General features: G+C 59.6%; 50 protein-coding genes, 2 tRNA genes and 1 riboswitch (1 of these 53 running past the window's edge). Of the genes, 26 read left to right on the top strand and 26 right to left on the bottom strand.

Annotated elements, in window-relative coordinates; all coding sequences use genetic code 11:
• The 4 genes from LKG04_RS02845 to LKG04_RS02830 all read left to right on the top strand — a co-directional run.
• Window positions 1–18: the 3' end of a siderophore-interacting protein gene (locus tag LKG04_RS02845; RefSeq protein WP_291761604.1), read on the top strand. 1,026 nt of this gene lie to the left of the window's left edge; only the last 18 of its 1,044 coding nucleotides appear in the window; the start codon falls outside the window, past its left edge; its stop codon occupies window positions 16–18.
• Between the two features lie 73 nt (window positions 19–91).
• Complete coding sequence (locus LKG04_RS02840; RefSeq protein ID WP_291761607.1) at window positions 92–1,213, top strand: alpha/beta fold hydrolase; 1,122 nt, start codon at window positions 92–94, stop codon at window positions 1,211–1,213.
• A 195-nt stretch (window positions 1,214–1,408) separates the two neighbouring features.
• Window positions 1,409–2,623, top strand: coding sequence for a MalY/PatB family protein (locus tag LKG04_RS02835; RefSeq protein WP_291761609.1), 1,215 nt, complete (start codon window positions 1,409–1,411; stop codon window positions 2,621–2,623).
• A 157-nt stretch (window positions 2,624–2,780) separates the two neighbouring features.
• The gene (locus LKG04_RS02830) at window positions 2,781–3,443 is read left to right on the top strand and encodes a Type 1 glutamine amidotransferase-like domain-containing protein (protein ID WP_291761612.1); all 663 of its coding nucleotides are present in this window, start codon (window positions 2,781–2,783) and stop codon (window positions 3,441–3,443) included.
• Window positions 3,444–3,557: 114 nt separating this feature from the next.
• Here LKG04_RS02830 and LKG04_RS02825 read toward each other — a convergent pair whose 3' ends face one another.
• From LKG04_RS02825 to LKG04_RS02815, 3 genes are all read right to left on the bottom strand, one after another.
• Window positions 3,558–3,950, bottom strand: a complete 393-nt coding sequence (locus LKG04_RS02825; protein WP_291761614.1) for an ASCH domain-containing protein — start codon at window positions 3,948–3,950, stop codon at window positions 3,558–3,560.
• 84 nt (window positions 3,951–4,034) lie between these two features.
• The gene (locus LKG04_RS02820) at window positions 4,035–5,099 is read right to left on the bottom strand and encodes a GDSL-type esterase/lipase family protein (protein WP_291761616.1); all 1,065 of its coding nucleotides are present in this window, start codon (window positions 5,097–5,099) and stop codon (window positions 4,035–4,037) included.
• Entirely contained in the window at window positions 5,038–5,310 is a 273-nt protein-coding gene (locus LKG04_RS02815; protein WP_291761618.1) for a type II toxin-antitoxin system RelB/DinJ family antitoxin, read from the bottom strand. Before LKG04_RS02815 ends, LKG04_RS02820 begins: the two co-directional genes overlap by 62 nt.
• A 107-nt stretch (window positions 5,311–5,417) precedes the next feature.
• Here LKG04_RS02815 and LKG04_RS02810 point away from each other — a divergent pair, with 107 nt between their 5' ends.
• Together LKG04_RS02810 and LKG04_RS02805 are read left to right on the top strand one after the other, a co-directional pair.
• Complete coding sequence (locus LKG04_RS02810) at window positions 5,418–6,233, top strand: LysR family transcriptional regulator (protein WP_291761620.1); 816 nt, start codon at window positions 5,418–5,420, stop codon at window positions 6,231–6,233.
• A 454-nt stretch (window positions 6,234–6,687) separates the two neighbouring features.
• The gene (locus tag LKG04_RS02805; RefSeq protein ID WP_291761622.1) at window positions 6,688–7,761 is read left to right on the top strand and encodes a YeiH family protein; all 1,074 of its coding nucleotides are present in this window, start codon (window positions 6,688–6,690) and stop codon (window positions 7,759–7,761) included.
• 616 nt (window positions 7,762–8,377) lie between these two features.
• Here the strand turns inward: LKG04_RS02805 and LKG04_RS02800 are convergent.
• Window positions 8,378–8,719 (bottom strand): hypothetical protein, encoded by a 342-nt coding sequence (locus LKG04_RS02800; RefSeq protein ID WP_291761625.1) that lies wholly within the window; start codon window positions 8,717–8,719, stop codon window positions 8,378–8,380.
• 481 nt (window positions 8,720–9,200) lie between these two features.
• Between LKG04_RS02800 and LKG04_RS02795 the strand changes: the two genes are divergently transcribed.
• From LKG04_RS02795 to iadA, 6 genes are all read left to right on the top strand, one after another.
• Window positions 9,201–10,778: a glutathione ABC transporter substrate-binding protein gene (locus LKG04_RS02795; protein ID WP_291761627.1), complete on the top strand. Its 1,578-nt coding sequence runs from the start codon at window positions 9,201–9,203 to the stop codon at window positions 10,776–10,778.
• A 98-nt stretch (window positions 10,779–10,876) separates the two neighbouring features.
• The gene (locus tag LKG04_RS02790) at window positions 10,877–11,803 is read left to right on the top strand and encodes an ABC transporter permease subunit (RefSeq protein ID WP_291761629.1); all 927 of its coding nucleotides are present in this window, start codon (window positions 10,877–10,879) and stop codon (window positions 11,801–11,803) included.
• Window positions 11,804–11,818: 15 nt separating this feature from the next.
• Entirely contained in the window at window positions 11,819–12,709 is an 891-nt protein-coding gene (locus tag LKG04_RS02785; protein ID WP_291761630.1) for an ABC transporter permease subunit, read from the top strand.
• Between the two features lie 27 nt (window positions 12,710–12,736).
• Window positions 12,737–13,651: an ABC transporter ATP-binding protein gene (locus tag LKG04_RS02780; RefSeq protein ID WP_291761632.1), complete on the top strand. Its 915-nt coding sequence runs from the start codon at window positions 12,737–12,739 to the stop codon at window positions 13,649–13,651.
• A 58-nt stretch (window positions 13,652–13,709) separates the two neighbouring features.
• Window positions 13,710–14,570: an ABC transporter ATP-binding protein gene (locus tag LKG04_RS02775; protein WP_291761634.1), complete on the top strand. Its 861-nt coding sequence runs from the start codon at window positions 13,710–13,712 to the stop codon at window positions 14,568–14,570.
• A 256-nt stretch (window positions 14,571–14,826) separates the two neighbouring features.
• Complete coding sequence (gene iadA / locus LKG04_RS02770; protein WP_291761636.1) at window positions 14,827–15,981, top strand: beta-aspartyl-peptidase; 1,155 nt, start codon at window positions 14,827–14,829, stop codon at window positions 15,979–15,981.
• Window positions 15,982–16,153: 172 nt separating this feature from the next.
• Here the strand turns inward: iadA and LKG04_RS02765 are convergent.
• From LKG04_RS02765 to tgt, 3 genes are all read right to left on the bottom strand, one after another.
• A tRNA-Leu gene (locus tag LKG04_RS02765) sits at window positions 16,154–16,236 on the bottom strand.
• 123 nt (window positions 16,237–16,359) lie between these two features.
• Complete coding sequence (locus LKG04_RS02760) at window positions 16,360–17,214, bottom strand: nitroreductase family protein (RefSeq protein ID WP_291761638.1); 855 nt, start codon at window positions 17,212–17,214, stop codon at window positions 16,360–16,362.
• A 95-nt stretch (window positions 17,215–17,309) separates the two neighbouring features.
• Complete coding sequence (tgt, locus tag LKG04_RS02755) at window positions 17,310–18,611, bottom strand: tRNA guanosine(34) transglycosylase Tgt (RefSeq protein WP_291761640.1); 1,302 nt, start codon at window positions 18,609–18,611, stop codon at window positions 17,310–17,312.
• A gap of 251 nt (window positions 18,612–18,862) precedes the next feature.
• On the opposite strand from tgt, the gene LKG04_RS02750 reads away from it, so the two are divergent.
• The 7 genes from LKG04_RS02750 (at window position 18,863) to htpX (ending at window position 30,098) form a co-directional block, all read left to right on the top strand.
• On the top strand, window positions 18,863–20,974 hold the full coding sequence (locus LKG04_RS02750) for a S1C family serine protease (protein ID WP_291761642.1): 2,112 nt from the start codon (window positions 18,863–18,865) through the stop codon (window positions 20,972–20,974).
• A gap of 452 nt (window positions 20,975–21,426) precedes the next feature.
• The gene (locus LKG04_RS02745) at window positions 21,427–23,808 is read left to right on the top strand and encodes an HAD-IC family P-type ATPase (RefSeq protein ID WP_291761644.1); all 2,382 of its coding nucleotides are present in this window, start codon (window positions 21,427–21,429) and stop codon (window positions 23,806–23,808) included.
• A gap of 182 nt (window positions 23,809–23,990) precedes the next feature.
• A complete protein-coding gene (locus LKG04_RS02740) occupies window positions 23,991–24,512 on the top strand; it encodes a DUF2269 family protein (RefSeq protein WP_291761646.1) in 522 nt (173 codons plus the stop codon).
• Window positions 24,513–25,138: 626 nt separating this feature from the next.
• Window positions 25,139–26,596, top strand: coding sequence for an FAD-dependent oxidoreductase (locus tag LKG04_RS02735; RefSeq protein ID WP_291761648.1), 1,458 nt, complete (start codon window positions 25,139–25,141; stop codon window positions 26,594–26,596).
• Window positions 26,597–26,851: 255 nt separating this feature from the next.
• A riboswitch (Fluoride riboswitch) is annotated at window positions 26,852–26,925 on the top strand.
• A 57-nt stretch (window positions 26,926–26,982) separates the two neighbouring features.
• Window positions 26,983–27,477 (top strand): inorganic diphosphatase, encoded by a 495-nt coding sequence (locus tag LKG04_RS02730; RefSeq protein ID WP_291761650.1) that lies wholly within the window; start codon window positions 26,983–26,985, stop codon window positions 27,475–27,477.
• Window positions 27,478–27,843: 366 nt separating this feature from the next.
• Window positions 27,844–28,623, top strand: coding sequence for a hypothetical protein (locus LKG04_RS02725; RefSeq protein ID WP_291761652.1), 780 nt, complete (start codon window positions 27,844–27,846; stop codon window positions 28,621–28,623).
• A 530-nt stretch (window positions 28,624–29,153) separates the two neighbouring features.
• The gene (gene htpX, locus LKG04_RS02720; protein WP_291761654.1) at window positions 29,154–30,098 is read left to right on the top strand and encodes a zinc metalloprotease HtpX; all 945 of its coding nucleotides are present in this window, start codon (window positions 29,154–29,156) and stop codon (window positions 30,096–30,098) included.
• Between the two features lie 229 nt (window positions 30,099–30,327).
• Here htpX and LKG04_RS02715 read toward each other — a convergent pair whose 3' ends face one another.
• Genes LKG04_RS02715 through LKG04_RS02700 form a run of 4 tightly spaced genes read right to left on the bottom strand, consistent with a single transcriptional unit; the run spans window position 30,328 to window position 33,671 of the window.
• Window positions 30,328–30,945 carry a DUF3021 domain-containing protein gene (locus LKG04_RS02715; RefSeq protein ID WP_291761656.1) on the bottom strand — a complete coding sequence of 206 codons (618 nt, stop codon included), beginning with the start codon at window positions 30,943–30,945 and terminating at the stop codon, window positions 30,328–30,330.
• Between the two features lie 41 nt (window positions 30,946–30,986).
• Window positions 30,987–31,442 carry a LytTR family DNA-binding domain-containing protein gene (locus tag LKG04_RS02710; protein ID WP_291761658.1) on the bottom strand — a complete coding sequence of 152 codons (456 nt, stop codon included), beginning with the start codon at window positions 31,440–31,442 and terminating at the stop codon, window positions 30,987–30,989.
• Window positions 31,405–32,415, bottom strand: coding sequence for an ABC transporter permease (locus tag LKG04_RS02705; RefSeq protein ID WP_291761660.1), 1,011 nt, complete (start codon window positions 32,413–32,415; stop codon window positions 31,405–31,407). Before LKG04_RS02705 ends, LKG04_RS02710 begins: the two co-directional genes overlap by 38 nt.
• Window positions 32,412–33,671, bottom strand: a complete 1,260-nt coding sequence (locus LKG04_RS02700; RefSeq protein WP_291761662.1) for an ABC transporter ATP-binding protein — start codon at window positions 33,669–33,671, stop codon at window positions 32,412–32,414. The genes LKG04_RS02705 and LKG04_RS02700 overlap by 4 nt, the downstream gene beginning before the upstream one ends.
• A gap of 253 nt (window positions 33,672–33,924) precedes the next feature.
• On the opposite strand from LKG04_RS02700, the gene LKG04_RS02695 reads away from it, so the two are divergent.
• A tRNA-Gly gene (locus tag LKG04_RS02695) sits at window positions 33,925–33,998 on the top strand.
• Window positions 33,999–35,082: 1,084 nt separating this feature from the next.
• On the opposite strand, the gene LKG04_RS02690 is transcribed toward LKG04_RS02695, so the two are convergent.
• From LKG04_RS02690 to LKG04_RS02650, 9 genes are all read right to left on the bottom strand, one after another.
• The gene (locus LKG04_RS02690; protein WP_291761664.1) at window positions 35,083–35,925 is read right to left on the bottom strand and encodes a phage major capsid protein; all 843 of its coding nucleotides are present in this window, start codon (window positions 35,923–35,925) and stop codon (window positions 35,083–35,085) included.
• Window positions 35,926–36,107: 182 nt separating this feature from the next.
• Window positions 36,108–36,707 (bottom strand): hypothetical protein, encoded by a 600-nt coding sequence (locus tag LKG04_RS02685; RefSeq protein ID WP_291761666.1) that lies wholly within the window; start codon window positions 36,705–36,707, stop codon window positions 36,108–36,110.
• Window positions 36,700–36,822 (bottom strand): hypothetical protein, encoded by a 123-nt coding sequence (locus tag LKG04_RS02680; RefSeq protein WP_291761668.1) that lies wholly within the window; start codon window positions 36,820–36,822, stop codon window positions 36,700–36,702. Before LKG04_RS02680 ends, LKG04_RS02685 begins: the two co-directional genes overlap by 8 nt.
• The gene (locus LKG04_RS02675) at window positions 36,815–37,474 is read right to left on the bottom strand and encodes a hypothetical protein (protein WP_291761670.1); all 660 of its coding nucleotides are present in this window, start codon (window positions 37,472–37,474) and stop codon (window positions 36,815–36,817) included. Before LKG04_RS02675 ends, LKG04_RS02680 begins: the two co-directional genes overlap by 8 nt.
• Before the next feature lie 14 nt (window positions 37,475–37,488).
• Entirely contained in the window at window positions 37,489–37,761 is a 273-nt protein-coding gene (locus tag LKG04_RS02670; protein WP_291763221.1) for a hypothetical protein, read from the bottom strand.
• A complete protein-coding gene (locus tag LKG04_RS02665; RefSeq protein ID WP_291761950.1) occupies window positions 37,758–37,985 on the bottom strand; it encodes a hypothetical protein in 228 nt (75 codons plus the stop codon). Before LKG04_RS02665 ends, LKG04_RS02670 begins: the two co-directional genes overlap by 4 nt.
• Window positions 37,986–38,191: 206 nt before the next feature.
• The gene (locus LKG04_RS02660) at window positions 38,192–39,217 is read right to left on the bottom strand and encodes an AAA family ATPase (protein ID WP_291761952.1); all 1,026 of its coding nucleotides are present in this window, start codon (window positions 39,215–39,217) and stop codon (window positions 38,192–38,194) included.
• Entirely contained in the window at window positions 39,214–39,543 is a 330-nt protein-coding gene (locus LKG04_RS02655; protein ID WP_291761954.1) for a hypothetical protein, read from the bottom strand. Before LKG04_RS02655 ends, LKG04_RS02660 begins: the two co-directional genes overlap by 4 nt.
• Window positions 39,540–39,806 carry a helix-turn-helix transcriptional regulator gene (locus LKG04_RS02650; RefSeq protein ID WP_291761956.1) on the bottom strand — a complete coding sequence of 89 codons (267 nt, stop codon included), beginning with the start codon at window positions 39,804–39,806 and terminating at the stop codon, window positions 39,540–39,542. Before LKG04_RS02650 ends, LKG04_RS02655 begins: the two co-directional genes overlap by 4 nt.
• A 116-nt stretch (window positions 39,807–39,922) precedes the next feature.
• Here LKG04_RS02650 and LKG04_RS02645 point away from each other — a divergent pair, with 116 nt between their 5' ends.
• From LKG04_RS02645 to LKG04_RS02635, 3 genes are all read left to right on the top strand, one after another.
• Entirely contained in the window at window positions 39,923–40,684 is a 762-nt protein-coding gene (locus LKG04_RS02645; protein WP_291761959.1) for a helix-turn-helix domain-containing protein, read from the top strand.
• Between the two features lie 2 nt (window positions 40,685–40,686).
• A complete protein-coding gene (locus LKG04_RS02640; RefSeq protein ID WP_291761961.1) occupies window positions 40,687–41,814 on the top strand; it encodes a tyrosine-type recombinase/integrase in 1,128 nt (375 codons plus the stop codon).
• A 1,245-nt stretch (window positions 41,815–43,059) separates the two neighbouring features.
• Window positions 43,060–43,743 (top strand): YoaK family protein, encoded by a 684-nt coding sequence (locus LKG04_RS02635; protein WP_291761964.1) that lies wholly within the window; start codon window positions 43,060–43,062, stop codon window positions 43,741–43,743.
• A 202-nt stretch (window positions 43,744–43,945) separates the two neighbouring features.
• Here LKG04_RS02635 and LKG04_RS02630 read toward each other — a convergent pair whose 3' ends face one another.
• The 3 genes from LKG04_RS02630 to LKG04_RS02620 form a co-directional block, all read right to left on the bottom strand.
• A complete protein-coding gene (locus tag LKG04_RS02630) occupies window positions 43,946–44,641 on the bottom strand; it encodes a DedA family protein (RefSeq protein WP_291761966.1) in 696 nt (231 codons plus the stop codon).
• Between the two features lie 72 nt (window positions 44,642–44,713).
• On the bottom strand, window positions 44,714–45,535 hold the full coding sequence (locus tag LKG04_RS02625) for an alpha/beta hydrolase (protein ID WP_291761968.1): 822 nt from the start codon (window positions 45,533–45,535) through the stop codon (window positions 44,714–44,716).
• Between the two features lie 13 nt (window positions 45,536–45,548).
• Window positions 45,549–47,105 carry a dolichyl-phosphate-mannose--protein mannosyltransferase gene (locus LKG04_RS02620; RefSeq protein WP_291762003.1) on the bottom strand — a complete coding sequence of 519 codons (1,557 nt, stop codon included), beginning with the start codon at window positions 47,103–47,105 and terminating at the stop codon, window positions 45,549–45,551.
• A gap of 256 nt (window positions 47,106–47,361) precedes the next feature.
• Between LKG04_RS02620 and rsmI the strand changes: the two genes are divergently transcribed.
• Window positions 47,362–48,336 (top strand): 16S rRNA (cytidine(1402)-2'-O)-methyltransferase, encoded by a 975-nt coding sequence (gene rsmI, locus LKG04_RS02615; RefSeq protein WP_291763218.1) that lies wholly within the window; start codon window positions 47,362–47,364, stop codon window positions 48,334–48,336.
• 285 nt (window positions 48,337–48,621) lie between these two features.
• Here the strand turns inward: rsmI and LKG04_RS02610 are convergent, their stop codons facing one another.
• Together LKG04_RS02610 and LKG04_RS02605 are read right to left on the bottom strand one after the other, a co-directional pair.
• Window positions 48,622–49,002, bottom strand: coding sequence for a hypothetical protein (locus LKG04_RS02610; protein ID WP_291761972.1), 381 nt, complete (start codon window positions 49,000–49,002; stop codon window positions 48,622–48,624).
• Between the two features lie 186 nt (window positions 49,003–49,188).
• Complete coding sequence (locus LKG04_RS02605) at window positions 49,189–49,803, bottom strand: hypothetical protein (RefSeq protein ID WP_291761974.1); 615 nt, start codon at window positions 49,801–49,803, stop codon at window positions 49,189–49,191.
• A 405-nt stretch (window positions 49,804–50,208) separates the two neighbouring features.
• Here LKG04_RS02605 and metG point away from each other — a divergent pair, with 405 nt between their 5' ends.
• Entirely contained in the window at window positions 50,209–52,086 is a 1,878-nt protein-coding gene (metG, locus tag LKG04_RS02600; RefSeq protein ID WP_291761976.1) for a methionine--tRNA ligase, read from the top strand.
• A 481-nt stretch (window positions 52,087–52,567) separates the two neighbouring features.
• Window positions 52,568–55,939 carry a cation-translocating P-type ATPase gene (locus tag LKG04_RS02595; RefSeq protein ID WP_291761978.1) on the top strand — a complete coding sequence of 1,124 codons (3,372 nt, stop codon included), beginning with the start codon at window positions 52,568–52,570 and terminating at the stop codon, window positions 55,937–55,939.
• Between the two features lie 54 nt (window positions 55,940–55,993).
• On the opposite strand, the gene LKG04_RS02590 is transcribed toward LKG04_RS02595, so the two are convergent.
• The gene (locus tag LKG04_RS02590; protein ID WP_291761980.1) at window positions 55,994–57,472 is read right to left on the bottom strand and encodes an aminopeptidase C; all 1,479 of its coding nucleotides are present in this window, start codon (window positions 57,470–57,472) and stop codon (window positions 55,994–55,996) included.
• Window positions 57,473–57,671 lie beyond the last annotated feature (199 nt).

Raw genomic sequence — 57,671 nt, 5'->3', positions numbered from 1 at the left:
GGTCGTGCGGAACTCTGATATCGGCTAGCTCTGCTTTGGCCGGCGCTTATGCGCACGTCATTTTCAGCACGCAGCCGATTAGGATGAAGGCATGATGATGCCGCTGATCGATGAAACGAACTATGCGGGCGAGATGCGGGATGTGGTGCTTCCCGCGCTGGCTCGGTGCTGCGACGAAGGGTGGATGGAGCCGGCCGTAGCTGCTGATCTTGCGCCTGCGTCTTCACCGGGCAAGCTGCACTACTTGCGCTATGACGTGGCGAGATTCAATGCGTGGCAAGCCAATGGCCAGAACGATACGCAGAGCAAGGCCCAAAAAGGTGGCGTGCGGCTTGGCAATAGTAGTGCTGCGCCGCAACGAGCAGACATTGCTCAGCAGCGGCGCGGCGCCGTGGTGTTTTCGCACGGATTCACGGAATTCGCCGTGCGATACAGCGAGATGATCTGGTATTTCCTGCAGCAGGGGTATTCGGTGTGCGTGCTCGAGCATCGCGGACATGGCTATTCGCCGCGCGACGTCGACGATCCTGCGCTGGTGTGGATCGATGATTATCGGCGTTATGTCGCCGATATGACAAAGTTCGCGCAAACCGTGGGCAGACAGTGCGCAGAGGGGCGTTCGCTCAGCTTTTTCTCGCATTCCATGGGCGGCGGCATCGGTGCCGTCGCGATGGAGCGCACCCCCGGGCTATTCGACAGGGCGGTGCTTTCCAGCCCGATGATCGCGCCGCAGACAGGCATGGCGGCCGGGCTAACGTGGCCGTTGATGACGCTGGCGTGCGGCATGGGCCTAAGTAAGCACGTGGCCTTCGGACATGGTGGTTTCCCTGCGGAATTCGATATGGGCGAAGAGACGGATGCATGCGAGGCGCGTGTGCGCTGGTGCTATGAACTGCGCGCCGCGGACGGGCATTACCACAGTTGGTCTCCTACGTTCGGGTGGGTGCGCGAGGCGCTGAAACTCTCGCGCGAGGCGCTGAGGCCCGAAGCTTGCGCGCGGGTCACAACGCCGACGCTGCTGTTCCAAGCAGGAGAAGACATCTGGGTGGTCAATGCGGCGCAGGACCGGTTTGTCAGGCAGGTGGCAAACGGCGGCGGCAACATCCGTATGGCGCGTTTCGACGATTCGGTGCACAGCATTTTCAGCATGCCCAACCGTGTGCTCGGCCCGTATCTCAAAGCGCTGTTTGGATTCCTCAATAATTCTCAATGATTGCTGCGAGGCGATCGATCCAGATTGATATGAAACGGTGCGAAGGGTTGCCTGATGGGTGTGGGTCAGCGATTCGAACGACCAAGTCGGGGCGGCGACGCCTCCGTAACGATCCGTCACAGCGCCCGTTGTACAGTGAATGCGAAATTCGTGCGTCCGGCGCGTCACGACAATAGCTCTCAGTGAAGGACAGATATGGTTTACGATTTCATTTCGATCATGGATCGGCATGGTAAGGATGCGCTCGCGGTGGATTCGTTGGGCGGCGGAGGTTGGGGTCTCGCGCCCGACGCGCCCGCGGAGGGCTTCGACGCGATTCCGATGTGGGTGGCGGATATGAATTTCCCCACCGTGCCGACCGTCACCGAGGCGATCATCGAGCGGGCCAAGCACCCTGCATTCGGCTATTTCGAGCCGACCGACGAATATTTCAAGGCGATCATCGACTGGCAGCGCAGCCGCAACGGCGTCGAAGGCCTCACCAAGGAGGCGATCGGATACGAGAACGGTGTGCTGGGCGGCGTGATCTCCACGCTCACAGCTTTCGCGGCTCCCGGCGACGCCGTGCTCCTGCACAGTCCGACGTATGTCGGCTTCACCACGGCCATCGAAAACAACGGCTACCACATCGTGCACAGTCCACTGGTCAGGGACAACGAAGGTGTGTGGCGCATGGACTTCGAGGATATGGATCGCAAGCTCAAGGAGCACCGCATCCATGTGGCGGTGTTTTGCAGCCCGCACAACCCCTGCGGCCGTGTCTGGGAACGTTGGGAGATCGAACGCGCGATGGAAGTGTATAGGAACAACGACTGCGTGGTGATCTCCGACGAAATCTGGTCCGACATCATCCTGGGCGATTACAAGCACATTCCGACCCAGTCGGTGAGCGAGGACGCCCGAAACCGCACGGCGGCCTTCTATGCGCCGAGCAAGACCTTCAATCTGGCCGGCCTCGTGGGCAGCTATCATATCATCTACAATTCGTACCTGCGGGACCGCGTGGTGGCGAAGGGTTCGAAGGCGCATTACAACGATATGAATGTGCTTTCGATGCACGCGCTGATGGGGGCGTACAAGCCTGAGGGCCATGTCTGGCTCGATGAGCTGGGCGAAGTGCTCACGGGCAATGTCGACTATGCATATGATTACATCACAAACCATTTCGACGGTGTCGGTGTCGCCAAGCCGCAAGGCACGTACATGCTGTTCGTGGACTGTACCCGCTGGTGCGAGAACCATGGTTCGGACATTGACGAGGTGTTGCACCGGGCTTGGAAGGTGGGCGTGGCCGTGCAGGACGGCCGCCAGTTCAAGGCGCCGTGCGCGCTGCGCGTGAATGTCGCATTGCCGCTGAGCCGCGTCAAGGAAGCCATGGCGCGCCTGGACAAATACGTGTTCAACGTGTGAGCCGGTTTGTTGACTGCGTGGCGCACTATTCGCGTATGCCGGCTGTGCGGCTGTACAGCGGGCCTCCGAATACCGTATACAATGTGACGCTGAAATCTGGACCGCAAAAAAACAATCAGGTTCGGCGCCCGTTGCCGTGACGCGGAGGACGGCTGACATGGGAGGGTATGTGAAGAACCTGTTTCTCGCCTCGCGCTTCGGCGGCGGCATCCCCGACCTGCTGCCTGATTTGTTCGGAAGTCTCGCCGGCCAGCGTGCCGCGCTCATTCCGACTGCAGGCGTCGTCGGCCCGGTGAAATTCCCCCTCAACCTGAGCGTGGGAAAGCTCGCCAAACTCGGTGTAACGACCAAGGTGCTTGAGGTTTCCACAGCACCGCGCGGCGAAACCGTGCAGGCAATTCGCGTGGCCGACATCATATTCGTCGCTGGCGGCAATACCTTCTTCCTCCTACAGGCGCTCAGGCGCTCCGGCGCGGACCGGCTCATCGCCGAGCACGTGGCCCAGGGCAAACTCTATATCGGCGTCTCTGCAGGCGCGGTAGTCGCCGGGCCGGATATCAGCTACATCCGGCTTATGGACGACGAGCGCAAAGGAGATGCGTTGCATGGCGACTTCTCCGGTTTGGGACTCGTCGACTTTTCCGTTGTCCCCCATCTCCGCAATGTTCTGTTCGGGAGGGCCGCCGGCCGAATCCTCGCCCGCAACGATGCCCGTCTCGACCTCAGGGCGCTCACCAATCGGCAGGCTGTCGCCGTGCGCGGCGACAGCACAACAACGGTCTCTTCCCAGTCGTTGTTGGGCGTTTTGAAAAGGCGCTGATTGCGAATCGCCAAGTCGAATCAGGCCTGGGGTGAAGTGGATTGAAGTCGCGGGAGGCGACGGGGCGACACTGCGAGCGGATTTCCCTATTGTTTGGCGGCTCCAATTCGGATTTCAGGGATGGTCGGCGTTATCTGCAGAGCGCATTGGAAGGGGTCGCACAGGCTGTGCGGCGGAGCGGCCCAGCTGATACCGAACGTTGAAGGCCACAATCCCATGGCGCGCGATGGCTTCCGCGCTGCACGCCGCAAACATATCGTCCGGATTGGCTTCAGACTGCAGGTCGTAGCCCGGCGCAATCGTGTTGAAATGCCGGTAGAGCTCATGAAAATTGTTGTAATCACAGCGCTCCAGCACTGTGACGACGATCGCCTCGCCGGTCGTCGTGCTCATGAAACAAATGCGGTCGCCAGCCGCGATGCCTCGACGTTTCTCGTCGTTGAGACGCAGCTCAACGGTTTTCGTGCCACTCTTCATCTTCCGCAGCTGGGCGTCTTTCAGACCCATCGTGATGGTGCACGTATGCCAGGCGTATCACCGCTGATCTAGCTCGGGGCAGCGTGAAACGAATGAACCTGTCCTGTCGCCGGCTCATTGCCAGATATCGTCCCCGAGGCGCTCGAGGAAAAGCGTCAGCTCTTTCGCCATCTCCTCATGCTCAATGATCCTAGGGTGCCCCGGAGTCGCTGAGCCGTTGCGGGAGAAGAGATGATGCACGACCTTGGCGTCGCGCGCGGCTTGTGAAACATCGGCGATGGCCCGGTCCCATGCGGCGTCGTGATTCATCACGGTGGTCATGCATACGATCAAAGCGCGCGGGTAAGTCGATCGCAGCCTGGCGATGAATTCCGCGTACCGGTTTCGCCACTGCGCCGCCTCGCGCCCGAAGTAAGCGTCCTTCATGAAATCATGCGGATGGGCGTCGTTCTGACCGATCGCCACAATAACGACGTGCGGGGTGAAACGCGAGAAATCCCAGCGCTTGGAACAATTCAGGTTTGGATTGTATTCGATGCGGTCCCAGATGCTTTCCATCCCTTTGAGACCTTTGGGGTCCGGTCCGTTGAACCAGCCGATGCCGTCGATGAGCGCTGCGCCGCCCTGCGAGATATTGTGCAGTTCGGCATTGCATCGCCGGGCCGTAATGGCGGCGTATGAGCACCAGGAGTCGCTGTAGCCGCTCAGATCTGCAGCCGGATCGACGTGACCCGTATACCGCGTTGCCTCATTGCGCTCTCCTGCGGATACGGAGTCGCCGAACACCTCGATGCGGCGGGTCGGCGCGGGGGCGGAAGGGGGAAGGATCTGTGCATCATCGTCAATGCCGAAGCCGTGGAGCTCGATATAATGCTGCCCGTCCCGCCGTTTGTAGACCACGACCTCATGCTCGATATCAGGCAGGTGGTCAGCCAGCGTCACAGAGAGCTCGGTTTCGTTGGCGGGTATGCGAATCTTGTAGGATAATCCGTCGAGCATGACGCCGACGTCGCTCTCGCCGCCCGCCCAATGATTGGTCAGCAATATGTCCAACGAAGTCCCGGTGAATCCAAATGATGCCTGGGTATAGGGAAACACCCATATCTGGCGGGCAGGATCATCGTCGTCGATACGGCCCATCGTGCGAATCGACGGGTGCGAGGCTGAGACTATCTGCATCGTTGCTTCCTTTTCTCGTTTCGGCGTATCGGGTCGGAGCGTTGTTTACGTCTTGCAGCGACGGCCGGAACGGTAGCGCCTGCTCGACAATGCTTTGTCTGAGGAACATGTTGATGGCGGTGCTCATATCAAGGCCGAGGCCTTTGAACACCTGCTGCGCCTCTTGTTTGACGTCCTGCGATGTACGCACAGCTATGGTTGCAGCGGTCATGTAAATTCCTTTGTATATCTAATGTATAAACGATAGCATGATTTGTCAGTGAAATTTCGTGGGGTGTGCGTTGGAGTTCCACGCCGCTGCTGCGCTAGGCTTGACCCATGTTCCCCTTGCTTGAGACCCTTGTTGCCGTGGTCGAAATCGGTCAATTCACGCTGGCCGCCGACGAGCTTAAGGTTTCGCAGCCCACGGTTTCCTCGCGCATCGCGCAGTTGGAACGCGTGGTCGGGGCGCCATTGTTCGAGCGTCATGCGAAAGGCGATGTGACGCCGACCGAGGCGGGGCTGCTGTTGTACCGTGCAGCGACAGGCATCGGCGATTCGTGGCGTGAAGCCTGCGAGCAGATCGCGGCGAGTCGCGAGCGTCGCGAGCCGTTTCTTGCATTATTCTCCCATACCGCGTCCGAGGTGCTGCTGCCATCGGCGCTGGCTTGTGGGGCGAACGGTCTTGCGCAATTTGACCTGCGCACGGCGACGCTGAATTCCGACGCGATCCTTGAGCGCACCGGCATAAAGGCCGCGCAATTGGGCATTGTGGAGAAGCCCATCGTCAATGAATCGGTGAGCCGGGTCACTCTGCGTGAGGATCGGCTCGTGTGGGCCGGGGCGCAGGGTGACGTGTGGCTGGTGCGCGAGCATGGTTCCGGTGTGCGCTACTATACCGATCTATTTTTCAAAACCTGCGACAGGACTCCGGCGCACAGCATCGAAGTGGCCAGCAATGCGGCGATTGTAGCCACTCTTGCTGCTGGATTCGGCCAGTCAATCGTCTCGCAGGCCGCCGTGCCCGAGCATGTGCCAACGCGCGAGTTGAGCGGCGAATTCGTGCGGCGTTTCTACGCGTTGATACCGCGATCCGGACTTTCGCGCGCGCAGCGTGTTCTGGCTCATACGATGGTCGATGCGATGCGCGGGTGAACGGATGGCGGTTGGGCGAGGGCTTGTCTGCTGAGCGCTTGGTTACGTTTGATTGATCGCTTTCTGTGTCCGGGATGGCCGGAAATCCTGAAATTTTGTGCACAAGAAACAGGCATCTCTCTTGTACGTAGCGTTATTGGGGTGCTGCGGAGAGTTATCTGCGTTATGTGAGGTGCTATTTCGCGGAGCGTTGAGTATCTGACGGCATAAAACCGCCATTTTCTGGTCGCGTTACTTGGAGCGTCGCGCGATTACCGCTGCGCGCAGCGCAGATAGAAGCAGGGATTAGTCTTAAACGTTGATCACAGGACCGAGTGGGCTGGTGGTGGACCGGTTCTTGCGATGGCTGCGGCATGATGACCAGGGTAATCCATATAGCATCGAAATAATCAATGCCAAACATAGCTAAGTTCGATTTGACCGATGCTGATTGCATCCGGTTGAATGGGCGTCTATGAGAGAGTTCCAGAAGAAATGGGCGAGGCGCGTCTTCACCGCTGACATGCTGTTCGTCGTTGTCGTGACGCTCGTCGCATCGCTGATTGGCGCATGGCTCAAGCAATATCCGGGGTTCAGCCTGTTCGGCGCGCTGATTATCGCGCTGCTCATCGGCATGATGCTGCAGTTCCCGATTCGCCGGTGGTGCGTTGCCGCTTCCAAGAGTTCGCAGCAACGCCGCGCAGGCATCAAGGACGCCGCCGGGCTGATCTCCAACAAGCTGCTGCGCTTGGGCATCATTCTGCTCGGTTTCAAGCTCAATCTCACCGTGCTCTTCACACAGGGCATCAAATGCCTGCCTATTGCGGCTCTCGTCGTCACATTTAGCATCATGGTGACTTACGCCATCGCTCGCAGGCTCGGCGTCGACCCGATGCTGGCGATTCTGGTCGCCGGTGGTACTGGCATCTGCGGCGCGGCAGCCGTGATGGGCCTGTCCGGCGCGATCCGAGTCCCCGAAGAGCGCGAAACAGAGAAGGCCGACGACGTGACCATGGCCGTGGCGACGGTGGCGATCATGGGCACGGTGTTCGCGCTCGCCGAAATCGCGTTCGGCCCGCTGACTGGCATGAGCCATACGCAGCTCGGCATCATGGCCGGCGCCTCGCTGCACGAGATCGCGCATGCCGTGGCGGCCGGAGCCGCATTCGGCGCGGTGGATATTGCAACGATCATGAAACTATCGCGCGTGCTCATGCTCGTGTTCGCGGCCATTATCATCGCCATCTGGTGGGATAAGCGCCACAGCCAAGTGGCCGGCGGCGGCAAACGCGTGGTCGCGTTCCCGTGGTTCATGCTCGGCTTCATCGCGGCTTCGGTTATCGGCACCTTCGTGCCCTTCGTCGCCGCAATCACCGCGCAGTTGGTGAACGTCGCCTACATCGTGCTCGGCATGGCCATGGCGGCGCTCGGACTGACTGTGAACTTCAAAGCCATCGCTGTCCAGGGCCGCCGCGTCTTCCTGGCAAGCTTCCTCGCCTCGATTCTGCTTGTATTCCTGGCCGCTGGCGTTGCGAAGCTGTTCTTCTGAACAATGACAGGACATATATTCGAGTACTGCGTGAAGCATTGTTTCTTCAAGCGAGGGATCCCGATTCTTTCTGCAGTTTACTGCAGAAAGAATCGGGAAATGCATAGGGCGGCTATGGCGTTCACACGTCAAATGCACAATCAGATATTGCTCCTGCTCTGCCGAAGGAGATTCTCTTTGAACTATGTGTTGTGCTGAGCTATAGAAAAAAACTGTTCTGCCAAGGATGGCAATACAAAGATAAAGCTCTCTGCGAGTTGTGCGGCAATTCTGCCCGGCATGGCCACGATACTTTCGCCTGCTGCCGTGGAACACGAATTTACGGTCAGATCATTCAAGGCAGGGGCGTGCGATTCGCAGCCTTTGCAATCGGTCGTTTTGCCAGTGCGGCTAGGCCCTCGGGCGAATGCCATCAAAGTCTCGGCGGAACAGTCCAGCTCAGTGTCCTTCGCCGCATACGAAATCAAATAAGAACAAGAATAAAGGAAGCGGGACGCCGTCGTGACTGTCGGCAGCCCTGCGACCCTGCCTCGATCGGCGCGAGCGGCAGGGCCGCAGGGCGACGATCGATCGTTTCGGAAGTTTCCGGACGATCCCAGTCCCATCCTGAGCTGTGCTAAAGCCTGATGTACCAGCCGTGGTCGCGCTGCTGTTGGGCGATGAACACGATTCCCGAGGGCACCACTTCGATGCGCGGATCCAGCGAAGCCGGCAATATGCCGTGGGTCCGCAGCGCCTTGGCGCATGCGACAACCGTCAGACCGTCGGGAACATCCGCGCCATCGAGCTCGTGCAATCCTTCGACGGCATTGTGATTGACGACCAGCAGCACGCAGTCCGCGCACCCTGGATCGCTCAGGATCCCGGATGCAAGCCCCAGGCCCCGCGCAACATCCTTGCCATCATCCGACGCATGCAGGAGCACAGGCCTATCTACGAATTCATTGTTGTCCGACATAGCTCCACGATATCGCGCAAAATCCATGGTATCCACGATATCCGCGGTGTCCGCTGTTTCGTGCTCATTGCTTGGCGAAGCTGAATGGACTGTGAGACGGCGCCTCGCAGTGCGCACAGCATCAAACTAGATCCAGATGATGATACCTGGCCTGAAGCGCAGCCGGCCGAAAGCGCTCAGTTCGTTAATCTGATTGAAACATATGCTCTACAGGTAGCAAACATTGGGCCACGTATGATGCTGTATACATTCGTGAGGCGGCTCTGACGATTCCGTTGGAGGAGTCGGCTCACGAATCCGTCGACAATACTAAGGTCTATTGCCAGGCGCGGGGCAACGATTTCAGGAAGTTCCCGTTTTCGTGCGGATTGCCCCGGCGCGGTCGGCACGGAAAACGATTTCTTCGAAAGATTTCCCCGTGCGCCCGATTGCTTCGGTAACCGTTCGCACTGGCTTTGGCACTAGGGAAGGGAATGAGGCAATGAGGAAGTCAAGATTCAAAGTTCTTGCGTTGCTGCTGTCCATGGTTTTTCTTACCGCGTGCTCCTCAGGCACCGGTTCGTCGCAGGGAGGCTCGTCAAACGCCGCGGACAGCAACATCACTGTTGCCGTCTCGGCGGATTTCACGACGATGGATCCGCAGAATACGAACGACAACCTGTCGTATTCCGTGCAGAAGACCATCTATCAGGGGCTGCTCGGTTTCGATAAGAACATGAAGGTGATCGGCGTGCTGGCCGACTCCTGGAAGGTCAATGACACAGCGACCCAGATCACGTTCAAGCTGCGCAAAGGCATCAGCTTCTCGGATGGCACGCCGTTCAATGCGGAAGCGGTCAAGGCCAACTTGGACCGCGTCACCGCGCCGGACAGTGGCCTGATCCGCGCAAGTCTGTTTAACGTGATCGATAACACCAAGGTCATTGATGATTCCACCGTCGAGGTCAATCTCAAGCAGCCGTTCGGCGCGATCGCGAACACCTTCGCACATCCGGCAGGGCTCATGATCAGTCCGGCAGCTATTGAAAAGTACGGCAAGGAAGTCAGCCGCCACCCGGTCGGCACCGGACCTTACATCTTCAAGGAATGGGTTTCAGGCGATCATCTTACCGTCACCAAGAACGACAAGTACTGGGATAAGTCCAACATCACCCAGGCCGATTCAATCACCTTCAAGCCCACGCCCGAGGATGGCACCCGCATCGCGATGCTGCAAAGCGGCGAGGCGGACTTCATTTATCCGGTTCCCGCGAACCAATTCAAGTCGCTGTCTGCCGGCGGCAAATACGATGTGACCGCAGGGGACTCGATCTATGAGCAGTATGTCTCGATGAACACGAACGTGAAGCCCTTCAATGATGTAAAGGTCCGCCAGGCGATCAATTACGCCATTGACAAGCAAGCGTTCATCAACGTCGTGTTCTTCGGCCAAGGCGAAGTCGCCGATGCCCCGCTGGCGCCCAGCGTCCAGTACTACGCCAAGCAGGGCAGCTATGCCTTCGATCTCGCCAAGGCGAAACAGCTCATGACCGAGGCCGGCTATCCCAACGGTTTCAGCACGACGATCTGGAGCAACAATACCTCCCAGTCCCAGCAGGCGACCGAGTTCGTCCAGCAGCAGCTCGCCAAGATCAACATCAAGGTCAAGGTCGAGCAGATGGAATCGGGCACTCTCTCCGACCGACTGTGGGGCGCCAAGACTCCCGCGGACGCCGAGGTGCAGATGTACTACGGTGGCTGGTCGCCTTCGACCGGCGATGCCGACTGGGGCCTGCGGCCGCTGCTTGGCGGCACGGACAGCTTCCCGCCGAATTCCTACAACACCGCCTATTACAACGACGATGTCGTGAATGCCCAGCTGAAGGCTGGTTTGGCCAGCGCGGACGACTCCGTGCGGGCCGAGGCATACGACAAGGCGCAGGCGGAGATCTGGAAGACGGCGCCGTGGGTGTTCTTGACAGTCCCGAAGAATACATACGCGTCGCAGAAAAGCCTCCAGGGCGTGTATCTGTCTCCCGACGGTCTGCTGAATGTGGGCGATCTGAGCTTCGGCAAATAACGAGTCGTAGCGCCAGCAGTTTCGTAGCATCGTAACGCGACCATGCCGTCCGCAGAGCCGAGCAATGCTCTGCGGACGGCATATATGGGAGGGATCTTGTGGGCAAATACATAGCCAAGCGCATCATCGGGATGATTCCTACGCTGTTTTTCATCACGATTTTCGTTTTCCTGTTCATCCATTTCATTCCCGGCGACCCCGCAAGGCTCGCCGCAGGGCTTGATGCTTCGGAACAGACAGTGGCGCAGATGCGCCAGCAGCTGGGGTTGAACGAGCCGCTGATCGTCCAGTACAAGGACTTCCTGGTGAGCCTGTTCACCTTCAACTTTGGCGATTCGCTGCGCACTCACCAGCCAGTGACCGTGGAGATCGGATCGCGTTTCATGCCCACGCTCCTGCTGAGCTTGGCCAGCTTATTCTGGGCGATCATCTTCGGCTTGCTCATCGGCGTGTTCTCGGCGCGCAACCGCAACACGTGGAAGGATCATCTCGGTATGATCCTGGCGGTCGCCGGCATATCGATCCCGTCTTTCTGGCTCGGTCTGATGCTCATGCAGTATTTTTCCGTGCGCTTCGGCTGGTTCCCGACCGGCGGCATGGGCTCCGGCTGGCGCGATTACGTGCTGCCATCCCTGACGCTTGGCATGGGAACCGCAGCGGTCGTCGCCCGGTTCACGCGCTCCTCCATGATCGAGGTGTCGAAAGAGAATTATCTGCGGCTGGCTCGTGCAAAGGGGCTGACTGAACGTTCCGTGGTGTATGGGCACGGGCTGAGAAACGCCTTGATACCCATCGTGACGATGATAGGCCTGCAGATGGGTTTCATGCTGGGCGGCTCGGTCGTCGTCGAGACGATCTTCAACTGGCCGGGAGTGGGAAGGCTTCTGATCGACTCGGTGAGCTACCGCGATTACACGGTCATCCGCGTATTGCTGCTGCTCTTCTCCGTTGAGTTCCTTGTGATCAACCTCATCGTGGACGTGCTCTACGGGTTGTTGAATCCGAAGATCCGTTTCGAGAAATAGGAAGGTGGGCCGGTCATGACCGCACAGGGAATCGTTGTCGAAGACAACTACTCGCATATCGGGGCGACTTCGCCCGTCCGTGCCTTCTTCTCTTCGTTCCTTCGCCAACGGAACGCGCTGATCGCTGCGATCTTCATTGCGCTGCTGGTAGTCGTCGTCATTCTGGCACCCGTAGTCGCGCCATATAACTTCTCGCAGGCCGATTATAACAGCGTTCTGCAGGGGCCGTCCGCGCGCCATCTGTTTGGCACGGACTCCTTCGGCAGAGACATCTTCAGCCGGGTTCTGTATGGTGGTCGCATCTCGCTGGCCGTCGGCGTCTCCTCGGTGGCGGTGGCGGCGGTCATCGGCAGCATCCTCGGGCTGCTGGCTGCCTTCTATGGCGGCTGGCTCGACAGCATCATCATGCGTTTCTCTGACGTGCTCTTCGCCTTCCCTGGCATCATTCTGGCGATCGGCATCATCGCCATCCTCGGGCCGGGCCTGTTCAACGTCGTCGTGGCGGTCGCCATCTTCGGCATCCCGAACTTCGCGCGCATCGTGCGTGGCAGCGCTTTGGAAATCCAGCAATCCGAATACATCGAAGTGGAGCATTCGCTGGGGGCGTCGAATGCGCGGATCATCTTTTCGCACATCTTTCCGGGTACTTTCGCCAGCATCATCGTCAACTTCACGATGCGCCTGGGCAATTCCATCCTGACTGCCGCAAGCCTGAGCTTCCTCGGCTTGGGGGCCCAGCCGCCGTCGCCGGAATGGGGCGCCATGCTCAGCGACGGACGCGACTACATCGCCACGGCGCCCTACGTCGCGTTCTTCCCGGGCTTGGCCATATTCCTCACCATTCTGGCATTCAACGTATTCGGCGACGGGCTGCGCGACGCCCTCGACCCCAAGGTCGAGGACTGAGAGGCTTAAGGCCAAGAAGGAGGCAATATGGGAACCTTACTGGACGTCGAAGGGCTCAACGTATCATTCGTGCACAATGGAGCCCGGACGCATGTGGTCAAGGGCACCGATTTCAGGCTTGCATCCGGCGAGACGCTCGGCATTGTGGGTGAATCCGGCTCAGGCAAAAGCGTGACCTCGCTGTCATTGATGCGGCTGCTGCCGACGAACGCGGAAATCACCGCAAAGACAATGCGCATGGGGGACACCGACATTCTCTCCATCCCGAAGAAGGTGCTTCCGCGGTTTCGCGGCAGCGAGATATCGATGGTTTTCCAAGATCCCATGACGAGCTTGGATCCCGTGTTCACCATCGAAAAGCAGATCACGGAAACGATCGAAGCCCATCAGCAGGTTTCGCACAGCCAGGCGCGCAAGAAGGCGTTGGAGCTGCTCGAACTGGTGGAGATACCGAATGCGAAGGAACGCATCAGCATGTATCCCTTCGAATTCTCGGGCGGCATGCGCCAGCGCGTGGTCATCGCGATCGCGATCGCCTGCAACCCGAAATTGCTCATCGCCGACGAGCCAACGACCGCGCTGGACGTCACCGTGCAGGCACAGATCATCGCGCTGTTCAAGAAGATCCAACGAGAGATCGGCATGTCGATCATCTTCATCACGCACGATCTCGGCGTCATCTGGGAGACCTGTCAGAACATGATGGTCATGTACAACGGCGTGGAGGTCGAATACGGCTCGACCAAGCAGATCTACACGGCCCCGCAGCACCCTTACACGCAAGGCTTCCTTGCAGCGCAGGTCAATCAGGCCATCGCGCCGGGCAAACCGCTGCAGACCATCGATTACTCGACATTCTCCAAAGACATTTTGAACGATCCCGATACGCCAATGCTCGAATACGAGCCAGGGCATCGATACCTGAGTTATACGGCGGGTTAGATGGTCGGATGGGCAGCGCAAACATAGGGAATTACGGGCATTGCACAGGAGGTTTGGCGTGAACGAGCATGAGACGGTGTTAAAGGTGACCGGGCTGAAGAAGACCTTCATGAAGAAAGGGTTTCTCGGCCTCGGGCACAGGGCAGCTGTCCAGGCGGTGAAATCCGTGGATTTCTCGATCGGACGCGGCAAGACCTTCGGCATTGTGGGCGAATCAGGCAGCGGCAAATCCACTATCGCCAGGCTTGTCGATCAGCTGATCGAGCCGGATGAGGGCGAAATTGTGTTCGATGGGCAGGACATCACCAGGCGTGACAAGAAAGCTGTGCGCAAGGGCCGTTCCGCGATGCAGATGGTATTCCAGAATCCGTATGGCACGCTCGACCCTCGTAAGCCGATATCCTATTCACTTGAGGAGCCATTCGCCATTCACAAGGTGCCGATATCCGGCAAAGAACGCCGGCAGCGCATCGAGCTCATGCTCGACACCGTGGGTTTGGAGCGGGGGAGCCTGAACCGCTACCCGCACCAGTTTTCCGGCGGCCAGCTGCAGCGGCTCAATATCGCCCGCGCAATCATCCTGCGGCCCAAACTCGTCATCTTGGACGAATCGGTTTCGGCGCTCGACGTATCGGTGCAGGCGCAGATCCTCAATTTGCTCAACCGGTTGCAGCGCGAATTCGGACTGACGTATCTGTTCATTTCGCATGATCTGAATGTCGTGCGCTACTTCTGCGACGATATTGCGGTCATGCATTTCGGCCAATTCGTCGAGGTCGGGCCCGCCGCGCAGATCTACGCGAATCCGCAGCATGACTACACCAAGGCGCTCATTTCCGCCATCCCGGTCGACAATCCCTTCGAAAGCAAGGCGAAGTACATCTACCGCGATGAGAAACTGCAGCTGATGGAGGAGTAAGGGCTACTGGGCAGGCGGCACGGTATGGAATCCACGATTCATTTGATTGTGACGGGTCACTGCGAGACCGGACCTGCAAGAGAAAATCCCATGAGGCGACACGGGTGGCGACGCCCGAAGTCGCGCACAGTTTCGCAAAGTCCGATACAGTCGTGTGAAGACTGCGGCGTGGACGGGTTGCGCGCCGCCCAACCGCATTGTCCGATTGCAATATCCGAACGCGTCCTCCGGCCGTATCGGAAGAAAAGAGCTGAATATGATTCTGGTTACTAATGCCCATGTGTACGCCCCGAAAGATTTAGGACTGCACGACATCCTCATCGCGGGCGGCAAGATCCTGCGCGTCGCCGACAAGATCACGCTTCCCGCTGGCGCGTTCCCTGATCTGCAAGTCGTCGATGCAGCCGGGCGCATCGTGGCGCCAGGCTTCATCGACAACCATGTGCATGTGGTCGGCGGCGGCGGCGAATCCGGATTCAACACCATGGCGCCCGAGGTGATGCTTTCCGAATTCGTGCGCAATGGCGTCACCACATGCATGGGGCTCTTGGGCACGAACGGCATTACGCGAACCCCACGCGGCGTCTACGCCAAAGTTCGGGCGTTGAACAAAGAAGGCATCACGGCCTATATGTACACCGGGTCGTACAGCTACCCCTCGGTGACGATCACCGGCAGCGTGGCCGACGACATCACCTTCATCGACGAGGTCATCGGCGTGAAGCTGGCGCTCTCCGACCACCGCGGCTCCTTCGTGACCTACGAGGAGCTGTTGCGGCTGGCATCGCAGGCCCGCATCGCCGGCATGCTCGCCGACAAGGCCGGCGTCATCTTGGCTCATATGGGCGAGGACCCGCTTGGACTCGACCTCGTCCTGCGTGCCGTGCGTGAGACGAGCCTGCCGGCCAAAACCATCCACCCCACGCACGTCAACCGCATCCAGCCGCTGCTGCAGCAGGCCTTCGAATACGCGAAGCTGGGCGGCTTCATCGACCTGTCATGCTCCGATCGCGAAGAGCGCAGCGTATGCGCAGCCATTCAGGATGCACGCAGTCAAGGGGTGCCGCTCGACCAGATCACCATCAGCTCTGATGCCAATGGCAGCACCTCTACATATGACCCGGCGGGCAACCTGCTGAGCATCGGCGTGCTCACAATGGATTGCATGCACAGCGAATTCCAGCGTCTTGTTGCTTCTGGCGAATTCAGTCTGCCGCAAGCCCTGAGCTTCTTCACCTCGAATGTGGCTCGCTCCTTCTCCCTGCCCGCCAAAGGCCGGATCGCCGAAGGGCTCGACGCCGACCTGCTCTTCTTCGACACCAACGAGGAGCTGACACTCGAAACCGTTATCGCCAAAGGCGAGCTGATGATGACCGACCGCAAGATCCTGCGCAAAGGCACATATGAGTGAGACAAATCAACAGAGGAGCTCCGCACGAGCTGAGCCATGGCCTGAATGAATCATGGGCGGACTGCCGTGCATACCCATGCCGCGGGCACATTGTTGGCACGAGGCCAGTTACGGGGTAGGCAAAAGCCCCCGGATCGTTGGCATTTCAAAGATCCGAGGGCTTAATCACCGGTGCGAGTAGGGGGAGTTGAACCCCCACGAGCATTCGCTCACTACCACCTGAAGATAGCGCGTCTACCATTCCGCCATACTCGCAGACAAACAGCTAACTTACTACGTGCGCGGTACGACCGCAATTCGGAGTGTCGCCGAAGCGTGAACGCGGATGCAAAAAACCGCCTTGGACGGATCCCGCTAACGCAGATTCCGGCCCTATCGCTACTGCCGCCAAACGACGTGATGCGGATATGCTCCGATTTCGAAGTTGCACATCGCGCAGCCGAGGCCGACGTGGGCGAAGAGGCCTTCGGTGGCCTGGGCGCTGACGGTATCGTCGCCGTGCAGCTCAATGATGAACGGCTGTTGGCTGAGTGAAGTCGGCGCCAGCATCGCCGCGTGCATGCCGCGAATGAACCACTTTGGCGCCTGCGAGGCCTCTATGCCTTCGGGCAGCTTGCGCAGCTGCTCCATCGGCTTCGTATGATGTTTCGCGCCCGGTCGTGCAGGGTGGCCGAAAGCCAGGATCCAGATCACATGCTCGCCATCGCCGAGGCTCCACCAGCCGTCGACCGCGTTGTCCAGCACCGCCCACGAGGTTGCCAAGCCGAGGTGAACGATACGCAGGGACAGCAATTCGCCATAGTAGCCGACCTTGATTTGGAGGGCGGTTTCGTCCGTGCCGGTCGTCGTTTGACGGGCGTGAATTTGAGCATCATGAGCCTGCGCATGCGAAGCCGCACTCGCCGATGTGCCCAGATCAGGGATACTGCTGCCCGCGCCGATCAGAGCGATGGCATTATGGACCCCGCTGAATCTGCCGTAATGGGTCGGATAGCCGCAGAATGCGTCGGCCAAGCCGTTGGCCAGCTGAATATGCAAACAGGATGTGGCATTGCAGACTGCGATTTCTTCTTTGATCGTTGCCAGTGACTCATCATCCACCGGTTCGTCGGTGTACATTCGCACGGAATGGCGCTCGGCTACCACATTCTGCAGGTCAGAAAAATTGTGTAAATCCGAGAGATTGTGCGGGTCGGGAACACCGTGCGGATTATGCAGACCGTGCAAATCCATGATTCCCGCCTTTCCTCGTGCGAACTGTGTTAAGTCTCTTGCGGCATAATCCTATCCGACACGCGACGCCGGAATCGCGCATGATGGTTTCCCGTTCACCCCCGGCTGCCGTTGGCGTAGAAACGCGCGAGCGACTCGTCGCGAAATTCATCGAAGTATCCGCCGTCGATCGAGATGCGGATGTCGTCAAGCAACTTCACGAAGAAATGCTCGTTATGGATCGTGGCCAGGGTGAAGCCGTTCAGCTCATGCGCCCGCAACAGATGATCGACGTAGGCGCGCGAATAATGCGTGCACGTGTAGCAAGTGCAGTTTTTTTCGAGAGGTTCGAAATCGTGCCTGTAGGCGGCACGCTTGATGTTGTAGCGGCCGTCACGCGTGTAGATCGCGCCGTTGCGACCGGTGCGCGCAGGAGAGACGCAGTCGAAGGTGTCGCCGCCGTTCTCCACGCAGGCGAAGATATCGTCCACGGCGGCGATGCCGAGCACATGCCGGGGGCGGCTTTCGGGCATCTCGTCGCAGATCCAGGCGCAGGTGTCGCCGATCACGCGCTTCTCAATGGCCCCGCCGATGCCGACGCCATCGAAATCAAGCGAGGCAATCTGCTGCGCCGCGTGGCGCCGCAGGTCCTCGTAATTCGCGCCTTGCACCACCCCGTAGAGCGCCTGATACGGCTTGCCGATGCGAGTCTCAGTCAGTCGCTGATGTTCGGCGACGCAGCGCCGGGCCCAACGGAACGTGCGCTCGACCGAACGCTCCTGATAGCCGCGCGTGTTCATCAGCGTCGTCAGCTCGTCGAAGGCGAACATGATATCCGCGCCGATCTTATGCTGGATGCCCATCGAGATCTCGGCGCTGAAGCGATGCTCTGAGCCGTTGAGCGGAGATTTGAAGGTCACGCCGTCCTCGTCCACGAAAGCCAGACGCTCCTTGCCTTTGGCAATCACGTCATCAGACTTCATGCCCTTGACGTCCATCGCGAGGGTCTTTTTGAACCCCGCTCCCAATGAAAGCACTTGGAATCCGCCGGAATCGGTGAACGTCGGCCCATCCCAGTTCATGAACTGGCCAAGACCGCCGGCCTCGTCAAGCACGTCTTCGCCGGGGCGCTCGAAGAGGTGGAACGCGTTGGACAGTAAGCATTGTGCGCCGAGCTCGCGCATCTGTTCGGGCAAAACGGCTTTCATTGCAGCCTGTGTGGCTACGGGCACAAACGCTGGGGTTTTGATGTCGCCATGCGGGGTATGAATAACGCCGGTGCGGCCGTACCGGGCTCCACCTCGTCCCTTGCCTCGGGCCGAACCGGGCAGGCGCGTGGTCGTTTCGAAGCCGAAGGCGTCGCGGTTGCCGGGCTGGTCTGGCCGCGCTCCACTAGAGCGCTCAAGAAGACTGGTCATATCGTTCACTCTAGGCGAAGCCCTGCCGCAGCGCCGTGGGATGGGCGACGGGTCGTGGATTTCGTGTAAAAGCGCAAGGCAATAGCCGCCGAGTGCGTCCAGTTCGGAGAACATGTTGGGGATTGGCGCATTTCTTCCAACAAACATTCAGAGAACTTCCAGAACAACTATCTTTACTCTTATGTAGCGATGAACCGCGACGGTATGGCCGAACGGCCATCGGATATCGCAACCGATTCAAAGGAGCAGCGATGGCTGAAGAACATGACGGCGACTGGAATGCCCAGAACGCCCAGAATGGTGCTGAGGAGCATGACAATCCCTCGCATGAGGGGGCCGAAGGCTGGAACGGGCCCAAAGAGGACTCGCGCGACCTGCAGCATGAGGCTCAGGAAGATCGGCCGACGATCTCGCTGCAACCGCTCGGATCGCTCGACTCGAATGATGCAGAGCCTTCAACGGATCAGGCGCAGGATCAGGCATATGCGCAGGATTCCGATCCGCAGAATGATGATCATAATGGCGATACCGACAGTGATGCCGGTGATGATCCCAGCCAAACGGCTGTGATCGAACAGGGCATCCCCGCGGCCGCCGCTTCTTCCGGGCAGGCGACCACACAGATTCCGACGACGGGATCAGGCGCGCAGCAGCCAACAGCGCCGCTGTATCGTCCGGCTCCCGAATATGGCGCATACGGTCCGGTGCCTCCGCAGCCGCAGAACGGCAATAGCGATGCCGGCAACGTGAATGCCGCTAATAGCGGGAGCCCTTACGGCGGCGCTCCTTATGGCAATAACTCGCAACCCGAATATGGCGCGTACGGCTCTGGCAACGGCCCTGCTTCCGGCGCTCAATCCAATGCGCAGCAAGATAATGGGCAGTCCGACGGCCAATCCGCTAATGGCCAGCAAGGGCAACAAGGGAACCGCAATCCCTATTTCGGCGCGAATCCCTTTTTCAACCCGGGCGGACAGCGACCGAATGCGCGATTCGCCAACGGCCAGCAAGGATCGCAGGGACAGCAGAGCTATAATCCCGGTAACCCTGCGCAAGGTCAGCAGGCGCCGCAAGGCCAAAGCTACCCGCCGCAAGGCCCATTCGCCAACAACCAAACCCCGAGGGCTATGGCTCCGAATCGCCCCGTGAATGCGATCGTGGTCGCGGTCGTCGCCGCGCTGGTTTCCGCGGCGCTGTGCTTGGGGATCGGTTACGCGGCGGCGACGAACGGCTGGGTTAAGTTTGCCAGCACCAGCTCACTGAGCAGCGTCGGATCGAGTCAATCCAGCAGCGGCACCGCGCCGCTGGAGTCTGGCACAGCCGCTGACTGGACCGCTGTCTCCAATGCGGTTTCCGGTTCGGTCGTCGCCATCCAGACGCAGGTGAGTGGCGGAGTGGCGAAAGGCTCGGGCGCGATTTTGGACACCAAAGGTCACATCGTCACCAACAACCATGTGATTTCGGGCGCACGGCAGATCCAAGTCACGCTGGCGAACGGGCAGATATATACGGCCCAGGTTGTCGGCACCGATACCACCACTGACCTTGCGGTCATCAAGCTCGACAATCCGCCGAGTAATCTCAAACCAGTGGAGTTCGCCGATTCCGATTCTCTCGCCGTGGGTCAGGGCGTCATGGCCATCGGCAATCCGCTCGGCTACGACGACACGGCCACGACTGGCATCGTCTCGGCCCTCAACCGACCGGTTTCCGTCTCCGACGACAGCAGCAACACGCAGATCGTGACCAACGCCGTCCAGATCGACGCGGCCATCAACCCCGGCAATTCCGGCGGCCCGACGTTTGACGCGTCCGGCAAGGTGATCGGCATCAACTCCTCGATCGCTTCGACGGCCACGACCAGCTCGGAGGCGGGATCCATCGGCATCGGCTTCGCGATCCCTGCGAACCTGGTCAAACGGGTGTCGCAGGAGATCATCGACAATGGCTCGGTCAAGCACGTGCAACTCGGCGTGACCATTTCGGACGCGACCGCACAGGCCGACGGCGTGACCCGCGGCGGGACGAAGATCGCCAGCGTGGTCTCCGGTAGCTCTGCCGACAAGGCGGGTCTGAAGGTCGGCGACACCATCGTCGCCTTCAACGATCAGGCAGTAAACAACACCTACTCGCTGCTGGGCTATGTCCGCGCATCGGCTCTGAACGACAAGGTGAAGCTCACCATCGTGCGCGATTCCAAAACCATCGACGTCGACGTGACGCTCGACCAGCAGGAGACTGCTTCCACCAGCTCCCAGTCGGGAAGCAGCAACAGCCAGAATAATAATGACAACGGCGATGGAGACAGCGGCAATGATAATGGCGATGGCAACGGTTTCACCGATCCCTTCGGACAGTGGTAAATCAGCCCGCATGCGGCCGCCCGCGTCTCTCGACAACCAATGCAATGCACTGCAGACGATGAGCTCGTGGTGCCTGTGGCATGACAGAGCCGGATCGCCTCCTGTCATGTGCGCGTTGTTGCGTGATGCGACGGCATACACGTGTGGGATGTAAATGCGACGCGGTGGGAAAACAGGTGTTGTGCCTGCGCACTTGCAGCAATCACATGCAACTTGGATCGACGTGCTCAGACGTGAAGAACCGCTTGTCTGCGACCTGTTGCTAGCATGATGGGCAGCCATCCAAACGGCTGATGTTGGTTGTATTTGTTGGGTCATAACTGAATATGTCTATCTTTACGCCGTGTATCGTGACGCATTCTTTCGAAAGCCTCCCGGTGGGTTAACAAGGCGTGAATGCAGTGCCGCGCGCTTTGCCGCGTGCGGCCCGTATGCGAGCGTAAGGAGAAACGATGCGTGGCGCCATCGACCTTAGTAAACGAGTCCCACTGCTTCCCATAACCGTGCTCTGCGCGATGCCCCTCGCCGTGCTGGGGGACGTGCGCCCGTGGCAGTCGTGGCTCGGTATTGCGAGCCCTTCGCTGGGGCAGGTATTCGTCATTATTTTGGTCGCTTACACTGTCGTGGATGCGTTCGTTGGCATGGTTGGGGATTTGCGCAGCGGCCGCGTCGGCGTGGACGTGCTTGCCATTCTCGCCATATTGTCGACGCTCGCTGTGCAGGAATACTGGGCCAGCTGGGCCGTCGTGCTCATGGTCTGGTCGGGCGAGGCGATCGAGGAGTACGCGCAGTCCAAGGCGGAAAGCAGCCTGAGCACATTGGCAAGTGCCGCGCCGCGCAATGCCCATATGATCGATTTGCCGGGCATCGGGCTGCGGCCGGGAGCAGCCAGCGAGTCGACGCCTTGCCCTGAGGCTTCGACGACTTCAAGCATTGGTTCGCGTTCGAGTGCGGCTGGTGGAGATCGGGTTGCATTTCGGTCAGTCGCCGGAGCAGGCGTGGTGGACGTGAAGGAAGGCGCGGCAGCGATGACGCAGCGGGCATCGCATTTCCGCACATTGCCGGTCGAGGAAGTCCGGCTTGGCGATGTACTGGTGGTGCTGCCCGGGGAGACGGTGCCAGTCGACGGCGAACTGCTCAGCGTTTCGGCCACGCTGGATCTGAGCGCCATCAACGGTGAGCCGATGCCGCGCGAGGTGCATGCCGGCGCGCGCGTCATGTCTGGCGCAGTGAACGGCTCGTCCGCGCTGACCATGCGCACGACCCAATTGTCCCGCGACTCGCAGTACCAGCGGATACTTGATCTGGTCGCCTCTGCCAAGCGATCGCGCGCCGCCGTGGTGAGGACCGCCGACCGATTGGCTGTGCCCTTCACGCTCATCGCGCTAGCGCTCGCAGTCGTGGCGTGGCTAGTGTCAGGCAATGCCACGCGGTTTGCACAAGTCTTGGTTTTGGCGACTCCTTGCCCGCTGCTCATCGCGGCGCCCGTGGCATATATGGCCGGAACCGGGCGTTTGGCGAAATCCGGCATTCTCATCAAAACGCAGGATGTGCTCGAGAACCTCGGCCAGGTCACTCATGTGTTCTTCGATAAGACCGGCACGCTGACCGTCAAAACACCCCAGGTCGCGCGCGTCGATCTTGCGGATGGATTTGGCGACGCGGGCAGTGATTATGGCGATCGCGGTGGTTCCGTCCAAGACCGTATTCTTGCGCTCGCTGGCGCGATTGAGACTTATTCCGTGCATATTCTCGCCCAAGGCATCGCTGCGGCGGGGGGTCAGGCTCGCCGTCGGCTCATTGCACAGACCGGCGGCCGATATGGTGTGCCACGCGGCTATCCAGCTGTCAGGAACGTCAACGAAGATGCAGGCAACGGCGTCTGCGGCGAGGTCGACGGCGTGCCGGTGCGCGTCGGTCGCTTCGACTACGTGATTGCGCCGCAGAATTCTGAGGCCAGCACTGGTGATACCTATATGCACGGCCCTACCGGCACCGGTAGGGCGGGCAGCATCAACAGTCCTGACGCTGCTTTCCCAACAGAGCAATTCGGCAAGCGGGCGCCCGATGAAATGATCACCTATGTAGCGGTGAATGGGCATCTCGCTGCGCGCATCGTGCTTAAGGACGTGCCGCGCGTCAATGCCCGGGAAGCCTTGGACCAGCTGCGCTCACTTGGCATTGATCGCCTGACTATGCTCACGGGTGACCACGAGGCTTCTGCGAGAATCGTTGCCGATAGTGTTGGCATCTCCGATGTGCACGCTGATCTGCTGCCGGAAGATAAGCTCAGGGCGGTCGCAGCACCTGAAAAGTCGGGTGCGCAGGGGGATCGGGCTGAAGGCAGTGGATGCGGAGAAGGACAGGCTGGGTTTGGCGGGCGTGGACTTGGCTGGGTTGGAATTAGTAGGCGTAGCAATATCCGGGTTAAAAGCCTTGGCTTTGCTGCGGCAATCCGTCCACGGTTGCGCGGCGGCCCAGCCGATCGGCGCACCACGATGATGGTCGGTGACGGAGTGAATGACGCCCCGGTGCTGGCTGCCGCCGACATCGGCATGGCCATCACCGATGGCACGTCGACCGCCGCATCCCAGTCGGCGCAGGCAGTGATCATGCATGACGACATCACTGCCGTGCCTCGCGCCATCGCCATCGCACGGCGCACCAAACGGGTCATGCTGCAGGCCGTCATCGCCGGAATCGCGCTGGCTTTCCTTTGCATGATCGCTGCCGCCTTCAATCTCATCCCGGTGGTCGTGGGTGCTTTCCTGCAGGAGGCCATCGATGTCGTCTCGATTCTCTGGGCGCTCACCGCACTGATCGAGCGCGACTGAGGAGGGACCAGATGCGGATTATTGACATCGACTCGTTGTACGAGATGGCGGTTACTTGCTGTTTGTAGCGGCTCAGGGCTTGAACGTCCCCGTAAACCGTTGATCGCTCAATACTCGATTCTGAATGGCGCTTTGCGGTGGCGGTTGATTTTCGTTGTTTCTGTGGGCGTATAGTGGCAGTCATGAGTTGGATTATTGCGCTGCATGTCATCGGTTCCGTGTTCATCATCGGCCCGTTGGCGGTACTGCCCATGACCGGGCTGCGCGCCATCCGCGAGGGCGGATCGGCGCAGGTGCGCGGCCTGTCGCGCACGGTGATGATGCTCGGCTGGCTGACCGTGTTGGTCGGCGCGTTCGGCGTGGTTGGCTTCTATGTGATGAACCCGGCATACCGCAATAAGCTCGGCACTGCTTGGCTCGTGTGGTCGGTTGTGCTGACGCTGATTGCCCTTGTGCTCACGCTCGCTGTCGTCGTGCCGCACATGAACGCCGCCGCCAAGGCAATTGAGTCGCGCAAGGCTTCAACCGCCGCAGCGTTCGATTCGGAGGTCTCGCGCTCGGGCAGCTCAGGCAAACCGGGCATCTCGGCCGTCTCAGGCTCCGATACTGCTGCGGCCCACCGTCAATACGTTGTCGTCTCAGCCGTCTCAGGCATCGTCTCGCTGTTGTTCGTCGCAGTTGCCGTCCTCATGGTGATTCGGTAGCGTTTTCCTGTTGCGATTTTATTAAGCACATTTTGAGAATTTTGCAGGTTCCCGAGCTGCAATGTCTATAACGGCGAACTAGAAAACGTTGGTATTCCGCCAAAATAGTGCGAGCCGAATGAGGCGTCTACTTGGGCAGGTGCTTAATAGACGAAAAAACTGCTTAAAAGATGATGATGAGTCGAATTGAGCCAGGAGATACTACGGAGAATTGCTGCGCGTGCTTAACGCGGAGACCATAAACATGCTACGAGGTTTCAAGAGGCTTCGAATCACGAGCATGTTGCGTCTCAATGCGTTTAGTAGGCAGTTTTTTCGTCTATTAAGCACTTCGCAAAGTACAACCGGTACGCGTCGCACAGAGGAATGGCGGAATATCAGCGTTCTTTTGATACGCTTGACGGTCAGGAAAGGGCTTCGAGCAGTGGAATCCGCCATGAAGTGCTTAATAAACGCGCGAACGAAAGATTTTGCTTCAATGAGGCACGCATGAGACGCAATATGTATGGAGACTGCGCGACAACGTGTAGCGAGAAAGTGCGTGATGCGTGCAGATGAGGCTGCTGGCGGAATTGGCGCCAAAGAACCCCTGTCGCAGGCGCAGAGTTTGCGATACCCTAGGGCGTGTGACTGAGAACGTGAACGAGAATAACGAATTGCGCATCGCCGTTGTCGGCGCTGGCCCCGCTGGCGTCTATTCCTCCGATATCTTTTTACGTCAGCTGAGGACGACTGGCGAGGGCATGGGGCTGGGGACCAAGGCCCGTATCGATCTGTTCGAGAAACTGCCTGTGCCTTTCGGCCTTGTGCGCTACGGCGTGGCCCCCGATCACCCGAGCATCAAATTCATCGCAGACGCGCTCGAGAAAACGCTCAACAACCCGGATATTCATTTGTATTGCGATGTGGAATTCGGCAGGGACATTACCCTCGACGACTTGCTGGCCCGCTATGACGCGGTGCTGTTCGCAACCGGCGCTGTCGCGGATAAGCCATTGCTGATTCCAGGGGCTGGTTTGCAAGGCGTCTTCGGTGCCGCGCGCTTTGTCGAGTGGTACGATGGCTACCCTACAGGCGCGCGCGAATGGCCGCTCGACGCGGAGCAGGTCGCGGTCATCGGCGGCGGCAACGTGGCGATGGATGTGGCCCGCGAGCTCATGCGCAACGCTGAGGATCTTAAAACCCGCACCGATATCCCCGATAATGTGTACGGGGGCATTAAGGCCAACAAGGTCAAGGAGCTGCACCTGTTCATCCGGCGCGGCGTGGCGCAGGCGAAGTTCTCGGTGCAGGAATTGCGTGAGATGGAGAAGCTGCCGGGCGTACAGCTCGTCATCAACGAGGACGACTTCGATTTGGATGACGAGACCGTCGAGCGGGCAGGCGCCAACAAGCTGACCCGTCAGATGGTCGAGGAGCTGTTCTCGATTCGCGAGATGGCTGAGGATATGGAAGATGGCGGCGGCGTCGACTTCGAGGGCAATCCGGCTGATCGCAGGTACTATCTTCATTTCAATGCCGACCCTGTCGAAATCGCGGGATCTGATGGCAAGGTCGCGACCATCCGTATTGAGCGCACTGAAACCGGTGCTGACGGTGTGATGCGTCGCACCGGCGAGTTCGAGGAATTTCCCGTGCAGGCCGTGTACCATGCGATCGGCTACAAGCCGGCCGAGGTGCCGGGTGTCGCTTATGACGAGGGGCGCACGGTGCTGGCAAACGATGGTGGACGAATTCTTGCTTCTGCCGCTGGCCAAGCTGAGGTGCTGCCGCGTTTGTATGCGACCGGCTGGGCGAAGCGTGGCCCGATAGGTCTCATCGGGTCGACCAAATCCGACGCGTTGCTCATCGTGACCAATATGCTCGATGACTTCTCGAAGGATGGTGTCGCGGGCCGCGTTGCGCCCGACCGCGACCCGGCATCCATCGACCGGCTGCTTGCCTCGCGTGGCGTTGCGGCTATCGACTTCGCCGGATGGAAACGCATCGACGCCTTCGAGCGCGCTGAGGGCGCCAAAGAAGGCCGCGAGCATAAGAAGGTTGTGGAACCCGAGGAGTTGCGGCGTCTGGCGCGTGGTAAGTAAGCAGGTTTGGGGAGATCGCGGCGAGCTGTTCTCGGCAGAGCCCCAATAGCATGGTGCGATTCTGCCTATTTTCCCGGGACTTTTACGAAACCTAGCTGGTGTAACTCCTGTTTTGACGCTTAGTTTCGCGATTTTCCGGGAAATCACGACGTGCAGAATCCGGACGCCCAGGCCTCTGAATGAGTCCCAAAACTTATTTCCAGGACTCAACTAGATTCTGCATATCGCCAGCCGCATGCTCCAAAAGGTGATAGCGTGAGCAGCGGGTATGAGGTTCACCCTGGGCACTTGGCCCGAACCGCCTTCGGGCTGATGACTTCTGCAGGGATGCAGAGTCATGTCATGTCCTCTCTTTCCTGGAATGATTCCCAAGGAGGGGGCGAACAATGGCCGATACCTTTACTGTCACCATTGAAATTCCGCGCGGTTGTAGCAACAAATACGAGGTGGACCACGAAACCGGCAGGCTGCATCTTGACCGGACGCTGTTCACCTCGATGGGCTATCCAGCGGATTACGGCTTCATTGACGGCACGCTCGGACAGGATGGCGATCCGCTTGACGCCCTCGTGCTGCTGCCCGAATCAGTATTCCCAGGTTGCGCCGTGGAATGCCGGCCAGTGGGCATGATGGTGATGACCGACGAGCATGGTCCTGATACCAAGATCCTGTGCGTGCCCGCGGATGTGCGGTATGACGCCATCCAAGATATCGACGATATCGATGACTTCGCCAAGACCGAAATCGTTCACTTCTTCGCGCAGTACAAGGTGCTCGAACCGAACAAGCATGTCGACGGCGACATCCATTGGGAGCCGCTGACTAGGGCGCTTGACGAGGTCGCAGCCTCGTTCGAGCGCGCCGAGGCGTCAAACAGATAGTCCTGTGGACGTATCTGCTGCAGGCGAGGCTCTGATGCAGAGCCAACACATCGGCTCCTCCGGACAATGATGAACCATAACACGCTGCGGCGGCTGAATTCGTGGCTGCGATCGCCTGAGACGTCGCTTGTCTGAGGCGGCATGATCGAGAACACAGCAGTCGGGACCAGACACCCGCGCCGGTTCAGAGTCACGCTGCGTGACCGTTGTGTGACGTTTTACGATGTGCAGAATCGTTGATATTCCAGCATTCGCGAATCTTCAAAACCGAACTCGACGGTATAGACCGCACACGGTGGCAGCCGCCGATCAGACGGTCAATCACAACTCCATACCCGATTATCCATATATTGCTAAGGAGCAATCATGAGCAATATCACCAATATCCATGCACGCGAGATCCTCGATTCGCGCGGCACCCCGACCATTGAGGTCGAGCTGACCACGGCCGACGGGCAGATCGGATTTGGCTCCGTGCCCTCGGGCGCATCCACCGGCGAGGCCGAGGCCATGGATCTGCTGGTCGAGGCCATCGATAAGGCCGGCTACCGTCCGGGCGAGCAGATCGCGCTGTGCTTCGACGCGGCGACAAGCGAATTCTACGACAAGGAGAAAGGCGTTTACCGCTTCGATGGCGATGAGCGCACTGGTGTTGAGATGGCCGATTACTACGAGGGCCTGCTCGCCAAGTACCCGATCATCTCGATGGAGGATCCCTTCGAGGAGAACGCTTGGGACGATTTCGCCGCGCTGACTGCGAGGATCGGCGACAAGATGCAGATCGTTGGCGACGATATCTTCGTGACCAATCCGAAGCGGCTGCAGCGCGCCATCGATGAGAAAACCGCGAATTCGCTGCTGGTCAAGCTCAACCAGATCGGCACCGTGAGCGAGACGCTCGACGCAATGAATCTGGCCTACCGCAACGGTTTCACCACCATGGTGTCGCATCGCTCGGGTGAGACACCGGACGCGACGATTGCCGATCTGACCGTCGGCATGAATGCCATGCAGCTCAAGTCCGGCGCTCCGGCGCGCGGCGAACGCATCGCCAAGTACAATCAGCTCCTGCGCATCGAGGAGCGGCTGGGCGGCGACGCGCAATATGCGGGCGCGAAGGCTTTCCCGCGCATAGCGGCGAAGTGAGGCTGGCGAAGTCGCTGCGCTCAGAGGTGATGAGACCGGCCGCTGCATGACCGGCCGGTCTCCATCGTTGTGTTACCGGCATATCGCTCCGTTTGATGTGACTATTCCGGCTACTGCCAGCCGTTGACCGGTGAAGCAATAGGCGGCGCCATGGCGCGATCGGCGACTGCATACTCATAGCGGGCGTTTGTGAACTTGTTCCCATTGCCTCGACTGGTATGGGGAGCCGAGGAATTTCGTCGCTCAACCATCACGATTCCCGCACTGACCCCGTGATGGTGCAGGGCTTGTGACGCTTCAGCGCTGTCAGACAGCGCAACCCCGCATAAGGCCTGGTATCATGCGGGAAACGCGACGATAGCCGTTGCATTTCTACGGTAACTCGACTCTGACGTGCAAAAAGCAACGTTCCCCATGCCGGTCGCATAGCCTTTTTATGCGCTAGGGGCGATTTGCTGTGCAGAATGCGACGTACTGCCCAACAGCGAACATTCAGCAAAAGTCCAGACGGACTCTTTATCCTGCTGAGTATGACTGGGAATGTGAAGGTGCACGGGCATTTCAATGGGCTGAAAACCACGCTGCTGTTCGCGCTGATGTGGGCTGTCATCATGCTGATTTGGTGGTTCACAGGCGGCAGTCAGGGCACACTCGGCATCTATATCGTCATCGGGCTGATGACGACTTTCATCTCGTACTGGTTCTCCGACAAGCTGGCCATCGCCTCTATGCGTGCGCGTGAGGTCTCCGAGCAGGAGGCGCCGGTGCTGTATCGCGTGGTACGCGAGCTGTCGGCTAAGGCGGGCAAGCCTATGCCGCGCGTCACTATTGCCCCGACCATGAGCCCGAACGCTTTTGCAACTGGCCGCAATGAACGTCATGCAGCGGTGTGCTGCACGCAGGGCATTCTGCAGATTCTCAACGAGCGCGAGTTGCGCGGCGTGCTTGGACACGAGCTCATGCACGTCTATAACCATGACATTCTCACGTCCGCTGTTGCGTCGGCTATGGCGACGGTTATTACGTATCTGGGATATTCGCTGATGTACTTCGGTGGGGGAAATAGCCGAGACAACCGCAACAGCGGTGGCGGCATCGGGCTGATCGGTCTGCTTGCCAGCATGATTCTGGCTCCAATCGGCGCCTCTCTGATCCAGATGGCCATCTCCCGCACCCGCGAATTCGACGCCGATGAAGATGGCAGCCGACTGACCGGAGACCCTGAGGCGCTTGCCTCCGCGCTGAACAAGATTTCCGTCGGTGTGCAGACCGAACCCATGCCACAGACTGCCGGCACGCAGAGCGTCTCCGCCATGATGATCGCCAATCCTTTCTCCGCACAGGGTTTCAGCCGACTGTTTTCCACGCACCCGCCAACCGACGAGCGCATCTCGCGCCTGATGCAGATGGCGCAGGAGATGCGCGAAAGCAGCGTGGAAGCAGGTGGGCCGAGGGGTTCTCAGCTGCGGTATTGAGCAGTTTGGATCCGCGGCGACTCACATTTTTCCGGGCGAGGACAACAAGGGTGAGCAAAAATGAGCTGAACTGTTTCTGCCCATCCGGATCATCGCGCTGACGCTGTCTCGAACATGCCCTTTTACTCGCTGATAACGTCACATTCAAGATATAGCGACATTCACCCGCCGCACGACAAGTACGTCGGGTGACGCTTACGCCCTCACAGTCATCAGCATGCCAACGCAGTCAGATATCATGCTGCTGATTGCGTTGCCGCAGTGTCCTGTTCAGACGCTCGGTGAGCAGCCAGCCGTGCAGTACGGCGCCCACCCAGACGAGAAGGTAAATGCCGATGAACAACGCGGCGAATCCGGCGAAATGCCGCGAAAGCACGATGAACCAACGGTTTGCCAGTATCCAGCCGATCACAAGAGCGAAGGTGAGCGGGCAGTGCATGAGCAGAATCGTCCAATAGGGGAGCTGCAAATCGAACAGCAGCGTCAGCTCGCCGATCAGCGCGGACATGACAAACAATGAGACCACGCCCAGCGGCGTGATCGGGATCGTCGGCTGGGCAAGGATTTCCACAACTAGGAAGAAGAATGATCCGATGCCGATGCCGATCATGGCGTTGATGATCGTCACCCGCAGCAGCGATGGACGGGGCGAGGATGCCCGCGCCAGGGCGACTGATTCCGCGGTTGTGGCTGGAACCAGGCCGGAGAGCTGCGACAGGAGCTGCTCGCGAACATGAATAGAGTCGATCTCCATTGCGGAATTTGTCGGACCGCCGGTGTCTGCCGTGTCGATTCCCGCAGCGTCATCCGGCTTCGCTGGCGTCTCGTTCGTACTCAGCTCAGTCATGTCGTTATCGTTCGCGTTTGTGGTGGTATTCGCATCCATGCTCATGCCTCCAAGGCCTCGCGCAGCGCGGGCACGTATCTGCGGCTTACGGTTTCGCGCATGTCGCCGGACAGCCGCGCGGTCATATTGCCCGAATAGCTTGCCTCCAGCGATTCCAGATGGCGCAGGTTGATGACGACCTGACGTGAGATCTGCACGAAATCGCGCGCGGGGAGCCTCGTCATGAGTTTGACGAGCCGGTTTCGGGTAGTCAGCGTCCGCGATGTGGTGCGCACCAGCAGATCCTCGCCGTGAACCGCGATGGCGACGATTGCGGATTTGTGTACGATTTCCAGACGATTTGCGGTTTCAATGGGGATCGTGGCCGAGGCGGTTTGCCCGATGGCCTCCACGGAGCGCATGAGCACGGAAACCGCAGGCGTGGGGCTGGCCGCTTCGACGATGACGTTCACCTCGCCATCAGCAAGCTCGGGATTCGCCCTGAAGATAATGCTCACCGCGACCTCGCCTCTGGTTCGTTCTGGACATTTGCCTTGCTCCCCATCGTACGAGCAGGACGACCGATACGGCAATCGCCGTGATGCCGGCGAGCAACACGAGATCTTGGGTGGGCGTAGTGAGCGAGCCGCCGATCTCGTATCCGATGCCCATATCCCTGCGAAAGCTCTGTGTGACAGATGCAGGTACCTGACTGAACGCGTCCGATATAGTGTTATCGAGCAGCAACCTGCGGAAGAGCGATGCAGCGTATGCGCCTGGCCAGAGCTTCATGGCCTGCTGCGCTCCGGAGGGTACTGTGCCGAGCGGCACATAGACGCCGCTGAGAAACCCGGCCACCGTGCCGATGATGGTGTTCAGGCTCGAATTCGCGCGCTGCGTCGAAACCGAGACGGTGAGCGCGAAGGCCAGTGCCGAGCCGAAAATTGCGGCGAGCGCTATCAGTGCGAGCAGCTTCGCGTCAGTGACCGCGTTGCGCCAGGGAAGCGTCACCTGGTCGACCACGGTGAAATACGCTCCGGTGACGGCCAGCACGATGAGCTGCATGACGAAGCCGATGATCGCGGAGCTGACGAGATAGGACGCTTGTATCCGCCACGGCGAGCGGCAGGCGAGGCGGAAGTCATCGGTCAGCCCGTTTTCGCGGTCGTAGACCAGCTGCCCCATGCCGGTCAGAGGCGTGGTGATGGCGGTGATTGACAGGATGCCGCCCATCAGCCATGGGTCGAGTAGGTCGCTGACGGTAATTGGGGTCGGAGCGCTCGCTGTGCTTGCTGCGGCTGAGCCGCGCGCGGCGGCCGTGCCGGCGGTTGCGTTGCCCGTGGTCAAAGCATCCGTCCAGTTGCCTTCCAATGTCTGCTTGAGGAAGACGACATACAGCACGAAGGCGATGAGCGCGCCGAGCAGCGAGAACAGCATATTGCTGCGGTTGCGGGCGAAGAGCATCAGGTTGCGTTTGGTCAGAGCGATCATGAGCAGGGCTCCTTGGAAGTGGCGTCGGGGGTGAGATTCGAGGTGGCGGTACGGGTGGTGAGTGCGGCGATATTGTGGGTGCCGCTCGTATTCGCCGCTTCCGGCGAAATATCAGATGGGATATTCTCGCCGTCTCCGCCGTGGCCAGTGAGCGTGAGGAACACGTCGTTCATCGTGCCGCGCAGGCAACGGAAATCGAGGATGTAAGGCCGCATCGCTGTCAGCAGGCCGATGCATTCGTTGGCGCCGGAAACGCTTAGACGCAGGTGGTCGCTGTCGATTGTGGCGGTGGCGTCCGTTGCTGGTGTGGCTTCTCTGGCGCTGCCTGCTGCCTCGTTCGGTTCGATTGCTGTAGTCGGGATCGCAGGTGCTCCGTCAAAACCATCGAATCGCTGCGCGCGGGCCGTGTAATTTTGCACAATCTGCTCGATATCGCACTGGTGCTCCGGGCTGAAGGTGGCGTCGAGCGTGTATTGCGTGTATCGCGCAATCAGCTCTTGCGCCGAACCTTGCGCGCGAATGGCTCCATGATCAATGAGATACACCTGCTGCGCGTAATTGGCCTCCTCAAGATAGTGTGTGGTGAGCAGAATCGAGAGGTTCTCGCGGGTGCGCAGCCCGTCGAGCATCGTCCACAACGCCCGACGTGTCGTAATATCCAGTCCGGTTGTGGGCTCATCGAGGACCAGCAGCTCGGGCCGATTGATGAGCGCACGGGCGATGTCGATGCTGCGGCGTTGCCCGCCCGAAAGCGAGCCATACCGCTGACCCGCGAAGGATTCGGCGCCGATCAGCGCGATGACTTCGCTCACCCGGCCGCGCGGTATTCCGGGATACAGCCGCGCGCGTATCGAAAGGTTCTCGCGCACCGTCAGCATCGGGTCGAGCACGCTGCCTTGGAACACGACGCCGAGGCGAGGTGCCTGCATGTGCGATTGAAAACGCGCTCGTGGAGACGATTGCGGTTCTGGCTCTGCGCGTCCGGGCGGTGTCCGTCTCGGCTGCGCTTCTGGACTCGACGCAGCGACACTGGTCACTGCCGACGCTGGCGCGGAGTGCGTCTGAGCATATTCGATCACGCCGCCATCGGGCTTGGCCAGCCCGGTCAGCATACTGATCGTCGTTGTTTTGCCGGCCCCATTCGGCCCGATCACCGCCGTCAGTGCGCCCGGCTCGATATCCAAGGAAACATCGCGGACCGCCTCATGCTTTCCATACCATTTGGACAGATGGCGTGCCCTCATCACCGTGCTCATCGCATCCCCTTATCCTGTTGTGGTGCCTCACGAACATAACGCATCGCGTATCCGCTTGACGGTTTCATTGTGCGATGCGCCGCCCGCCGACGAAAGCCGGGAGCGCTAAGCGGTTCCAGGGGCAAGCTGAGTTGCGGCTTGGCGGCGGTGGATGCAGCGACGAAATGCTGTAAGCGAGCGATGCGCAAACCATGCGCCTACGGGCGCGGGGGCCGGCCTATGTGCTATAGTGAACGTTTGTGCGTAGGCGCGTGCGGATGTAGTTCATCGGTAGAACGGAAGCTTCCCAAGCTTCAGAGGCGGGTTCGACTCCCGTCATCCGCTCCATATGAAAACGTTGGAATACCAACAGTTTTCAACTCTCTGTAAGCCTGAAATCGGCATTCATGATAACAAAAAGATAACAAACGGAATTGCCAGGCACTCTGTCTAAGTCGTTCATCGTGTCTGGATCGTGCCTAGAACTTCAGTGTCGCAATCAGTGTCACTCACTGGATGTCACTCACCGTCACTGTCCTCTGCCTCGCGCGTGCGCGGGGATGCCTACTCGTTCCTCGGTTACCGAGGAACGAGCCTGTGTCTAGCGCGTGCGTGGGTGATGCCTACTAGGGAGTGCCCTTGTCTCGCTATCGTGTAGCCGTGGGCGCTGGGATGCCTAGAACGTTGACTTCATCTAGTGAAGTCATTGATCCGTCTTCTCGACGAGGGGATGTCCGTCGAGGTAATTTCGTGACGGCATCGGGGGTGTTTGATCCCTTCTGACGGCCTTCGGGAGCCGGTGCGGTGGAAAACGTCGGAGGGATGCCATAGGGCCGCCACGCACCCCCCTGGAGGGCCGGAAACATGACATGCGTCGGGAATTCTCCACACGCGGGGGGATACGGAAGCGCTAAGCCCTGGGGGGAGCCTCGCCCGGGTGGGGGGGGATGCCGGGGTGGGGTTCCGTAACGGCAAAGGTCAATGATTCCAACGGTTTACGCTACGATTGAGAATGCCCTTACTTGAGGCGTGACGGCAGGCACTGGCCCTTTGAAAGTGTCGGAAACGTTGCAATTACGCCGTTTCGGGGCTGTTCCGTGGCGTGTGGGCGGTGTTGGGGCCGTGTGGAAAAAACCGGTGTGTGGAAAATACCCTATGACCTGTGTGGTGGCTAAGAGGCGGTGGTTGGGGCGGTGGCCCCTGGTCTGTCAGTCGGCTTGTTTCCGGCATTCCGAGCAGAGTGTTTGTGGTTGATATTGTGGTTCGTTGAAGTTCCAGTTGAAGCCTGCATAGTCGAAGAAAACTCTTCCGCAGTTGGCGCATTTGGAGATTGGTGGCTGTTTCTTCTGGTGTGAGACCATGTTGTTATCTCCTATGAGAAGAGCGCCCACGGTTGCCCGCAGACGCTCAGTACTGTGTCAACTGTTGGCTGTCACTCGCTGGTGATGGTCAGCAAGGCGAGTCGGTCTGGGTGAATGGCTTTGGCTCCGATACGCCATGTAGCGCGGCGTACGAGGCTGTCGCTGTTGAACAGGGCGTCACCACTGGTGGCGAGTTGGACGGGGCCGACTGCTGCCACGATCTCGAACGCCGAGGTGAGGAACAGCTGGCTGTCGGGCATGGCGTTGTTGACGATGACGGGCATGTCGAAGACGGTGAGCTGTCCGGCTTGTGAGGGACTGCCGAGCACCTTCTCACCGGAGTTGAGCGCGAGTTTTCTGAGGATCGCTTCAGTCGCGTAGTTGACGATGATGGCGCTTGGTGTGCCGCCGTTGGTGCCGATACCGGCCTTGGCGTCGGCTATCGCGTCCACGATCTTGTCGCCATTGGTGCTCAGTGTGGTGATTCCCGTGGTGTTCAAGAGTCCTACCGGCCCGTTTTGGTCGGCTGGGTCGGCGGCTTGAGGGTTGTTGAGAAACGCTTGATCGGCGCTGGTGATGATGCTGCGGGAGACGCCTGCGGCGATCAGTTGGCTGGCGGTTTGGAAGCTGGCCGACTCGTTGGACTGCGTGACGAGGGTGGCGACCTTGCCGGTGGTGATGAGCACCTCGTCGAGTTCGCCCCCGCCATCGTTGATGACGGCGCCCTCCCTGACGAAGCCGCTGGTCGGATCGGTCTTGATGAACGGCACTCTGACTTGGGGTTTGTCGCCTTCGATCATGCCCGCGACAGTGGTCACTAATGGGTTGGCGATAAGTGCGTCCGGCACGGCCTCCTGGTAGTCGAAGGATTCGTCGGGGTACAGGGATTTCTGCTCTGTGGTATTGAATTGCATGTGTTGTCTCGTTTCCGGGTCACGCCGAAAAAAAGTGGGGGCGTGACCCAATAGTGTTGTGCTATCCGGGTCACGCCCTGCGTGATGCCGCCCGCCGTCCTGCGGCGGGTATCCTGTGGCCGTCCTCCCAGCGCCCAGCACTGGAAGAGGACTGCCTACTAGTTCCAATTATAGCCTATTGCCTACCGGAAGGTGCCATCCCAGCGGTTGGTTCGGGCCTCATGCATCGGCACGTCTCCGATACCTGGGATCTTCAGTCCGTATGGGTGTATTCTGTCGGCGTTTTTCCTGAGTTTCTTGGCGAATGCGCGTAACTCCTCCAACGATGAGCCGACAAGAACCTCGGCGGGCACTTCGGTCTCGTCGGAGACCTGCGCCTTCCACTCGGATAGCTGGCGATCCGTTTCTATTTTCTTGAGCTTTGATTCGGCGTCATCGGCGCGCATATACGGCTTCGCCTTGAGCAGCTCGTCCGTGTACTCGTTGATGTGATTGGCGGACAGTTGGCCGTCGTCGTCGAAGAACGAGGCGACCTGTTCGCCCTCCATGCCGTTGAGCAGGTCTTGGGCGGCTTGCTGGTTCAGGTCTTTCAATGCACTGCTAAGGATCGTTTTGCGGGCTTCGGTCAGCAACGCAGATAGCCGTTCGGCTTGCTGTTCGGCTTGCTTGGCGCGATTCCTGTACTTCGCCTCGCGGCTCGTTCCTTTCGTGGTTTCGATGGTCTCCGGCTGCGGTTCCGCCGTCTGGCCTTCCGTCTCATTCGCTTCAGTAATTTCACTCATTGTTACGCTCCTTTGATTCTTGTTTGTTGATTAGAAACTCCATTGCCATGCCGCCCAGAAACGGGCCCAGGCAGACGCAGCCCAGGACGATGCCTGTCATGAATGCCTCACTCATGGTCGGTCTCCTTGATGGTGTCGTGCCGTTGGAACCAGTCGGTGACGGTGGCGCAGTCGTCGAACCATTTGGCCAGCTCGTCGGTGGCCTTGTCGCCGAGTTCGAGCAGCTCCTCGGGATCCCTCACCGTCCGGTCGATCTCGCCGCCGAAGCTGACGGAGATCGGGGAGCCGTCGTTCTCGTAGACCTCGAAGGACAGCTCCAACGGCTCGAAGTCGCTGCGGAACAGCCGGTGGCCGACCTCGGAGTCATTCATGCTCACATCCTCGCAGACCCAGCCCGGATCGTGCCTCAGCACGAGGGTGGGACGCTCCAGGCCCTCGTAGCGGGAGTGCCATTCGTTGCAGGGACGGTCGTGGTCGGCCGCCGCGTTGTTGGCCGCCCACACCAGACGCTGGATCGTCTGCGCGAAGATCTCCACCGACTGCGCGTCGGGCGCTCCGGCGATGGGATACGTGAAGTCCGTTCCGTCCGGTCCGTCCACTTCGATCCCGAAGCGCGCTCCGTCCCCGCCGACGGTGCGGGTGAAGCCGAGCCGGTAGCCGTTCGGCAGGAGCCGTGACGACAGGCCGGCGAGGGCGTGGCCGTACTTCCCCGCGAGCGAGAGCAGGTCGGAGTCGCTAGAATTGGTTGTGGGAGTTTGGTTGTTCATAATTTCTCCTTTGTTTATTCCCCGGTGTTCGTATCGCCGGGGTTTTGTTTTATTGGTTCCGCCGACGCCGGAGCGCCGGAAGCTTTTACTTGATCGGCTATGAGCTGTAGGCTCCTGCCGACGATTGCGCCGAAGATCGGGTCGACTTTCGGCACGCCTATCCTGCCGGGCCGGGATTCGAGCAAGGCAGCCGCCATCTCCGACAACAACCGGTAGGCGAGATGCCGCGCGTACTCGCGTTCGGTGGACACGCTGGGGTCTGGCTGCGGCTTGCGTGTGATGTTCAAAAGAGACTGCCCTGTTCAAGTGGTGGCACTGGAATGTCGGCCAGTTCGTAGGCGACCTCGCACAGGGGGCAGACGATGTAGTCGCCTGTCTGGTTGATGTTTTCGGTTCCCTGAGCATCGATGGTGAGGTGCTGTCCGCAGAAAGTAAGCACCTCCTGCCCATTGACAACAGGGCCGGTAATCATATGGGCGGTGACGAGGGTCTTGGCTGGCTTGGTGTTCATGATCGGTTCCTTTCCTTGTGCTGTGGTAAATGGTGGGAAATGTGGGTATGTGGGAAATTGAAGCGCTGAATCGTTGGTATTTCGCCGATGTGATAATCGCTCATCTTTTCCCACTGGGAAATCGAGTGGGAAATTGAAGGCGGTCAGGAATCGTTGGTATGGCAATGGTTCATGCTTCCCTTTTCCCAAATTCCCACTTTTCCCACTCATTCGACAGGTGTGTAGAGTCCACGGCTCGGGTTCCTTATTCGTTCGGAGTCAGCAGCGCGTTTGAGATACTTTCCTGCCTTCTGCGCTCCCATGTCGAGCTGTTCGCCGACCTGATAGGGTTTGATGCCTTCGGGGTGCTCGTTGACCAGCCGGATCACGTCGGCCATCTGGTCGCCCACGTTGTTGGTCTGTCTGGCCTCGCGCGCGGCATCGGCGGCTTCGCTCAGGGAACCGCCGGTGAGCGTCCACAAGCCACTATCAGCGTCGAATTGCATGGCGTATTCGCCTTCGGCGGCGTCCCTGGAGGTGACGTGCAGGATGCCGTCGTTGCTGTTGCGCTGCCGGTCGAGCTTCAGTATCGTATCGGCGGCACCGGCGATGCCGTTGGTGCCGGATATCGTGTCAAGGAAGTCGCCCGCGCCCATCTTTCTGGTGTGGTGGACGATCAGCAGGGTGGACCCGTCCACTTCGTCCACAGCCTCCTTGAATCCGCCCATGAGACGGTAGTCGCGCTCGAAGTCGTTCTCGCCCGTGACGCGGGAGGCCATGCCCTTGACCTTACCTAGGGTGTCGAGGATCACCAGAGGGTCGCGGCCCGCGCTTTCGTGCAGAAACATGCGTATGGAGTCCAGGAGATTCACATCGCCCAATGAGGTGACGAAACGCATGTCGGTGGGCGGTTCGATGATACCGAGTTTGTTCATGCGGTTCTGCAACCGGCGCGGCCCATCCTCCAACGCGAGGTACATGGTCGGGCGCTGGCTGATCCCGATGCACCCGAACGCGCGGCCCCCTATGGATGCCTGGTAGTCAAGGTCGAGGCACATCCAGCTCTTGCCTATCTTGGGCGCGGCCACGAGCATGACCAGTCCAGTTGCGATCACGCCCGGCACTAATTCCTGAATCGGTGGAAACCGCTGCTGCATAAGTTCCCTGGCGTTGAACGAGCTTTTTTTCAGGAAAGCCCTCGCCTCCCGCGTCTCGCCTGTAGCCAAAATGGTCGCCTCCATAGTCTGTGTCACGCCTGACTCCCAACGACAAGTTGATAGGAATCGATGAACCGATTGCGATCCGCCTGCGTGTGAATCTGGCGTCCGAGCACCAGCAACGACCACTCGCACAGGGCTTCGAGCTGACGCATACGTTCGGTTTCCTCCGGTATGACGCCATCCATGTCGGCGGCAAACAGGACGTTGAGAATGCGCGCCCGACTCATGGCCCGAGTCATCTCCAAGTGTGGATACCGTGCTAGAGTTGTGGGACGATCCTGCTGGTAGGTGGGTTCATAATCTCGGGCTGCGGCGACTGCAATCGCTGCGGCCTTCTGTTTTTCGAGTGTCTGGATCATCGTGCCTCCGCCGTCGAAGTGCGAACCGAAGCATCCAACCAGGCGTCAACATCACCCTTGCGGTACAAGACGGTTCGGGCGGTCGGCTTCAAGAACTTTGGGCCGGTTCCGGTGTAGCGGAGCTGAGCAAGCTGCCCCGGTTGCATGGGGATGTACGCCGCTGCTTCCGGGATTGTGAGCCGGATATTGTTGGGGTCTGAGCTTGCGGCGATTTTCGATTGCAAGCGCTTGAGAACCTCTGCGGCGTTTTGTGTCGTGGTCATTTCGTTGCCTCCTTGAAGTTGCAGAATCATATGACCTGTGAAATAGGCTATCACAGGTTTTAGGTTTATATGACGTGAGGTGATTGTCGGCGTGTCATGTTGCTAAGCTTGATGACATGAGTTCGATTCAAAAAGCCGTGGGCAGCTACGTGAAGAGTGTGCGCGAACAAAATAACCTTACGCTCGATAAAATAGCGAGAGAGTCGCACCGGTATGGTGTCCGCTGGAATACGAGCTCAATTAAAAGCTTCGAGGAAGGCCGTGCGTCCGTAACCCTGGCAAACTTGCTTATTCTCGCGGCTACACTGAACGGACTCACTAACAGCAAAGACGGGTTGGCAGACGTGTTCGCAGGAGACGGATACATTGAACTGACCGATGGTCCAGACGGAATAACTCAATCAAGAAACTGGATGAGACAAATACTACAAGGTGCTTCCGTGACTTTTCTTGTCAGTGAGATGCCCGAAGCGGAGAGGAAGGCTGCTCACGACGCAGTTACTGACTTCATTGAGCATGGCACTGAAAAAATAATTAAAGCATTCAAAGACTTTCCAAACGATGTCAATATTCTTGATCGGTTATACGATTCAGGGCATTCTCCATCTCTTGCTGAGCAACGTGCCGGGAAGAAACTGGATATAGCTCCGTCTGCCGTGGCTGCTTGGTCACTAGCGCTTTTTGGGCGTAGTTTGGATGAAGAGTCGGAACGTCGCGCGGGAATAGGTGCATCGGCTCAGAAACGTGGTCGTATGACACGAGAGATTATTGCCGAGATTGCAAACGCGCTTACAGAAAAACGAGCAAAGCCTGAGGTGAAAATCATGTCTAGGAAAGATTCTGAGGGTGTCGTGCATATCGAAGAAGAATCCGAGTAATTATGGCTTCGATTCATGAGTACACGTTGAAGGATGGCGTTACCAGGCGTTATTTTGTCTCGTACCGTGATCCGGCTCATAAGCAGCACACCAAACGCGGATTCAAACGCAAGCGTGACGCGAAGGATTACCGGGATCGCGTCGAAGTATCCGTCGCCGACATGGATTACATCGATCCGAAGGCCGGGCAGGTACTTATATCCGAACTCGGCACGGCATGGCTGGAGGGCAAGAAGGGAACGGTCAAACCGAAGTATCAGGGCGACCTCGAAACCTCCTGGAACGTGCATGTGAAACCGCAGTGGGGGAGTCGGCGGATAGGCGACGTTCGACATTCGGAGGTGCAGGCGTGGGTGTCGGAACTGGCGGGCAGGCGAAGCGCCACGACAACGATCAGGTCTTTCGGCATTCTCAAGGGCATATTCGATGTGGCCGTCGCCGATGGGATCGTCAGGAAGTCGCCGGTAGCCGATACGAAACTGCCCAGGAAGGTGCGAAAGAGCCGCGTCTACCTCACGCCACAGCAGGTGATCGCCTTGGCCGACGAGAGCGGACGCTACCGTGCTCTGGTGCTCACCTTGGGTTTCTGCGGCCCACGATGGGGCGAGGCCGCCGCGTTGAGGGTCAAGGACATCGACTTCGACAGGAAGCGCATACTCATACGCCTCAGCTACGTCCGAGCGGGCAGACGTCACTACGAAGGCGCTCCGAAGACCTGGGAGACGCGGGACATTCCGGCCCCCGACATCGTTCTCGATGCCCTGAGGGGCGAGTGCGAAGGCAAGCAGCCTGATGATCTCGTGTTCACCAACGCCAAGGGCGAGCACATCCGTGAGCAGGCCGTAGGCGGCAACGGCTGGTATGCGGGCGCTGTCAGACGTTCCGGTGTCCCCGCGCTGGCGGTCCATGACCTGCGGCATTCCGCCGCCTCCATAGCAATCAGTTCCGGGGCCAATGTGAAGGCGGTGCAGCGCATGCTGGGGCACAAGTCGGCCTCAATGACCTTGGACGTGTACGGCGATTTGTTCGACACCGACCTCGACAGCGTAGCCGTGAACGTGAACGCGAAGATAGCCGAAGCCCTCGCCGGTGATAACAGTGCGATAACAGAACTATCGAAAACGTCCTAACTGACAATATTCGTCGTGATTGAGGAACGTTGCAATAGCAACGATAAACACCTTATCGTGATTGACTGAAACCCATTCAATCGATATGTCTGCGGGTTCGACTCCCGTCATCCGCTCCATCAGCAAGCGGTCGGAAATGGCTTAGCACCGGCAATCAAGGCATCACTGGTGCCGCTTTCGGCAGGCGAGGGGCTCCCCATGTCACTGCAGAGAGGAACGGCACGCGCGTTGACTCGAGCATTCCCGGCGCCGGTCTCTGCTACACGGAGAAGATCGGGGATGCAAGGCCTCGTACCGTCGCTACCGCGCAGCTTCCTATCGTCAATCCCGCTTCCGCCCGGGCATCGGCTGCCGTGCCGCCGTCGAACAGGAACGGCAATCATAGATGCCGTGGTCTCGTTTGGCTGCCGCATCATTGATCCCCGGTGCGCTCGCATTGATCTTTGCTGTCACTCCGGTCGCTATGTTCGGCGCCGTGCTGGCGTTGTCGGCGCTCGGGCTTGGGCATCGCCGGACTGGTCGTGGCGGTGCGCAAGAATGCTGCGCAGCAGGAGGCGCAGCGAACAGGGCAGTTCAGGATAAGGTGGCCCGAGCTAAAGCAGCGGCTGATGCCGCAGCGAAAAGAATAAAGCTGCAAGGAAGAAAGCCCAATAAAGCCAACGCAGACAGCTCAGAAGCGGGTCAGGCGTGCTGGTCGCCGTTTGCGGAGATGGAACGCAGCCACAGTCGTCGCTAGGCGCGCCGATTACCAAGGCATGTGCTCGCGCCACGGCGGCACAGCACAACAATTAGGGAGACGGTAAGGGCGCTATACGGCGTGTGCCAAGTTGCGGAGGATGACCGTGTTACATTGTGTCGTTGCATACCTGAAACAGGGGAATGGCATAGCCGCCTCTTCTGGATAAGCATGCATACAACGTAGAGGGCGAGTTCGTATCTTTCACATGTCAAAAAAGCGATCCTCAAATCCGACATAGCATCAGCAGAAAAGAAGTTGGAATTAGATAGCGAACCCTGATTGCCCCCCGTCATGATTCCTTTCAGAGATGAATGCATACGGGTGAATTAAATAATAAGCGGGTCCTTTTCATTCCAAGTGGCTCTGACCCGCTGCGAGGAAGGCAGTCTTTCTCGGTTAAGAAAGAGATGCAGGAGATGACGTCTCCCGTGCACGAGAGACGTTGCGGCGAAACATGCCGCGTGAATCATGCATGGTATTGTTGCCCAGCATAAGGAGGGCGACGCGTGAATGAGTCACATCCCGAAATTCCCGTGAGTGAGCACCTCGTCTTCGCCGGGCTGCTCACCATGATCGCGGGGAGCATCGACGCATACTCCTATCTGTTCCACGGTGCGGTGTTTTCCGGCTTGCAAACAGGCAACATCATCCTGCTGGGCATCAATCTGGGCCATGGCGACATCGCCGGAAGCGGCCGTTACCTTATTTCGCTTGTCGCGTTCATGCTCGGCACCGTCATCGCGCACGGCATGCAAAAACACTTCGGGCGCAGACCGATTCGAGTTATCAGCGTGCCCGTCCCCCAGCTCATCCTCGCCTACGAGTTCGCGCTGCTGCTGATCGTCGCCCTCACGGATCGGCTGGTTCCCGACTTCATATCCACCGCCGTGCTCTCGGCCGCGGCCGCCGCCGAGCTGCAGGAGTTCCGGCGGCTGAAAGGCCGTCCGTTCACGCCGCTGATGATGACGGGCACGCTGCGCACACTGACCGAAGGACTCTATGACGGCGTGCATTATCACGACCGCGCCAGCCTGCGTCGGTCGTTTGACCCCATTGTGGTGCTCGCCTGCTTCGCATGCGGCGTCATGCTCGTCACGCTCATCCGCTATGTTGCCGGATCGCTGTCGGTCGCTGTGCCCATGGTGCTGATCTCGGGCGCGATGCTGGTGCTGTACGTGAAACGCGACTAAGGAATCCGCTGCCAATAGTCAGGGCAGCTCTTCTTTTTGGCTTGCCACGTGTAGCCGCGGCAACAGGGGTCAGAATGCGAAGAATCAGTTAATCCGGATAGATTGGCCAGCCGGATTTTTTCCCCCCATTCGTCACTGCAGCAGGATCGGATCATTGATGATCATCAATGATCCGGGATGGTCTGGTGTATCTACGATTCTTCTATGATTTGTGTGCGGCGCCATGGAGCGCCGGTTCCTTCTTGCCGAGCTTGGCCTTGAGCAGCCCGATGACGGTGGGGAGAATGGAGATGAGGAGGATGATGACGATGACCAGCTCGAAGTGATCCTGCACGGTTTTGATGCCGCCGAAGAAGTAGCCGAGCAAAGTGAACAGCGTTGACCACGTCAGCCCGCCTAGCAGCGAGAACGGTGTGAAGCGCGCCCAGCGCATGCCGAAGATGCCTGAAATGAACGGCATGAATGTTCTGATGAAGGGAAAGAAGCGGCCGATGAAAACCGCCAAAGGCCCCCATTTTTCGATCATCGATTCGGTTTTGGCCAGCCGTTCGGGCGTCATCGCCTTGACTTTGCCCGACGCGATGATGCGTCTGCCGAAGAAGTGGCCGATGAAGTAATTGCATTGGTCGCCAATGATCGGCGCGGCCCATACGACTGGCAGCAGCGCCATGATCGGCAGCGCGCCGGGCTTGCCGGTGGCCGCGTCTGGCGCGGCGAAGAATCCGGCGGCGAACAGCAGCGAATCGCCCGGCAGGAATGGGAAGAACACCACACCGGTCTCGACGAACACAATCAGGAAGATAAAGCCCAACGTCGGCACCACTCCCATGGCGATCCACTGAACGATGATGGTGCGCGGGTCTTTCAGCAGCTCGATAAGAAAGTGAATGAAGCCCATGGAAGTCCTGTCATACGTGGTCGCAATGCGCATTCCACCATACACCACAGCCCTATCAGAGCCTGTGCTGACTTATGCGCCGAATGTGCGTCCAATCCAGTCGGTGAACAGCCTGGGCCAGGTTTGCACACATGGTTCGATGCAGCCAACGCCTCGCCAGGAGCTTCCGGGGGTGCCCAACGCGAGGCCGTGGCCGCCGGATGGGTAGAGATGGGCTTCTATGGATACGTTCGCTTTGCGACAAGCGGCGATCATGAGCAACGCGTTTTCGATGGGCACGGTCTCGTCGGTGATCGTATGCCAGAGGAACGTGGGTGGCGTTTTGGCATCGACGTGCTTGTCGATCGACAATTGACTCAGCAACTCCGGGTCGTTTTTGCGCTCGCCGAGCAGATGATCGAAGCTGCCGCGGTGCGCGAAACGCCCGGAATCGATCACTGCATAGGCGAGCGTCAAGCCGTTGGGGCGCACGGCATCGGGGTCGTAGCCGTGCCTGCGCAAATCGTCGTTGCCGGCTGTCGTGGCGAGAGTGCCTGCCAAGTGCCCGCCGGCCGAGAATCCAGCGACCGTGATGGCTTCGGGGTTCACATGCCATTCGTCGGCGTGCGTGCGAATGATCGTCATCGCCTCGGCGGCCTGCAGCAATGCAGTCGGGTATACGGATGGCCATACCGAATAACGCAGAATGAAAGCCTGATAGCCCGCGCCGACTACCTTGAGTGCGATAGGCTCGGCTTCGCGGTCCGAGGTCATCTCATATCCGCCACCGGGCAGAATCAACACCGCCGGTCGTGCGCGCTGCATATCGATTTCCGGGCTATTGTCGATCACATAACCGACGAATTGCGCCTTGCTGCCGTCGAGGCCGGTGATCGGCTGCTGAATGTACTGCATGAAGCTCCTTCTGCTAGATCCATGATTTAAACCACATATGATCCAGCCAGAATTCGTATGGCACGGGCATCGCGGTCCAGATCGGGTAGAAGAACAATGTCGTCAACGCGATCAATCCCAGAATGACCCCGACGCTGATCTTCCAAGCGCGTCGCGAAATGCACTCCTGCAGCCAATCGGCCACGTAGCAGATCGCGAGCACGATCCAAGGCAGGATGACGATGCAGTAGAACGTGAAGGTGGTACGGTTCAGATATTGCGCCCACGGCAGCCAGCCGCCGAGGAATCCGGCGAGTACAGCCCAGATCTTCCAGTCGCCGCGTTTTGTGATGGCGACGATGATGCCGACGATCACGCAAAGTGACCCCAGCCACCAGATCAGTGGATTGCCCAGTGAGGTGACCGCTGAAACGCATTGTGAGCTGGGTGACAGCGAGCACAAACCGGGGTGCCCTGGCAGCTTCTCCCAGTAGAAACTGGTCGGGCGTACTTGCAGCGGCCAAGTCAGCGGATTGGCTTTGTATGCATGCGGCGAGTCCAGCGTGGTATGGAACTGCCACATCTGCACATGGTATTGCACGAAGGATCGCAGAGCTTCAGGCAGCCAGGTCACGCCTTCGCGGGGGTTCATGCTCGCCCAGTCGTGCATGTAGGAATCCTTATGGATGAACCAGCCCGACCAGCCGGCCACGTACGTTCCCGCCCACAGCGGCACCATGAAGGCTGCGCTCGGCAGGGCGTCCTTGACCAGCCCGCTGCCCAGCCACCCGCGGTAGCCGATTTGATGTCGTTCCCACGCGTCCCATGCCACGCTGATAACGGCGAATACGGCGAACAGGTATATCCCGGACCATTTCACGCCAGTTGCCAGGCCGAGCAGAATCGCAGCCCCCGCCCGCCACCATGACAGGGCAATGCAAGGCCCTCGCATATTGAGCACGAAAGGCCTGCCGTGCTGTGAAGCGCTCGGAAGCCATGTGGCGGAGCGGGAATGCGAATCGACCGCATAGTGCTCGCGCAACTGCTCGCGTGCCCAGTCGCGGTGGATGAGCAGCAGGCTGAACGCTGCGAGCGCGAACACCATGATGAAGTTGTCGAGCAGCCCGGTGCGGCTCATCACGATGCCGACCCCGTCGAGCGACATCAGCAGGCCAGCGATCAAGGCAACTGGCGGATTGCGAAACAGCCGCAGCGTGGCGCGGATCATGAGAATGATCGCCACGGTGCCTGCTACGGCGACGCCGGCGCGCCAAGCAAAGGGATTTGTGGCTCCGCCGAAGAGCTTGAGCCCTGCCGCGATCAGCCATTTGCCCACCGGCGGATGGACGACGTATTCGGCTGTGCCGTACCAGCCGTCCACATGGCCGCCGGCGAATGCGGCGTCGATGGTCTGTTTCATGCCACCGATGGTCACGGTTTTCGGCCAGTTGCGCGGCTCTCCGGTCAGCAGCGTCGTCCACGCGTCCTTGACGTAATACGTCTCGTCGAATACGATCGCGCGCGGTTCGCCTAGCCGCAGGAAGCGCAGCAGCCCGCCGAAGGCCGCGATGAGCAGCGTGAACAGCCACATGACTGGACGGCTGGGCGCGGTCGCGCCGCGGTCTTGACGAGATTGCGGTTGGGGGGTGCGGCGATGCGCAGCAAACGGGTTGACGGATGACGGCATGGCTCCCCTTTCTGACTTGTCCCGACATTGTTCTGGTACTACATTATCCCGATTATCCATATTGCGGTGCGGCGCATGGCAGCACATAGGGGGCGGCCGCATGTTGCGAATGCCTGTTGTGGGCGCGGTGCGCGATACTGGGGGTATGGAAACGGAAGATATGCAATCCGCGCAAGCAGCGGACAAGCCGGCGCCCGGGGGCGAGCCGTTGCAGGAGAGGCGCCACCCGCATGGGGCGGCCCTTGTGCCTTCTGGCACCGTCATCCTCGCCGCGACGCCGATCGGTAACACGGCTGATGCCTCCGCGCGGCTGGTCGCGCTGCTGGAGCACGTCGACATTGTCGCGGCGGAGGATACGAGGCGACTGTACGACTTGGCCAACCGCTTGGGCGTGCACGTAAACGGCAAGGTCATCGCTTATCACGACCACAACGAGCGGAACAAGGCCGACGGACTGCTCGACGAAGTGGCTCAAGGCGCCAGCGTGCTCGTGGTGTCCGACGCCGGCATGCCGACGATCAACGATCCGGGTCTGGCCATCGTCCGCTGCGCCATCGAACGCGGCATCCCGGTGACATGCGCACCCGGGCCCAGCGCAGTGCTCGATGCGCTCGCTTTGTCCGGCTTGCCGACGGATCGCTTCTGCTATGAGGGTTTTCTGCCGCGCAGGCATGCCGAGCGCATGCAGCGCCTACGTGCGCTTCGCGCCGAACAGCGCACCATCGTGTTCTATGAAACGCTGCACCGCATCGCCGACTCGATGGATGATCTGCTGGCCGCTTTCGGGCCCGGCCGGCCGATGGCGCTGTGCCGCGAACTGACCAAGGACTATGAGGAGATTCGTCGCGGAGGCGTCGAAAGGATTCGCCAATCAGTCATCGATGACCCGCCGCGCGGGGAGCTCGTGCTCGTCATCGGCGGCGCAGACGACGAAACAGCCGCACTGGAAACCCCCGATGCTCTCGGGGTCGATGAGCTGGCCGCGCTATCGCTGAAACGATCGCAGTCGCAGGGTGAGCGCATCAAGGACTCCATCGCCCAGATCGTCGCCGAGCATCCGTTGCCGGACGGCTCCCTCGCCAATCGCAAAGAGATCTACGCGGCCGTGCTTGTGCTGCGGGATGGCGCATGCTAGATGCCGCGCGTTTATTAAGCACTTGTATCGCCTATTTGGCAGGTGCCAAAGTATACGGTTGGCACGCGTTCGCCTATACCGTTGAAACTACGCCATTCTGCGTCGCATGGTAAAGCTCTGAAACGCCTGCGATGGCCGTTTTCCTGGAAATCTGCTTAGTAAATGACAACTACGGGTTCGGCAGCCGGTGCATTCGCGATGGGCTCGGGTTCGGCGGCATCGCTGATTTTCAGCCGGTTCCTGCGTAGGCGGATTCAGCGGGTACGCGGCATTTGACGTTTGCGGCTATGACCCGGCTGATGCTGGGGATTGCCCGAGCGATTCGAACAACACCTCAAAGCCTTCTTTCACCCCGGGACCGCCTGCTTGGGCGACATATTCGAGCAGATTGGCATCGGCGCGCGGATTCGCGATCAGCCAGCGTCGAAGCTCAGGCGCTTCGCGGGCGATATGCCATAGCACGTCGTCGTCCTCGCTGCTGCACGCTACCAGCGGCGTGAGCGCCAGTGGAGGCTGCGGCGGCTCGTTGTTCCGCTGTGGCTGCACTTCCGCTGCGCTCTGCGTTGCATCATGCCGCAGCCGGTCAAGCCGGCGGACAGCCGCCACATCCGAGCTGGCACCGTTGAACAGCAGAGCCAGTCGCTGGTGAGCGCGCGAACGAACCATATGCCGGCCTCCTTGCGATTCCTGAGCTGAGAAAAGTCGTGGCGGATTCGTTGTATTGCACTGAATCCGATGCGCTGGAGCATGGCTTGACCGTTGCAGCGATTGCTTACGAGACGACTGTCCGCAAAACCGGGCTCGCCTGCCGTTGTCAGCGGAGCTCTGCGAGGGCTGCAGCAGCATCTCCACTCAGAAGCAGTGCTCGATGACGCTGAAGAACTGCCGCGCCCGTGGGGCATTCTGCCAGAAGCGGTTGGCGGCTAGGATATGCAGGCAATCCGTGGGGCGGAAGGCGTAGCTTTCCATCAGCGAGCAGACCATTTCGTTGGCTCGGATATCGATCGACTCCTCGTCGGAGAGCAGCGCAATGTCGCATGCCGTACGCTGCGGAGTCGTGAGCCGCAGCTGCCCGACCGTCGTCAGGTGTTCGGGCGGCGTGTTGCGGTTGAAGACGCGTATCCTGCGCCCGTAGATCAGTGATCGAAAATGCGAGGAGGAAACGATATCGATGGTTTTCGGGAAGCTCCCGCCCAGCCACACCCACGCCGCGCTTACCGCGCACGACACCGTGCCGCCGGGTGCCACCGATTTGACGATGGCACCGCGGCCGTAGAGCGTGTCGGCGTGCTCGGCGAGGTAGGCGCTCGCGCTGTCTAGCTTGTGCACAGCGCCTACGAGCGCGAGGCGTTGCAAAATCATCGGGCCCGGCAGATCATGGGCGCGCAGAACGGTGGACGGCGCGTGGATCGCCTTTGCGATGCCGGGGAGCGCCGCGCCCGGCATCGAGGCTGTTGTTGTGTCCATGCGCCGACTGTAAATGAAGAATGCGTTTCATGCCTGTGAAGATGCCGAAATTGTGGATAAGTGGAAAACCAGCAGATAAAGGGGTCGCAATGTGGATAAGTCACGGGATAAGTCGATAGAAACATGAGGAATTTACCATGCGATAGAACAGCGGATATCGTTGATGCGTCCATGAATAAGTCGGCGGGCAAATCATGGGATATGTCCGCGGACAAGACGCTATATGCCGCAGCCATATCAGCGCATGCAGCATGGACGTATTGCCAGATGCGCCAGATGGCTTTCGCATATCGCGCTTGCCGGCAGATGGATATCACGGGATGCCGTAGGCGCGCGGGCGAACAAGCCGGTGGGATTGGCGGAAGAAAGCGGTTCTGTCCCCGCTGAGCCAGATAATCGTGGATTATGACTCATATTATGGTGAATGTTGCATGGCCGTATGCCAACGGTCCCCGTCACATCGGCCACGTCGCCGGTTTCGGTGTGCCTTCGGATGTTTTCGCGCGCTACGAGCGCATGAAGGGCAACGACGTGCTGATGGTCTCGGGCACCGACGAGCACGGCACCCCGATCTTGGTCGAGGCGGAGAACGAGGGCGTGGGTGCGCAGGAGCTCGCCAATCGCTACAATCGGGTCATCGCCAAGGATCTGTGCGATCTGGGATTGAGCTATGACCTGTTCACCCGCACCACGACCCGCAACCACGAGCATGTGGTGCAGGAGATGTTCAAACAGTGCCTGAAGAACGGCTACATCTACCAAGGCACGCAGAAAGTCGCGATTTCCCCGTCGACCGGGCGCACGCTGCCCGACCGCTACATCGAGGGCACTTGCCCGATCTGCGGCGCGGACGGCGCGCGTGGCGATCAGTGCGACAACTGCGGCAATGAGCTCGACCCCGACGAGTTGATCAACCCGGTCTCGAAGATCAACGGCGAAACGCCGCGCTTTGAAGAGACCGAGCATTTCTTCCTCGATCTGCCGGCGCTCGCCGAGGCCAATCTCGCCTGGCTCAAGACGCGCGAGGGCTGGCGCACGAATGTCATCAACTTCTCGCTCGGCCTGTTCAAAGAGGTGCGCCCCCGCGCCATCACGCGCGACATCGACTGGGGCATCCCCATCCCGGTCGACGGCTGGATCGACAACCCGAACAAGAAGCTCTACGTGTGGTTCGACGCGGTGATCGGCTACGTGTCGGCCTCCATCGAGTGGGCGCGCCGGCAGGGCGACCCACAGGCTTGGCGCGCCTGGTGGAACGATCATTCGACGCCGGCCTACTACTTCATGGGCAAGGACAACATCACTTTCCATTCGCAGATCTGGCCTTCGGAGATGCTTGCTTATAACGGGCAGGGTTCCAAAGGTGGCGAAGTCGGCGACCTCGGCCCGCTCAATCTGCCCGAGCAGGTCGTGGCCTCCGAGTTCATGACCATGGAGGGCAAGAAGTTCAGCTCTTCGCGTGGCATTGTGATCTATGTCAAAGACATCCTCGCGCGTTATCCGGTTGACGCCGTGCGTTATTACATTTCGGTGGCCGGCCCGGAAAGCTCGGACTCCGACTTCACCTGGGCTGAGTTCGTCCGGCACAACAACGAGGAATTGGCCGCAAGCTGGGGCAATCTCGTCAACCGCGTGGCCAACCTCATCAACAAGAATTTCGGCGCGATTCCTGAGCTGGACGAGGATTCGATGACCGAGGAGGATCGCGCGCTGCTGCAGGAGACATCAGACGCATTCGACATCGTCGGCGGCCTGATCGAGCGCCATCGTCAGAAGAACGCGCTGTCCGAGGCGATGCGCGTGGTCGGTGACACCAACAAATACATTTCCGCCGCCGAGCCGTGGAAGATCAAGGATGACGAAAGGCGCCTGGCAACTGTGCTGCATGTGGCAGCACAGGCCGTGTCCGACGCGAATCATCTGCTCGCGCCCTTCCTGCCGCATTCCGCGCAGAAGGTCTGGGAGGCGCTGGGCGGCACGGGCACGTTCTCGCCGTTGCCGCGCATCGAGGAGGTTGAGGACCTTGACGAGCCCGGCTTCCATTATCCGATTATCACCGGCGACTACGTGATGGGCGAAACCGTGCACCCATGGGTGAGTGAGCCGCTAATGCCCGGCGCTCCGGTGCCTAAGCCGTCTCCGATCTTCGCCAAGATTCCCAAAGAGGCCGTCGACGAGGAACTTGCACGCTTCGAGGCCGAACTGGCCGGGCGCGAAGCCGCCAAGAAGGCGCGCTTCGAGGCTGCCAAGGCCAGGCTCGAGGCTGGCGCTGCCGACGAATAGAAATTGTCTGCGGCTGGTACTGGCTGCCGTGCTGTCCCTTTCGTGACGTTTCCCCCGGTTTAGCGGCACAAATGGGGCAGTGGACCCCGCTTCATGCCCGCATGTCACACGATCGTTACACGTTTCACAGGGTTTTTTGAGACGCACCTATCGTTCCTCCAAGAAACAGCGGGTTATATAAGAGTTGTCGACAAGAACAGTTGCCGGCGAGGTTTGGAGACAAGCCCCATAACTGAACCCTTCTTCTCTCTTCTCTCTGACCCGGCGGTCTTCCCCCCGCCGGGTTTCTCTTTGCCGGAACCGGAATACGACACGCAACGAATTTGTTCACCGAGAGAGGAGTGACGTTACACGAGTTTGTTAGGTTCATAGAAGAGATTGCGACATATGCCGATGTGCGAATGGGGATTCGTGCGTTATCTGGCATGTGCGTGCGATTGCTGACCGAAACCGACCATGACGATCGAAAGGCCGTGCGACTATGACCAGTGCAACGACGACGAATAAGACGAGCAATGCGGCGAACGAGCAGCCGGCGAATGAACCCGAGATGGGGAAAGCCACGGGAATCAGGGATCCGACGACAGACCAAGCAACAACGGATTCGGCGAAAGAGGGCGCCGCCTCAGCGCATGCCGCAGCTGCCATGATTAAGGATGCTGCGAGGCCACGCCCGACGGTGGACGATGCCCCAACAGGTGATGCTGTAAAAACTGCAGATGATCCAAAGCCGGCGCAGAATGGCAACGATATACACGCGGACGACCACGCTGACAACGCCCCGGGAACCACCGATCCATCCAGAGCTTCCGATTTTTCCGGGCCTTCAGACGGTCCGACCCCGTCTGAGTCCGAGGCTTCCGAAGAGATATGGCACAGTCTGACGCCCGAGCGGACTATCGAATCGCTCAAGACTTCGGTGCATGGACTGACCCAGGACGAGGCCGAGCGCAGGCTCGAGCTCTTCGGCGAGAATTCGCTGGAGCAGGAGGTGGCAGTCCCTCAATGGAAGATGTTCCTGTTGCAATTCAGGAGCCCGCTCATCATGGTGCTCATCGTCTGTGGCATCATCACGATGGTGCTGGATCATCATGTGGATGCGTTGGCGATCTTCGTTGTGCTGCTGCTCAATGCCATTCTCGGTTTCTACCAGGAGGTCAAGGCGGGCGAAGCGGTGAAGGCGCTGGCTTCGCTTTCGACGCCTACGAGCCGGGTGGTTCGCGACAAGCGGGTGACCACGATGTCGACGCCGTCCATCGTGCCGGGCGATGTGGTGCTGCTGGAAAGCGGCGACCGGGTTCCCGCTGATTTGCGGTTGATCGAAACCAATAATCTGCGCATTGATGAATCGATGCTGACCGGGGAAAGCGACGACGCCAGCAAGAACACCAAAGTGAGCGACAAGGATGCGCCGCTGGGCGATCGCAAATCGATCGCCTTCTCCGGCACGATGGTGACCGGCGGGCGCGGCCGGGGCGTGGTCGTCGGCACCGGCGCGAACACCGAGTTGGGCGAAATCAACGACATGGTCAACACGACCCACACCACCACGCCGCTCGAGCAGATCATGAACCGCACCGAACGTGGCATCGCCGTCGCGGTCATTCTTGTGGCGCTGTTTGTCTTTGCAGGCGGCTGGATCATCAATGGCAATCCCACCGACGCTTTCCTCTCCTCGGTTGCGCTGGCAGTGGCGGCCATGCCCGAGTCCCTGCCGATCGTGCTCACGGTTGCCATGGCGTTGGCGGTCTCGCGCATGGCGAGGCACAATGCGATCGTACGACGGCTGCCGGCCGTGGAAACCTTGGGATCGGCCACGGTCATCGGCTCGGATAAGACCGGCACGCTCACCCAGAACCGTATGACGGTCGAGATGTGCTCGATCGGCGGCGGCGAGCCGCGGCAATGCCAGGCGGACACGGCTGGGCGCAATGAACAGGGCGACATGAGCGACCAGAGCGGTTCAGGCGACACCGCTGCCACCGACAACAACAAGCTGGATGCACAGCGCGGGCTGAACAATGCCATGGCTTCGCTATCGGCCGCGCCGCTTTCTCAGGATGTGCTGAGCCTGTTGCGTGCCGGCGCGCTGACCAACGAGGTGCGGCGCAGCACGGATGACGACGGCAATATCCAATACAGCGGCGATGCCGTGGATATGGCGATGGCCCGCATAGCTGACGAGACAGGTGCCGTCACGGATGAGGATCGTGCGGCCGAGATTGTGCTCGAAACGCCGTATGAGCCGGAATTGCGCTACTCGATGACCATGTGCCGCAATGAGGATGGCAGCTACACGCAGTATGTCAAGGGCGCGCCTGATACGGTCGCCGGCATGTGCACGACGATGGCCATCGAAGCTGACACGGTTGCGCAGCGCGATGGGCTGACCGACGCCGGTATCCCGGTTGACGACAATTCCGTCGAGGCCGCCGGTGCCGTCGAGTCTGCGGAATCTGTCGAATACACCGAAACCACGGGTTCCAACGATGCTGAGGATTCAACCAGTGTCGGCGAACCCGCACATCCGCGCGAAGAGCCCATGGACTACGATCTGATCAACGCGACCTACGAGACGATGGGCGGCATGGGTCTGCGCGTCATCGGCGTGGCCGCGCGCGAGTTCAGCGCCGAAATTCATCCCGGCGATTACCGCAGCCCCCATGGCATGCGCTTCCTGGGCCTCGAAGGCATGATGGATCCGCCGAGAAAAGGCGTGCGCGAGGCGATCGAACAGTGTGCGCAAGCCGGCATCGAGGTCAAGATGATCACCGGCGACCACCCGCTCACTGCGCGGGCGATCGGAGAGCGCCTCGGATTGCAGCACACCGACAACGCGATCACCGGCAGCGAGATGCTCGACATGAGCGACGAAGTGCTCAAAGGCCGGTTGCGGGAGACCTCGATCGCTGCCAGGGTCTCGCCGCAGGACAAGCTGCGCATCGTCGAGATTCTGCAGGACGAAGGCCAGACGGTGGCGGTCACGGGCGATGGCGTGAACGATGCTCCCGCACTCAAGGCAGCTTCCGTGGGCATCGCAATGGGCGAGTCGGGCACCGATGTGGCGCGAGAGGCCAGCGACGTGGTGCTTACGGACGATAATTTCGTCACGATCATTAAAGCAGTGCGCGAAGGGCGTGTGACGTTCAAGGCATCGCGCGGTTCGGCGTACTTCTTGTTGTCGACCGCAGTCGCGGCCATGATCGCCGTTGGCGTCAACGTCATCGCTGACATGCCGCTGCTGTTCATGCCGCTGCAGATGCTGTGGATTAATTTCGTCACCAACGGCGTGCAGGACATCGCACTCGCCTTCGAACCCGGACAAGGCGACGAACTTTCGCGGCCGCCGCGTCAATCGCATGAAGGTCTGCTTTCGATGGCCTTGTGGGCTAGAACGGCGGTTTGCGGGCTATGGATGGCGACGTGCATCCTCGTCATGTTCCGTGTGATGATCGATACCGGTTACGACGTGGTATCGTCCAGAACCATGGCGTTGACCTTGCTGGTGCTGTTCAGCTTCTTCATGTCGGCATCGGCGCGTTCGGAGAATATCTCAGTGGTTAGCCTCAATCCCATGCGTAACCCCTTCCTGCTCATCGCGGCCGTCGTGGCGATAGCGATACACGCGGTGGTCATGTATATTCCCGCGTCGGCCGCCGTGCTGGGTGTGGTTCCGCTCACGGGTATGCAATGGCTCATCTGCCTCGGCCTGTCGATGACCGTGCTGATTTTCTGTGAAGGCGACAAGCTTGTCCGCGCCCAGCTTGCCAGGCGCGGCTATGGCGTGCGCAGCGGGCTGCGCGCCACCGGCCGCAAAGCCCGCCTAGGCGTAAAAAGGATGCTGAGCCGTTAGACAGACGGCACTGTGCTGGTCTAGGCACTCAGCCGGCAAGTTCCCGTTAAACCATTACCTGCATGGCCTTGTCAGCGGCTGCCACGGATCGAGCTCGACCGGGGCGGTATCGAGCGCGGCAAGGGTATCGGAGTCGAGGTAGTCCTTGCGGATGACCAGCTCGGTGACGTAATTGCCGAACCAGTCGTCGGAGGCCACGTAGTAGCCGTCCTTGCCGGTGTCCTTGCCCCAGCTGTTCTCGACTTTCCATCGGTCGGCCTTGCCGTCCTTGTCCAGATTCACGCCGGTGAGTGTCATCGCGTGGTTGCTCGGGCGCTCGCCGTATTCAAGGCCGCGCGCCTTATCAAAGGTGAATTCGGTGCCGAAGAGCTCGTCCACGCGCACTGTATTGCGGTCAAAGATGCCGTCCTTGCGCAGGGAGTACTGCATGCAGTCGCACGCGAACCAGATGGGGTGACCTGCGGTGAGCTGGTTAACAGCGGCCTTGTGGAACGCGTCGAGCGTGACATTGACGAATTCGAGCTGTTCGGTCTCGGCCACATTGGTCGAGTATTTGATGCGGTAACGCGTGTTATATGCGCGGCTCGCCATCGGTACATTCGCCAGCGTGACGTAATCGTTGACGTCGACCGGTACGTAGCGGCGGTAGAAGTCGAGCGGCGTGATGCCGTAGGCGCAGATCTGCAGGCGGGTATCGGTGCCGGAACGCTTGATGGCATCTGTGTCGGGAGAATCCTTGGATTCGGTCGATTTGGCAGCTTTGGCCGACCCAGTTCCAGTCCGGTCCTTGTCGTCTGTGCCGCCCTTGTCGTCATCATCCTTCACGCGAGCGAGGAAATCGAAATGTTCAGGCGGTTCGCCGAGCGAGATCGCGCAGATGCGGTATATGACCTCCATATCCCGTATCTTCTCTTCGCGTAGCTCGTTGATGCCGGCGCCCTTGCTGTGCCGGTCGCGCAGAGCGGATGCGAACTCGCGCAGCTTGGCGGCCAGGTACTGGGTGAAAGCGTCGGAATTCCGTGAATTCGCCGATTCGGGGTAGGCGGATTTCGGCACGAGACCGTATTTGTTCACTAGGTTTACGAACATTTGCCACCAGCCGCCGTCTTCGGCCGGATACTCATTGATCGATTGGAACAGTCGGCTTTCGGTGCTGTCGTCGAGCGTGTCAAGCACGTTTTCCAAGTAAGCGTTCGATTTCTCGATCTTGTCCCAGAAGAACAGGTAATTCTCGGAAAACTCGAAATCCTCGAGATTCCAACGGTGCATCACTTCGAAGCGCAGCGTGTTGAGTGCCGCGAACATCCAGCAACGCCCGGAACGCTCCTGATTGGTGATTGAGCCCTGTTTGAGCTCGACCGAAAATTCGTGCGGTAGCTCGCGCAGTCCCTGATAGCTTGTCGCAGCGCTGAGCACGCCGCTTGCCACGGCGGCGTTCGCGGCTACGCGGTTGGCGCGGTCAGCCGTAAACGCCTCGCTGTAGTGGTGCACTTCCTCGGCGGTTATGGCGCGATTCGAAGGTGATGCGGTCATAATTTCTCCTCATACGTCGCAACGCGCACGGACGGCCAGGTCATAACCGATCTGACGGCGGCGCGCAACAGGCAAATCGACAGTGTATGGTTCGCCGACACTATACGCTCCGGCGGTTACGTGCGGCGACCGCGGCCGCCGCACGTAACCGCCGACGTACCTTTGGATTCGAGCGCCGGCCCGGTACGTTCCCAACCCA

Origin of the sequence: Bifidobacterium sp. (assembly GCF_022640935.1) — a bacterium.
Lineage (GTDB): Bacteria > Actinomycetota > Actinomycetes > Actinomycetales > Bifidobacteriaceae > Bifidobacterium.
Note: the sequence above shows the minus strand (reverse complement) of the source record. Positions and strands in the feature narration are given on the sequence as shown.

Excerpts from the sequence above, each read along its gene's own strand:
- LKG04_RS02785 (WP_291761630.1), top strand. The coding sequence starts at position 11,819 with ATGACCGCACAGGGAATCGTTGTCGAAGACAACTACTCGCATATCGGG.
- LKG04_RS02690 (WP_291761664.1), bottom strand. The coding sequence starts at position 35,925 with ATGCAATTCAATACCACAGAGCAGAAATCCCTGTACCCCGACGAATCC.
- tgt (WP_291761640.1), bottom strand. The coding sequence starts at position 18,611 with ATGACCAGTCTTCTTGAGCGCTCTAGTGGAGCGCGGCCAGACCAGCCC.
- LKG04_RS02595 (WP_291761978.1), top strand. The coding sequence starts at position 52,568 with ATGACCAGTGCAACGACGACGAATAAGACGAGCAATGCGGCGAACGAG.
- LKG04_RS02820 (WP_291761616.1), bottom strand. The coding sequence starts at position 5,099 with ATGCAGATAGTCTCAGCCTCGCACCCGTCGATTCGCACGATGGGCCGT.
- LKG04_RS02795 (WP_291761627.1), top strand. The coding sequence starts at position 9,201 with ATGAGGAAGTCAAGATTCAAAGTTCTTGCGTTGCTGCTGTCCATGGTT.
- LKG04_RS02665 (WP_291761950.1), bottom strand. The coding sequence starts at position 37,985 with ATGAACACCAAGCCAGCCAAGACCCTCGTCACCGCCCATATGATTACC.
- LKG04_RS02835 (WP_291761609.1), top strand. The coding sequence starts at position 1,409 with ATGGTTTACGATTTCATTTCGATCATGGATCGGCATGGTAAGGATGCG.
- LKG04_RS02705 (WP_291761660.1), bottom strand. The coding sequence starts at position 32,415 with ATGATCGCTCTGACCAAACGCAACCTGATGCTCTTCGCCCGCAACCGC.
- LKG04_RS02825 (WP_291761614.1), bottom strand. The coding sequence starts at position 3,950 with ATGGGTCTGAAAGACGCCCAGCTGCGGAAGATGAAGAGTGGCACGAAA.
- LKG04_RS02650 (WP_291761956.1), bottom strand. The coding sequence starts at position 39,806 with ATGACCACGACACAAAACGCCGCAGAGGTTCTCAAGCGCTTGCAATCG.
- LKG04_RS02590 (WP_291761980.1), bottom strand. The coding sequence starts at position 57,472 with ATGACCGCATCACCTTCGAATCGCGCCATAACCGCCGAGGAAGTGCAC.
- LKG04_RS02780 (WP_291761632.1), top strand. The coding sequence starts at position 12,737 with ATGGGAACCTTACTGGACGTCGAAGGGCTCAACGTATCATTCGTGCAC.
- LKG04_RS02840 (WP_291761607.1), top strand. The coding sequence starts at position 92 with ATGATGATGCCGCTGATCGATGAAACGAACTATGCGGGCGAGATGCGG.
- LKG04_RS02610 (WP_291761972.1), bottom strand. The coding sequence starts at position 49,002 with ATGGTTCGTTCGCGCGCTCACCAGCGACTGGCTCTGCTGTTCAACGGT.
- LKG04_RS02640 (WP_291761961.1), top strand. The coding sequence starts at position 40,687 with ATGGCTTCGATTCATGAGTACACGTTGAAGGATGGCGTTACCAGGCGT.
- LKG04_RS02805 (WP_291761622.1), top strand. The coding sequence starts at position 6,688 with ATGAGAGAGTTCCAGAAGAAATGGGCGAGGCGCGTCTTCACCGCTGAC.
- LKG04_RS02700 (WP_291761662.1), bottom strand. The coding sequence starts at position 33,671 with ATGAGCACGGTGATGAGGGCACGCCATCTGTCCAAATGGTATGGAAAG.
- LKG04_RS02685 (WP_291761666.1), bottom strand. The coding sequence starts at position 36,707 with ATGAGTGAAATTACTGAAGCGAATGAGACGGAAGGCCAGACGGCGGAA.
- htpX (WP_291761654.1), top strand. The coding sequence starts at position 29,154 with ATGACTGGGAATGTGAAGGTGCACGGGCATTTCAATGGGCTGAAAACC.
- LKG04_RS02750 (WP_291761642.1), top strand. The coding sequence starts at position 18,863 with ATGGCTGAAGAACATGACGGCGACTGGAATGCCCAGAACGCCCAGAAT.
- LKG04_RS02740 (WP_291761646.1), top strand. The coding sequence starts at position 23,991 with ATGAGTTGGATTATTGCGCTGCATGTCATCGGTTCCGTGTTCATCATC.
- LKG04_RS02605 (WP_291761974.1), bottom strand. The coding sequence starts at position 49,803 with ATGGACACAACAACAGCCTCGATGCCGGGCGCGGCGCTCCCCGGCATC.
- LKG04_RS02675 (WP_291761670.1), bottom strand. The coding sequence starts at position 37,474 with ATGAACAACCAAACTCCCACAACCAATTCTAGCGACTCCGACCTGCTC.
- LKG04_RS02630 (WP_291761966.1), bottom strand. The coding sequence starts at position 44,641 with ATGGGCTTCATTCACTTTCTTATCGAGCTGCTGAAAGACCCGCGCACC.
- LKG04_RS02725 (WP_291761652.1), top strand. The coding sequence starts at position 27,844 with ATGAGCAATATCACCAATATCCATGCACGCGAGATCCTCGATTCGCGC.
- metG (WP_291761976.1), top strand. The coding sequence starts at position 50,209 with ATGACTCATATTATGGTGAATGTTGCATGGCCGTATGCCAACGGTCCC.
- LKG04_RS02730 (WP_291761650.1), top strand. The coding sequence starts at position 26,983 with ATGGCCGATACCTTTACTGTCACCATTGAAATTCCGCGCGGTTGTAGC.
- LKG04_RS02645 (WP_291761959.1), top strand. The coding sequence starts at position 39,923 with ATGAGTTCGATTCAAAAAGCCGTGGGCAGCTACGTGAAGAGTGTGCGC.
- LKG04_RS02715 (WP_291761656.1), bottom strand. The coding sequence starts at position 30,945 with ATGACTGAGCTGAGTACGAACGAGACGCCAGCGAAGCCGGATGACGCT.
- rsmI (WP_291763218.1), top strand. The coding sequence starts at position 47,362 with ATGCAATCCGCGCAAGCAGCGGACAAGCCGGCGCCCGGGGGCGAGCCG.
- LKG04_RS02800 (WP_291761625.1), bottom strand. The coding sequence starts at position 8,719 with ATGTCGGACAACAATGAATTCGTAGATAGGCCTGTGCTCCTGCATGCG.
- LKG04_RS02760 (WP_291761638.1), bottom strand. The coding sequence starts at position 17,214 with ATGGATTTGCACGGTCTGCATAATCCGCACGGTGTTCCCGACCCGCAC.
- iadA (WP_291761636.1), top strand. The coding sequence starts at position 14,827 with ATGATTCTGGTTACTAATGCCCATGTGTACGCCCCGAAAGATTTAGGA.
- LKG04_RS02815 (WP_291761618.1), bottom strand. The coding sequence starts at position 5,310 with ATGACCGCTGCAACCATAGCTGTGCGTACATCGCAGGACGTCAAACAA.
- LKG04_RS02625 (WP_291761968.1), bottom strand. The coding sequence starts at position 45,535 with ATGCAGTACATTCAGCAGCCGATCACCGGCCTCGACGGCAGCAAGGCG.
- LKG04_RS02680 (WP_291761668.1), bottom strand. The coding sequence starts at position 36,822 with ATGAGTGAGGCATTCATGACAGGCATCGTCCTGGGCTGCGTCTGCCTG.
- LKG04_RS02745 (WP_291761644.1), top strand. The coding sequence starts at position 21,427 with ATGCGTGGCGCCATCGACCTTAGTAAACGAGTCCCACTGCTTCCCATA.
- LKG04_RS02655 (WP_291761954.1), bottom strand. The coding sequence starts at position 39,543 with ATGATCCAGACACTCGAAAAACAGAAGGCCGCAGCGATTGCAGTCGCC.
- LKG04_RS02620 (WP_291762003.1), bottom strand. The coding sequence starts at position 47,105 with ATGTGGCTGTTCACGCTGCTCATCGCGGCCTTCGGCGGGCTGCTGCGC.
- LKG04_RS02830 (WP_291761612.1), top strand. The coding sequence starts at position 2,781 with ATGGGAGGGTATGTGAAGAACCTGTTTCTCGCCTCGCGCTTCGGCGGC.
- LKG04_RS02810 (WP_291761620.1), top strand. The coding sequence starts at position 5,418 with ATGTTCCCCTTGCTTGAGACCCTTGTTGCCGTGGTCGAAATCGGTCAA.